The organism is Neotabrizicola paludis (assembly GCF_044142105.1).
GTDB lineage: Bacteria > Pseudomonadota > Alphaproteobacteria > Rhodobacterales > Rhodobacteraceae > Pseudogemmobacter.
The window spans coordinates 1-53,825 of record NZ_JBGTYM010000004.1; the positions used below are offsets into that span (position 1 = coordinate 1).

Annotated in this window: 63 protein-coding genes and 2 pseudogenes; 27 read left to right on the forward strand and 38 right to left on the reverse strand. The window is 64.1% G+C overall.

The window, feature by feature from the left end:
- From ACED67_RS10350 to ACED67_RS10370, 5 genes are all read right to left on the reverse strand, one after another.
- Window positions 1-467 (reverse strand): hypothetical protein (locus ACED67_RS10350; RefSeq protein WP_395541526.1); only part of this gene is annotated, 467 nt, incomplete at its 3' end.
- Window positions 467-868: a hypothetical protein gene (locus ACED67_RS10355; protein WP_395541527.1), complete on the reverse strand. Its 402-nt coding sequence runs from the start codon at window positions 866-868 to the stop codon at window positions 467-469. The genes ACED67_RS10350 and ACED67_RS10355, both read right to left, overlap by 1 nt.
- Window positions 869-1,001: 133 nt before the next feature.
- Window positions 1,002-1,229 carry a hypothetical protein gene (locus ACED67_RS10360; RefSeq protein WP_395541528.1) on the reverse strand — a complete coding sequence of 76 codons (228 nt, stop codon included), beginning with the start codon at window positions 1,227-1,229 and terminating at the stop codon, window positions 1,002-1,004.
- A complete protein-coding gene (locus tag ACED67_RS10365) occupies window positions 1,226-1,570 on the reverse strand; it encodes a winged helix-turn-helix domain-containing protein (RefSeq protein ID WP_395541529.1) in 345 nt (114 codons plus the stop codon). Before ACED67_RS10365 ends, ACED67_RS10360 begins: the two co-directional genes overlap by 4 nt.
- The gene (locus ACED67_RS10370) at window positions 1,567-2,514 is read right to left on the reverse strand and encodes a C40 family peptidase (RefSeq protein ID WP_395541530.1); all 948 of its coding nucleotides are present in this window, start codon (window positions 2,512-2,514) and stop codon (window positions 1,567-1,569) included. The genes ACED67_RS10365 and ACED67_RS10370 overlap by 4 nt, the downstream gene beginning before the upstream one ends.
- A 126-nt stretch (window positions 2,515-2,640) precedes the next feature.
- Between ACED67_RS10370 and ACED67_RS10375 the strand changes: the two are divergent.
- Together ACED67_RS10375 and ACED67_RS10380 are read left to right on the forward strand one after the other, a co-directional pair.
- Window positions 2,641-2,811, forward strand: a pseudogene (locus ACED67_RS10375) (type II toxin-antitoxin system HicA family toxin); the annotation flags it as partial.
- A gap of 46 nt (window positions 2,812-2,857) precedes the next feature.
- On the forward strand, window positions 2,858-3,253 hold the full coding sequence (locus ACED67_RS10380; protein WP_395541531.1) for a type II toxin-antitoxin system HicB family antitoxin: 396 nt from the start codon (window positions 2,858-2,860) through the stop codon (window positions 3,251-3,253).
- Here the strand turns inward: ACED67_RS10380 and ACED67_RS10385 are convergent, their stop codons facing one another.
- From ACED67_RS10385 to ACED67_RS10420, 8 genes are read right to left on the reverse strand one after another with little or no spacing between them, the layout of a single operon-like run.
- Entirely contained in the window at window positions 3,254-3,640 is a 387-nt protein-coding gene (locus ACED67_RS10385) for a hypothetical protein (protein WP_395541532.1), read from the reverse strand. It abuts the gene before it with no gap.
- Window positions 3,640-4,161 carry a hypothetical protein gene (locus ACED67_RS10390; protein WP_395541533.1) on the reverse strand — a complete coding sequence of 174 codons (522 nt, stop codon included), beginning with the start codon at window positions 4,159-4,161 and terminating at the stop codon, window positions 3,640-3,642. Before ACED67_RS10390 ends, ACED67_RS10385 begins: the two co-directional genes overlap by 1 nt.
- A 9-nt stretch (window positions 4,162-4,170) precedes the next feature.
- A complete protein-coding gene (locus tag ACED67_RS10395; RefSeq protein ID WP_395541534.1) occupies window positions 4,171-4,956 on the reverse strand; it encodes a hypothetical protein in 786 nt (261 codons plus the stop codon).
- 12 nt (window positions 4,957-4,968) lie between these two features.
- Entirely contained in the window at window positions 4,969-6,009 is a 1,041-nt protein-coding gene (locus ACED67_RS10400) for a glycine-rich domain-containing protein (protein WP_395541535.1), read from the reverse strand.
- Window position 6,010: 1 nt separating this feature from the next.
- A complete protein-coding gene (locus ACED67_RS10405; RefSeq protein WP_395541536.1) occupies window positions 6,011-8,644 on the reverse strand; it encodes a phage tail protein in 2,634 nt (877 codons plus the stop codon).
- Window positions 8,641-9,039, reverse strand: coding sequence for a C40 family peptidase (locus ACED67_RS10410; protein WP_395541537.1), 399 nt, complete (start codon window positions 9,037-9,039; stop codon window positions 8,641-8,643). The genes ACED67_RS10405 and ACED67_RS10410 overlap by 4 nt, the downstream gene beginning before the upstream one ends.
- Window positions 9,036-9,548 carry a DUF1833 family protein gene (locus ACED67_RS10415; protein ID WP_395541538.1) on the reverse strand — a complete coding sequence of 171 codons (513 nt, stop codon included), beginning with the start codon at window positions 9,546-9,548 and terminating at the stop codon, window positions 9,036-9,038. Before ACED67_RS10415 ends, ACED67_RS10410 begins: the two co-directional genes overlap by 4 nt.
- The gene (locus ACED67_RS10420; RefSeq protein ID WP_395541539.1) at window positions 9,541-9,723 is read right to left on the reverse strand and encodes a hypothetical protein; all 183 of its coding nucleotides are present in this window, start codon (window positions 9,721-9,723) and stop codon (window positions 9,541-9,543) included. The genes ACED67_RS10415 and ACED67_RS10420 overlap by 8 nt, the downstream gene beginning before the upstream one ends.
- A gap of 110 nt (window positions 9,724-9,833) precedes the next feature.
- On the opposite strand from ACED67_RS10420, the gene ACED67_RS10425 reads away from it, so the two are divergent.
- The 7 genes from ACED67_RS10425 (at window position 9,834) to ACED67_RS10455 (ending at window position 13,341) form a co-directional block, all read left to right on the forward strand.
- Window positions 9,834-10,118 carry a hypothetical protein gene (locus ACED67_RS10425; protein WP_395541540.1) on the forward strand — a complete coding sequence of 95 codons (285 nt, stop codon included), beginning with the start codon at window positions 9,834-9,836 and terminating at the stop codon, window positions 10,116-10,118.
- Window positions 10,119-10,680: 562 nt separating this feature from the next.
- Window positions 10,681-11,028, forward strand: a complete 348-nt coding sequence (locus ACED67_RS10430) for a hypothetical protein (protein ID WP_395541541.1) — start codon at window positions 10,681-10,683, stop codon at window positions 11,026-11,028.
- A gap of 345 nt (window positions 11,029-11,373) precedes the next feature.
- A complete protein-coding gene (locus ACED67_RS10435) occupies window positions 11,374-11,658 on the forward strand; it encodes a hypothetical protein (protein ID WP_395541542.1) in 285 nt (94 codons plus the stop codon).
- Entirely contained in the window at window positions 11,655-11,828 is a 174-nt protein-coding gene (locus ACED67_RS10440; RefSeq protein ID WP_395541543.1) for a hypothetical protein, read from the forward strand. The genes ACED67_RS10435 and ACED67_RS10440 overlap by 4 nt, the downstream gene beginning before the upstream one ends.
- Window positions 11,809-12,231 (forward strand): hypothetical protein, encoded by a 423-nt coding sequence (locus ACED67_RS10445; protein WP_395541544.1) that lies wholly within the window; start codon window positions 11,809-11,811, stop codon window positions 12,229-12,231. Before ACED67_RS10440 ends, ACED67_RS10445 begins: the two co-directional genes overlap by 20 nt.
- Window positions 12,228-12,728 carry a hypothetical protein gene (locus tag ACED67_RS10450; RefSeq protein ID WP_395541545.1) on the forward strand — a complete coding sequence of 167 codons (501 nt, stop codon included), beginning with the start codon at window positions 12,228-12,230 and terminating at the stop codon, window positions 12,726-12,728. Before ACED67_RS10445 ends, ACED67_RS10450 begins: the two co-directional genes overlap by 4 nt.
- 430 nt (window positions 12,729-13,158) lie before the next feature.
- Entirely contained in the window at window positions 13,159-13,341 is a 183-nt protein-coding gene (locus ACED67_RS10455; protein WP_395541546.1) for a hypothetical protein, read from the forward strand.
- Between the two features lie 20 nt (window positions 13,342-13,361).
- Here ACED67_RS10455 and ACED67_RS10460 read toward each other — a convergent pair whose 3' ends face one another.
- Window positions 13,362-13,610, reverse strand: a complete 249-nt coding sequence (locus ACED67_RS10460; RefSeq protein WP_395541547.1) for a hypothetical protein — start codon at window positions 13,608-13,610, stop codon at window positions 13,362-13,364.
- Between the two features lie 564 nt (window positions 13,611-14,174).
- Between ACED67_RS10460 and ACED67_RS10465 the strand changes: the two are divergent.
- The 3 genes and pseudogenes from ACED67_RS10465 to ACED67_RS10475 all read left to right on the forward strand — a co-directional run.
- Window positions 14,175-14,519, forward strand: a pseudogene (locus tag ACED67_RS10465) (CHC2 zinc finger domain-containing protein); the annotation flags it as partial.
- On the forward strand, window positions 14,517-15,275 hold the full coding sequence (locus ACED67_RS10470; RefSeq protein WP_395541863.1) for a hypothetical protein: 759 nt from the start codon (window positions 14,517-14,519) through the stop codon (window positions 15,273-15,275). The pseudogene ACED67_RS10465 and the gene ACED67_RS10470, both read left to right, overlap by 3 nt.
- A gap of 182 nt (window positions 15,276-15,457) precedes the next feature.
- Complete coding sequence (locus ACED67_RS10475; protein ID WP_395541548.1) at window positions 15,458-16,132, forward strand: recombinase family protein; 675 nt, start codon at window positions 15,458-15,460, stop codon at window positions 16,130-16,132.
- An 845-nt stretch (window positions 16,133-16,977) separates the two neighbouring features.
- Here ACED67_RS10475 and ACED67_RS10480 read toward each other — a convergent pair.
- The gene (locus tag ACED67_RS10480) at window positions 16,978-18,267 is read right to left on the reverse strand and encodes a HEPN/Toprim-associated domain-containing protein (RefSeq protein ID WP_395541549.1); all 1,290 of its coding nucleotides are present in this window, start codon (window positions 18,265-18,267) and stop codon (window positions 16,978-16,980) included.
- Between the two features lie 634 nt (window positions 18,268-18,901).
- Between ACED67_RS10480 and ACED67_RS10485 the strand changes: the two genes are divergently transcribed.
- Both ACED67_RS10485 and ACED67_RS10490 read left to right on the forward strand, forming a co-directional pair.
- Complete coding sequence (locus tag ACED67_RS10485; RefSeq protein ID WP_395541550.1) at window positions 18,902-19,225, forward strand: hypothetical protein; 324 nt, start codon at window positions 18,902-18,904, stop codon at window positions 19,223-19,225.
- 670 nt (window positions 19,226-19,895) lie between these two features.
- Complete coding sequence (locus ACED67_RS10490; protein WP_395541551.1) at window positions 19,896-20,915, forward strand: ribose-phosphate pyrophosphokinase; 1,020 nt, start codon at window positions 19,896-19,898, stop codon at window positions 20,913-20,915.
- A gap of 128 nt (window positions 20,916-21,043) precedes the next feature.
- On the opposite strand, the gene ACED67_RS10495 is transcribed toward ACED67_RS10490, so the two are convergent.
- The 7 genes from ACED67_RS10495 to ACED67_RS10525 all read right to left on the reverse strand — a co-directional run bounded on the left by ACED67_RS10495 (window position 21,044) and on the right by ACED67_RS10525 (window position 26,740).
- Window positions 21,044-21,391, reverse strand: a complete 348-nt coding sequence (locus ACED67_RS10495; RefSeq protein WP_395541552.1) for an H-type lectin domain-containing protein — start codon at window positions 21,389-21,391, stop codon at window positions 21,044-21,046.
- A 117-nt stretch (window positions 21,392-21,508) separates the two neighbouring features.
- Window positions 21,509-21,901, reverse strand: coding sequence for a F0F1 ATP synthase subunit epsilon (locus ACED67_RS10500; protein WP_395541553.1), 393 nt, complete (start codon window positions 21,899-21,901; stop codon window positions 21,509-21,511).
- A 10-nt stretch (window positions 21,902-21,911) separates the two neighbouring features.
- Entirely contained in the window at window positions 21,912-23,366 is a 1,455-nt protein-coding gene (atpD, locus tag ACED67_RS10505) for a F0F1 ATP synthase subunit beta (RefSeq protein ID WP_395541554.1), read from the reverse strand.
- Between the two features lie 13 nt (window positions 23,367-23,379).
- On the reverse strand, window positions 23,380-23,754 hold the full coding sequence (locus ACED67_RS10510) for a DUF6232 family protein (protein WP_395541555.1): 375 nt from the start codon (window positions 23,752-23,754) through the stop codon (window positions 23,380-23,382).
- Window positions 23,754-24,614: a F0F1 ATP synthase subunit gamma gene (locus tag ACED67_RS10515; RefSeq protein WP_395541556.1), complete on the reverse strand. Its 861-nt coding sequence runs from the start codon at window positions 24,612-24,614 to the stop codon at window positions 23,754-23,756. The genes ACED67_RS10510 and ACED67_RS10515 overlap by 1 nt, the downstream gene beginning before the upstream one ends.
- Window positions 24,615-24,638: 24 nt before the next feature.
- Window positions 24,639-26,177 (reverse strand): F0F1 ATP synthase subunit alpha, encoded by a 1,539-nt coding sequence (gene atpA / locus ACED67_RS10520; protein WP_395541557.1) that lies wholly within the window; start codon window positions 26,175-26,177, stop codon window positions 24,639-24,641.
- Window positions 26,177-26,740, reverse strand: a complete 564-nt coding sequence (locus ACED67_RS10525; RefSeq protein WP_395541558.1) for a F0F1 ATP synthase subunit delta — start codon at window positions 26,738-26,740, stop codon at window positions 26,177-26,179. The genes atpA and ACED67_RS10525 overlap by 1 nt, the downstream gene beginning before the upstream one ends.
- A gap of 522 nt (window positions 26,741-27,262) precedes the next feature.
- Here ACED67_RS10525 and ACED67_RS10530 point away from each other — a divergent pair.
- Complete coding sequence (locus tag ACED67_RS10530; RefSeq protein ID WP_395541559.1) at window positions 27,263-27,856, forward strand: L,D-transpeptidase; 594 nt, start codon at window positions 27,263-27,265, stop codon at window positions 27,854-27,856.
- 9 nt (window positions 27,857-27,865) lie between these two features.
- Here ACED67_RS10530 and ACED67_RS10535 read toward each other — a convergent pair whose 3' ends face one another.
- Complete coding sequence (locus ACED67_RS10535) at window positions 27,866-28,627, reverse strand: class I SAM-dependent methyltransferase (RefSeq protein ID WP_395541560.1); 762 nt, start codon at window positions 28,625-28,627, stop codon at window positions 27,866-27,868.
- Window positions 28,628-28,690: 63 nt separating this feature from the next.
- On the opposite strand from ACED67_RS10535, the gene gloB reads away from it, so the two are divergent.
- The 3 genes from gloB to ACED67_RS10550 all read left to right on the forward strand — a co-directional run bounded on the left by gloB (window position 28,691) and on the right by ACED67_RS10550 (window position 32,416).
- On the forward strand, window positions 28,691-29,458 hold the full coding sequence (gloB, locus tag ACED67_RS10540; protein WP_395541865.1) for a hydroxyacylglutathione hydrolase: 768 nt from the start codon (window positions 28,691-28,693) through the stop codon (window positions 29,456-29,458).
- A gap of 167 nt (window positions 29,459-29,625) precedes the next feature.
- Window positions 29,626-31,944 (forward strand): ATP-dependent Clp protease ATP-binding subunit ClpA, encoded by a 2,319-nt coding sequence (gene clpA, locus ACED67_RS10545; RefSeq protein ID WP_395541561.1) that lies wholly within the window; start codon window positions 29,626-29,628, stop codon window positions 31,942-31,944.
- A 154-nt stretch (window positions 31,945-32,098) separates the two neighbouring features.
- Window positions 32,099-32,416, forward strand: coding sequence for a DMT family transporter (locus ACED67_RS10550; RefSeq protein ID WP_395541562.1), 318 nt, complete (start codon window positions 32,099-32,101; stop codon window positions 32,414-32,416).
- Here ACED67_RS10550 and ACED67_RS10555 read toward each other — a convergent pair.
- From ACED67_RS10555 to ACED67_RS10565, 3 genes are all read right to left on the reverse strand, one after another.
- Window positions 32,413-34,089: a peptidoglycan -binding protein gene (locus ACED67_RS10555; protein WP_395541563.1), complete on the reverse strand. Its 1,677-nt coding sequence runs from the start codon at window positions 34,087-34,089 to the stop codon at window positions 32,413-32,415. The two genes, ACED67_RS10550 and ACED67_RS10555, sit on opposite strands and share 4 nt — an antisense overlap.
- Window positions 34,090-34,092: 3 nt before the next feature.
- Window positions 34,093-35,280 (reverse strand): biopolymer transporter ExbB, encoded by a 1,188-nt coding sequence (locus ACED67_RS10560; RefSeq protein ID WP_395541564.1) that lies wholly within the window; start codon window positions 35,278-35,280, stop codon window positions 34,093-34,095.
- A 73-nt stretch (window positions 35,281-35,353) separates the two neighbouring features.
- Window positions 35,354-35,875, reverse strand: coding sequence for a gamma-glutamylcyclotransferase (locus ACED67_RS10565; protein WP_395541867.1), 522 nt, complete (start codon window positions 35,873-35,875; stop codon window positions 35,354-35,356).
- Between the two features lie 90 nt (window positions 35,876-35,965).
- Here ACED67_RS10565 and ACED67_RS10570 point away from each other — a divergent pair, with 90 nt between their 5' ends.
- Window positions 35,966-36,988 (forward strand): DUF2125 domain-containing protein, encoded by a 1,023-nt coding sequence (locus ACED67_RS10570; RefSeq protein ID WP_395541565.1) that lies wholly within the window; start codon window positions 35,966-35,968, stop codon window positions 36,986-36,988.
- 27 nt (window positions 36,989-37,015) lie between these two features.
- Here ACED67_RS10570 and ACED67_RS10575 read toward each other — a convergent pair whose 3' ends face one another.
- The 5 genes from ACED67_RS10575 to ACED67_RS10595 form a co-directional block, all read right to left on the reverse strand.
- Entirely contained in the window at window positions 37,016-37,891 is an 876-nt protein-coding gene (locus ACED67_RS10575) for an extensin-like domain-containing protein (RefSeq protein ID WP_395541566.1), read from the reverse strand.
- Between the two features lie 4 nt (window positions 37,892-37,895).
- Window positions 37,896-38,819 carry a prephenate/arogenate dehydrogenase family protein gene (locus tag ACED67_RS10580; RefSeq protein ID WP_395541567.1) on the reverse strand — a complete coding sequence of 308 codons (924 nt, stop codon included), beginning with the start codon at window positions 38,817-38,819 and terminating at the stop codon, window positions 37,896-37,898.
- Window positions 38,816-39,940 carry a histidinol-phosphate transaminase gene (gene hisC / locus ACED67_RS10585; RefSeq protein WP_395541568.1) on the reverse strand — a complete coding sequence of 375 codons (1,125 nt, stop codon included), beginning with the start codon at window positions 39,938-39,940 and terminating at the stop codon, window positions 38,816-38,818. The genes ACED67_RS10580 and hisC overlap by 4 nt, the downstream gene beginning before the upstream one ends.
- A 92-nt stretch (window positions 39,941-40,032) precedes the next feature.
- On the reverse strand, window positions 40,033-40,593 hold the full coding sequence (locus tag ACED67_RS10590) for a TIGR00645 family protein (RefSeq protein ID WP_395541569.1): 561 nt from the start codon (window positions 40,591-40,593) through the stop codon (window positions 40,033-40,035).
- A gap of 95 nt (window positions 40,594-40,688) precedes the next feature.
- Window positions 40,689-41,426: an SDR family oxidoreductase gene (locus tag ACED67_RS10595; RefSeq protein WP_395541570.1), complete on the reverse strand. Its 738-nt coding sequence runs from the start codon at window positions 41,424-41,426 to the stop codon at window positions 40,689-40,691.
- Between the two features lie 98 nt (window positions 41,427-41,524).
- On the opposite strand from ACED67_RS10595, the gene ACED67_RS10600 reads away from it, so the two are divergent.
- Window positions 41,525-42,424 carry an AraC family transcriptional regulator gene (locus tag ACED67_RS10600; protein ID WP_395541571.1) on the forward strand — a complete coding sequence of 300 codons (900 nt, stop codon included), beginning with the start codon at window positions 41,525-41,527 and terminating at the stop codon, window positions 42,422-42,424.
- Window positions 42,425-42,519: 95 nt separating this feature from the next.
- Here ACED67_RS10600 and rpsD read toward each other — a convergent pair whose 3' ends face one another.
- The 4 genes from rpsD to ACED67_RS10620 form a co-directional block, all read right to left on the reverse strand.
- Entirely contained in the window at window positions 42,520-43,140 is a 621-nt protein-coding gene (gene rpsD, locus ACED67_RS10605) for a 30S ribosomal protein S4 (RefSeq protein ID WP_395541572.1), read from the reverse strand.
- Between the two features lie 185 nt (window positions 43,141-43,325).
- Window positions 43,326-44,396, reverse strand: coding sequence for a Hint domain-containing protein (locus ACED67_RS10610; protein WP_395541573.1), 1,071 nt, complete (start codon window positions 44,394-44,396; stop codon window positions 43,326-43,328).
- 136 nt (window positions 44,397-44,532) lie between these two features.
- Window positions 44,533-45,453, reverse strand: a complete 921-nt coding sequence (locus tag ACED67_RS10615) for a lipid A-modifier LpxR family protein (RefSeq protein WP_395541574.1) — start codon at window positions 45,451-45,453, stop codon at window positions 44,533-44,535.
- A 113-nt stretch (window positions 45,454-45,566) separates the two neighbouring features.
- The gene (locus ACED67_RS10620; RefSeq protein ID WP_395541575.1) at window positions 45,567-46,121 is read right to left on the reverse strand and encodes a YqgE/AlgH family protein; all 555 of its coding nucleotides are present in this window, start codon (window positions 46,119-46,121) and stop codon (window positions 45,567-45,569) included.
- 147 nt (window positions 46,122-46,268) lie between these two features.
- On the opposite strand from ACED67_RS10620, the gene ACED67_RS10625 reads away from it, so the two are divergent.
- Window positions 46,269-47,090: a protein-disulfide reductase DsbD domain-containing protein gene (locus ACED67_RS10625; protein WP_395541576.1), complete on the forward strand. Its 822-nt coding sequence runs from the start codon at window positions 46,269-46,271 to the stop codon at window positions 47,088-47,090.
- A 20-nt stretch (window positions 47,091-47,110) separates the two neighbouring features.
- Here the strand turns inward: ACED67_RS10625 and moaB are convergent, their stop codons facing one another.
- Genes moaB through ACED67_RS10640 form a run of 3 tightly spaced genes read right to left on the reverse strand, consistent with a single transcriptional unit; the run spans window position 47,111 to window position 49,097 of the window.
- Window positions 47,111-47,653: a molybdenum cofactor biosynthesis protein B gene (gene moaB, locus ACED67_RS10630; RefSeq protein WP_395541577.1), complete on the reverse strand. Its 543-nt coding sequence runs from the start codon at window positions 47,651-47,653 to the stop codon at window positions 47,111-47,113.
- 2 nt (window positions 47,654-47,655) lie between these two features.
- A complete protein-coding gene (locus tag ACED67_RS10635; RefSeq protein ID WP_395541578.1) occupies window positions 47,656-48,288 on the reverse strand; it encodes a LysE family translocator in 633 nt (210 codons plus the stop codon).
- A complete protein-coding gene (locus ACED67_RS10640; protein ID WP_395541579.1) occupies window positions 48,285-49,097 on the reverse strand; it encodes a uracil-DNA glycosylase in 813 nt (270 codons plus the stop codon). Before ACED67_RS10640 ends, ACED67_RS10635 begins: the two co-directional genes overlap by 4 nt.
- Before the next feature lie 113 nt (window positions 49,098-49,210).
- Here ACED67_RS10640 and ACED67_RS10645 point away from each other — a divergent pair, with 113 nt between their 5' ends.
- From ACED67_RS10645 to plsY, 6 genes are all read left to right on the forward strand, one after another.
- Window positions 49,211-50,173, forward strand: coding sequence for an aspartate carbamoyltransferase catalytic subunit (locus ACED67_RS10645; protein ID WP_395541580.1), 963 nt, complete (start codon window positions 49,211-49,213; stop codon window positions 50,171-50,173).
- Window positions 50,170-50,733, forward strand: a complete 564-nt coding sequence (locus tag ACED67_RS10650; RefSeq protein ID WP_395541581.1) for a hypothetical protein — start codon at window positions 50,170-50,172, stop codon at window positions 50,731-50,733. Before ACED67_RS10645 ends, ACED67_RS10650 begins: the two co-directional genes overlap by 4 nt.
- Before the next feature lie 112 nt (window positions 50,734-50,845).
- Window positions 50,846-51,289 (forward strand): hypothetical protein, encoded by a 444-nt coding sequence (locus ACED67_RS10655; RefSeq protein WP_395541582.1) that lies wholly within the window; start codon window positions 50,846-50,848, stop codon window positions 51,287-51,289.
- Window positions 51,286-51,930, forward strand: coding sequence for an aspartate carbamoyltransferase catalytic subunit (locus ACED67_RS10660; RefSeq protein WP_395541583.1), 645 nt, complete (start codon window positions 51,286-51,288; stop codon window positions 51,928-51,930). Before ACED67_RS10655 ends, ACED67_RS10660 begins: the two co-directional genes overlap by 4 nt.
- Window positions 51,927-53,204: a dihydroorotase gene (gene pyrC / locus ACED67_RS10665; RefSeq protein WP_395541584.1), complete on the forward strand. Its 1,278-nt coding sequence runs from the start codon at window positions 51,927-51,929 to the stop codon at window positions 53,202-53,204. Before ACED67_RS10660 ends, pyrC begins: the two co-directional genes overlap by 4 nt.
- Before the next feature lie 3 nt (window positions 53,205-53,207).
- The gene (gene plsY / locus ACED67_RS10670) at window positions 53,208-53,822 is read left to right on the forward strand and encodes a glycerol-3-phosphate 1-O-acyltransferase PlsY (RefSeq protein WP_395541585.1); all 615 of its coding nucleotides are present in this window, start codon (window positions 53,208-53,210) and stop codon (window positions 53,820-53,822) included.
- Window positions 53,823-53,825 lie beyond the last annotated feature (3 nt).

The window sequence follows — 53,825 nt, forward strand, 5'->3', positions numbered from 1 at the left end:
AAGGCCGCGATCAGCGCGGCCAGCTCGGCCGAGGCGCGCAGCGGTGCAGCAAGGGCGCCGGGGATGAAGGCCGGGCGTTCGATGTGTTTGGTCTCGATGCCGTCCGTCGAATAGACCACCATGCCGATCAGCACCGAAGGCGGCAGGGTGACCAGATAGCCTGCCAGCCAGGCATTCCAGACTGCGGCGGCCTGCTCGACGCCCGCGGCCTTGACCTGGTAGTCGGCAATGGTCTCCGGGCCGCCCAGGCTCGCCATATGCGCCTCGGCCGCGACGGGCTGCTTGGCCGCCTCGGCGAAGGTCGCATAGGTCGTCTGTTTCGCCCGGCGCAGGCCGGTCTGGATGTCGTCGAGAGAAGACCACATCAGATCGCCCTGCGCATCGCGGACATAGCGCATGGCCTCGGCCGTCTGGAGCACCGCCGCGACGGCGGCGTCCATCACTGCGGGAAAGCGGGAAAGGCCCATCAGGCACCCCCAGCGGTGAGGCCGAAGCTGGTCAGGTTGAACTGCTGCGTCGCGACCAGCGCCGGGTTGTCGATGATCATGTCACCACCACCGCCGATGCCCGAGCAGCTGCCCTGGATGTGACAGGTGCCGCCCACCTTGATGCGGAAATGCCCCGCCGTGCCCGAGGCGTCGGCGCTGGCATCCTGCCAGATGCCCTGCATCGCTTTGGCGCCGGCCGCAGCCGCCGCCATCCAGTCGGCGGGCAGCGTGATGGTCGCGAGGACCGTGCCGGAATCGGCGGCGGCACAGTTGGCCGGGGCGGCACCCGTGCGGATTTCCAGCGTCACGCTGGTGCCGATCGCGGCCTCGATGGCGTCAAGCCAGGCGTTGCGCACGGCGGTCGAGAATTGGAAGGCCATGGATTGATCCTTTCAGGGTTGGTTGCAACCGGCATCGAGCCGGGAAATCAGGGTGCGGCCGGCCGCCATGCTGGCAGGGCCGCCGTCCGTTACCAGCGCGGCAGCGAGCCGCGCTCGATCGCCCGCCGTTGCATCACAGACCGCCGCGGGCTGCACGCTCGCGCAGCCAGGCAGCATCATCAGCGGCATCGCCGCGAGAAACAGGCGCATGGTCGATCCTCTCTCTGGTTTTGCGATAGGCGGCATCCTCGGCCGCGCGCTGGCGGGCGCGGGCCCGCCGCTGCCCGAGGTGGAAGGCCAGGGCCAGCGCCAGGAGCGCGGCGCCGGCGGCATAGAGCGTCCTGCGGAGGGCGCCCATCATTCCAGCCTCCAGCGATAGCCGATCGTATAGACCGCATCGATCTGGTTGAAATTCGGATCGACTTCCTCGAAGGCCCTGCGCGCACGTTTGACACAGGAATCGATGGTGCGGTTGGGATTGGCAGTGGCCTTGGTGACGATGGCAGCGAACAGCGCATCTCGCGACCGAATCAAGCCCGGGCGGCAGGCCAAGTGGTAGACCAGCAGCATAGGCGCTCGCGGAAGCTTGACCTTGACTCCGTCCCAAGTGGCCAGCCAGCGCGGAGCATCGATCTGTAATCTCCCAAGGGTCAGGGATTCGATCCGCCGCCCCCGCACGTCGATCATGATGAAGCCACTCATTTCGACAGGTCCGCGCCAGAGCGGGCCGCCTCGACCCGGGCCAGCCGGATGCGACGCGACAGGATCACCGCGCCGCCCAAAAGCGCCAGCACAAGGAGGGCGGGCCAATGATCGCGCAACAGCGCCGTCAGCACGGGCAGGATGCCGTTCGCCTGGTCGACCGCGTCCCGCACTGCGGGCAAGGCCGTGGTCACGGCCGCCGCGCCCGCCGCCACGTCGATCCCATCGCTGGCCTTGATCGTCTCGCTGCCGCGCTTGCGCAGATCATCGGCCGAGACATCGCGCTTGGGCTTGGGCTTCGCATCGACCAGCGCCGCCCAGGTGCGATTGCCCACGATTCCGTCCGCATCGAGAGAATGATCAGCCTGGAAGGCCAGCACCGCCCCGCGCGTCAGGTCACCGAAAATGCCGTCCTTCTTCCCGGCGAAATATCCGAGGCGCGCGAGCTGATCCTGCAAGTCCAGAACCATCGCACCGCGGTCGCCGTGGCGTATCGCCGCCCGGCCTGAAGCGGTCGAAGGATCGGCGCGACGGATCGCCAGGATCGACGCGGCGGGATAGAGCTTGTCCGAGACCTTGTTGCCCTGGTTGCCGCCCCGAACGATCACCCGATCGCCATTGAACCCCACCAGAAAGGCGACATGGCCCGAGGGCGGTGCGCCGCGCGGAAAGACCACGACGTCGCCGGGCATGGCCTCTGCCAGCGAAACCTTGCGGCCCCAGGTCGCATAGGACCGCGCCATGAGCGAGCCTGACGGCACCAGCCCGACCTCGGCCAGCACGGCACCCACGAAGGCCGCGCACCACGGGATATCATCCGTCATGCCCGGGTAGCCTGCGGCGGTGAAAAGCGCCTCCACCTCCGGGTTGGACTTCGCGCCGGGCCATTCGTCCAGACCGACATAGCGACCGGCCGCCTCAAGGATCTGTTCGTTCGGGTCCATCTGGACACCCCCATGAAAAAGCCCCGCGCGATGGCGGGGCGGATGGACGAAGTACACACTATAGTGTGTTTTCCTGTTGCACAGCTTGGCGTGAGTGTGTATAAAGATACTCAGAAAGGAGGAGCGATGGAGCTGGAAACCAACTCAAGAAAGCTCCTGAAGGTTCTGAAAGACGCAGGGTTCGAGGAAGTGTCCAAGCGCGGATCACACCTCAAGCTTCGGAAGGGAAACAGGACAGTTATCCTCCCCCACCCGAAGAAAGACCTGCCACTAGGAACCGTCAGGAACATCTACCAACAGGCCGGGCTTCTCCTGCCAACTCGCTGCCGCAAAGGATTTGCACATGCGTTTCTACACCGCCCTCGTCCATCAGGACGAAAACAGCGCCTATGGCCTGACCTTCCCGGATCTTCCCGGCTGCTTCGCCGCTGCCGACGATTGGGATGGCATTCCTGCCGCCGTGACCGAAGCCCTCGATCTGTGGTTCGAGGATGCCCAGGACGTGGCCCCCGCCTCTCTTGAACAGCTCCGCCAGCGCAGCGATATCACCGAAGCGCTGGCGGCCGGGGCGGTGCTGTTGCGCGTACCCTATGTCCCGGCCGATACAGCGGTTGAACGGGTCAACATCACGCTGGAGCGCGGCCTGCTGCACGCGATCGACACCACGGCCAAAGAACGTGGCATGACCCGGTCTTCCTTCCTCGCCATGGCGGCGCGGCATCAGTTGACCGGCGCCTGATCAGGGCTTCGGACCGGACCCAAACCTGAACGCGACATAAGCAGCGCCGACAATGCCGCCGAGCGCGGTCAGCAGACCGGCCATCTTGATGATCAGATGTGCCACCCTCTGGCCGCTTTCGATATCGATGGTGGCGCTGGCCATGCGGTCCAGCAGGCTCATCGTCTGGCCCGGCGATGTCTCCATCAACGCGCCGAACATCTTTTCAACCCGGTCGTGCGTTTCGCGGCGCAGGTCGCGATCGGCGTCGATCCGTCGATCCATCTCGATACGCGCCGCCCGGTCTGCCTCGATCTGACGCTGCAAGTCGTTGACCGCAATTGCCAGCCGATCGAACTCATCCCGGGTTACGCCGCGCCGCCTGACACGGGTCTGATCCTCCGGCATCAGACGGGCTCCATAATCGCGTCGATCTCTTCGGGTGATGCGGCAGACGCGATGGCCGCCTGCGTCGACAGGCGCAGCGCCTCGAGCTGGGCCGCAGCGGCTCGCCAGAGCGCCGCCATGTTGAGCCAGAGCTGCGCCAGCTGATCAGCATCTGGCGCCGTGATCCCGATCTCGGCGGCGAGGAGCGGATAGTCTGCAAGGTCCGGCGCGACAGCGTTCACCCAGGCCCGCGCCTCTGCCTCCTTGGCGAGATAGATCATGTCCTGGCCGGGCAGATCGGTGATCAACCGAACCCGCGCAGTCGCTATCGTCCCCGTCAGCCTGTCCATGGCCGCAACCCGCGCCTCAGCAAGGGCTGCAGCTGGATCTGCGGCAGGCGGGACGGCATTCCCGCCTTCGACGATCCAGCCTGGCCCGGCCATCTCGACCTCTGGCCAGCCCGCCGCCCAGTCGGGCACATTTTCCGGCTCGACCTCGATCACGTTGACGACGATGCCGTTTTCGACCTGCGCAAGTCTCATCATCCCACCTCAGAACCAGCGACCCTCGGCCGACGCGCGCCCCTGGACCGCTGTCGCGATGCTGAGCGGCGCCATGATCCGCACCGACGCCTGTGCAACGGTCACGCCAGAGATGACCTCCCAGCAGCGAGCATCATTGCAGTTCCCGGGTTTCACCACGGGCGGGGAGCCTGTGAGAAACGGCGCGGGGAATGTCCAGGTGATCGCGTCGGAGTAGAAGGTCGACCCGACGGCTGTCGTCACCCCCGTGGAAACGAGAAAGGGGCTTTGGCAGATCATCGTGCCATCGGAGAACTTCACATAGTCGCCGTTGGGGTTGCTTCCTCGGTCGATGACCAAGCGCGTGACCCTGAGCCAGTTGGCCGCATAGACCGCCGTCGATGGGCTGTTGACCAAGGCAAGCAGTGTGTCCCCGACCGTGAAGGCCTGTCCGCCAACCGTGCCCGCGACCGTCACGATGTACTGGTCGCCCGCAACCGCACCAGAAGGGAACGACCCCGAAGCCGCCGACCAGAGGCCCTTGATCCCTGCCTCCTGCAGCTTCTCCAGCACCTGGCCCGAAAGCGTCCGCAGACTGACCGCGCCAGTGTCGATCCGGGATTCCGTGACCCATCTGTTGGCCGTGATCCAGGGGATAAGATTGGTCTGAAGGAAGGCCTTCAGGCTCGCGAGGCTGATCTTCTTGTTGCCTCCGGCTGTCGCGCCAGCGCTGGCGTCAAGCACGGGCAGGAAATCAGCCTCAGCCAGACCGCTCGCGGTCAGTTCCTCGAACTCGCTCATCTTTCTGTCGGCCATGCCCCTGTCCCCTTAAATCCAGATCCGCATTTCACCACGGGCACCTGCTGCGTTTCGCCCGCCACCACCGCCCGGTGCCGAACCCGCGACCGCAGGAGCGCCGCCGTTGCCACCGTGGACGCTCGCGCCACCGACGCCGCCGCCAGTTCCCGCACCGCCGCCCCCACCTCTGATAGACGATCCGCCAGCGCCGCTCGATGAACCACCGCCACCGCCGCCATTGCTGTAGAGTGCGTTGCTGCCTGGGTTTGGTGACCCAACACCGCCCCCGCCGCCCCCCAGACCAGCAACAGTGAGATTGCCAGCCGCGCCTTCACCTCCGCCCCCACCACCATTGCCAGCGTTGCCCGCACCACCACCGTAGGCCGTCAGCAATGACCCGAACGAAGTGTTTCCGCCCGCCGTTCCTGTTGCCCCACTGGGCAAGCCACCAGCACCGATCGTCACCGCGACGCTCGACGGCAGGTCTCCCAGGCGGAACCGCTTGATGGTGTATGCGCCGCCTCCACCGCCGCCAGCACCAGCACCACTAGTTCCGCCACCCCCCGCGCCCCAGGCTTCAACAGTGACCATCGTGTCTGGGTCAAGTCCGCTGGGCTTGGTCCAAGTTCCGCTGGCAGTGAACAGCCAGTAGCGCGCCGGATCGGACGACGTGTCCGCCAGGCCGGTCAGAACGCGGAACTGCCCGCCGATATACTCGATCAGGCTCCGCGTTCCGGTGACCAGCATTCCGGCGACCAGCGCGGCGCCTGTCTCATCGCGGACCGAGACGGCCGCGCCGCCGTTGATCGCCAGGGTCACGGCGCCGGTATTCGTCGCCGCCCATGTGATCGTGAACTTCATGCCATCTGTCAGGCCCGCCGACAAAACCGGGTCCAGGGTCGCGGTGACGACGTTGCCGGTGCCACCGACACCCGTCAGCTTCAGCGCCGAATTGTCGTAGAGGTTCTTGATGTGTCTTGCGTATTGATCCCCCATGCCCTCGGGCTGCGACCCCGTGTTCTTCCACGGGACATCAACGGACGCGCCGTTGAACGTGTTCCGGTTCGTCATTTCAGCTCCAGAGTTGGGGGGCTTCGTCCACGGCCGTGATGGTCGCGGTGAATTGGCTGGCGGGCACGATCCCGGTCACGATCAGGCGCTTGAACTCCTGGGAGACAGGGCCGCAAACGACGAGCGTGTCTTCTTCGATCCCGTCGGGATCGATCCCCGGCGAAAAGGTCACGACATTGCCAGCGACCGCCGCGCCGAAATGCAGCGTCACGCCTGTGTCGCGCCGAATGCCGATCCCGACCTCAAGACCGGCGACCGACAGGTTGTCCTCGGCCGACAGATTCGCGATATCGTCCAGGAAGGGATAGTCATCGAGCGGCAGACTCTGGTCCAGCGTAAGCGCTGTGATCAGCCCGCCCGTGATGACCGCGCTGATGATGCGCGCGGCCCCAGACCATTCCGAAAAGGTGTTGTGCGCGACCCCGACAAGGCTGCCCTTGCGGCACATGATGCTCTCGGCTGCCGCATCCCAGCTGAAGAACGTCCCGCGGAACTCGGGCTGCGCCATGTCATAGCGCGCCTTGGCCCGCGCCTCCGCTTCAGTCACCAGGCCTTCATAGGTGACCTGTTCCATCTTTCCGCTGTCATCGGAAAAGCCGGGCCGGAAGACGCTGATCTGATGCAGTTCATAGTCCCGGCTGGCGTCCGGGAAGTTGACCCGGAAGCCGTCCGGCAGCGCAGGGAAGCCCCGGGTCCACTTGAAGTTGTTCATGTTGCGCGGTGTAAAGATCTGCATGACCGGATCGGCCGAGGTATCGCGGTCCATGATCACGCCCCAGGTGTCGGACATGTAGGGCCGGGCATAGCCGCAGGAGGAGACGATGCGGGCCGCGTCGTCGACCGTCTGGTCTTCCATGATGGCGTTGCAGCTGTAGCCCATGGTGATGCAGCGCTGGCGAAACGCGACCAGCCCGGCCTCATCGATCAGCGCCGCAGGAATCGGATCGGCATTCTCCGCCCCGGCGAAGATGTCGCGCAGATGCGGCGCCGGATTGCCGGTGACCGTCCAGGTCACCCAGGCAGCGCCATCCCAGTCCTTGACCCACCCACCGGCCAGGCAGGACACATTTTCGACCGCCCGATTGCGGGCGCGCACGGCAACAACAGCCAGGTCGCGCGATGGAAGCGGATGCTCGTTCCAGATGCTGGCCGAGCGCAGGATGTAGAGCGCATCTGCGACATTCTCGGTCGACATGGCGATCTCTGGCGTTGCGCCGCGGAACCCGAAGAAATCCCATACCGAACCGCCATAGGCATAGGTCGCGGGCGCATAGTCGGATTTCCGGAAGGAACAGCCGCGCACCATCTCGATCTCGTACCGGCCGATCGGGAAGACGGCGGGGTCAAGCCGCAGCTCAGCGGTATAGCGGTCCAGCGCGATCCGGCGCAGCCCAGTGCTGCCCAGGGTGTTGCTGTCCATATATTCGTCGCCGGACCCGGCATAGAAATAGCTGTTCGCCACATAGTCAGGCTGCGCCGGGACCGCACTCTGGCCCGGGCTGCGATAGCGCGCCTCTGCCCAGCCCTCACCGGTCGACGCGGCCGGCGCGATGCCGACATCCGACGTCCAGACCAGCTTGATCGTGCCGCGCATCTGGCCAATCCGCCCGCCCTGGAATTGCAGCTCGGGCAGGTTGATCCAGGTCGACGAGCCGACCTGGCGCAGGCGCAGCCGCACCGGCACCCGCAGACGCACATTGGCATTGGCGGTGTTGCCCAGGCCCTGCGGGAAGGCGATCTGGATCTGGTGTTCGTCGGGCCGGTCGCGCGTCGACATGAGCTGCGGCTGCGGCACGGCGAGAGCATAGCCACCTTCGACAGGTTCCAGCGTCTTGTTGTCGGCATCGCTCAGCACATGGCCGCGCAGTTCTGCCCGCAAGTTTTCGCTGCGCGCCTGGCGGGTCAGAAGATCGATCACCGGATCGCCCGGCCAGCCCTCGCGTACCTCGAACTGCACGTCCCGCATGCTGTCGATCGGCGCGGCGCCGACACGGATATTGCTGATCTGGTGGGGCCCGGCCAGGACATAGGCCGCCTCCACGATCTCATCCGGCCCGTCGAAATAGACGAATGGTTCCGAGGCGAGCGGCGGGAAAACCTTGCGCTGACCGATCACCCGCGGGATCGCCGCATTGACCTGCAGCACATTCCCCGAGGCCGAGGCATTGCCGGCATCATCATTCTTCTGCTGCTTGCGCGGCACGGGTGGCGCGATCAGCGAAGACAGCAGCATCGATCCCACCAGCGACACCCCGGCCGCCAGCGCATAGGCAGAAGCGGAGCCCGCCGAAAAACCCCAAGCGGCAGCCCAGCCCCCGCTGGCAATGCCCGCGGTCAGGATCGTCAGGCCGATGCTCGCGATCGTGGCGAGGATGTTCTTGCCGGAATCGTCGCCCCCGCCGCGCGGCGGATAGTGAAAGGTGATCTCGGTCACCGCAGGCGCGCGGGGCCTGACCAGGGGCCAACTTTCCCGCGGCACTTCAAAGCCGTTCAGGCAGATCACGCCATGGCTGTCGAAATCCCCGGGCAGGCCGGGCATCAGACGGCGCATCTCGGCAAGGTTCGCCCCGGCCTCCAGGTGACGTACGCGCGGGGTGAAACTGAAGGGTTCGCGGTAGGTCGCGGCTATTCTCAAGATGCGAGCCTCCGATAGCCCCTGATCCGGCCGGACAGGTACATGTGATTGACAGGCATGATCAGGGACCCGGTGGCTGGCTCGGTGTGCAGCACCTGCCCGCCTGCCAGAAAGACCCCGACATGCGAGGTGATGTCGCCGCCGCTGGTCGGCCGCATCAGGACAACGTCCAGCTCGGACGGGTCCTCGACCGCGCGCCAGCCGTCATCCTGGCCGCCGCGCATCGCCCGTGCCACGCGGACCAGGTCGCGGGCGCTGATCTCGCCATAGGATGGCAGATCGATGCCCAGGCGCGCCGCATAGACCGCGCGCACCAGCCCCCAGCAATCATATGCCGCTGGCCCCCGCCCTCCATCCACGAAGGGCATGCCGACGAACTCAGACGCCCAGCTCACCTGAACAGGCCCGGGCAGCGTGCTTGCGTGGCCCGGCGGCTGGGCCAGGGCTCTTGAGTGTAATCCCGCAGCATCAGCGTGCCGGTGATGTCCAGCGGCGTGCCGGTGACATCGATGAGGCTGAAGAAGCGGAAGCCGTACAGCACCGTCGGCACCGGGACGGTCGGCATGCGCGGCACAACGGACAGGTCGAAGTCGGCCGAGCTGCGGACCTCCAGGGCCAGCGAGGCGCGGCCGGTGATCGACAGCAGCGTGTTGCCGATGCGGCGATCGACATTCTGCACCCTGATCTGCGTCGTGGGCGGCGCTTCGTCGTCGTTCAGCAGCTTGAACTCGAAGGGGCAGCCCACATAGAGATCCGACCCCACCATGAAATCGATCGGGTCGCAGACCACCCTGATCGGTTCGGGCAGGGACGCATGATCGATGGTCAGGAAGGCGAGAAGGATATTGGGGCTGGCCGAAGCATTCAGGTCTGCCCGGACCGGCGCGGTGATATCCCTAGCCATTGAAGGCAAAGCCCTCGCTTTCCAGGATGCGGTCGGCCTGTTCCTGCAGCACGTCGTCGACGCCTTCCTGCAGCACATATGTCGGACCGAAGCTGCCCGCCCAGGACATCACCGTGAAGCTGATCGAGATGCCCCGGATGCCGCTGCCGCGCGGCGTCCTGCGCGACTTGCGCACGGTATAGGCTGGGTCTGCCTTGACGAATTTCCACGGGCTCAGAACCCGGGTGATCGGATGCGCCCATTTGAACGGATACCCTGACAGACCTTGGTCTTGATGACCGGGCCATGGACGAAGTCCGCAGACTCGTGCCCGATCAGGTTCGGAATCGCGACCTGAAAGCGGCTCTCGCGGACGGAAGCTCAGAGACGCACCAGACCATTGCGGCCATGTCGCCCGCCCGCCGGTTGTCACTGGGCAGGGAGCTTGAATCGCAGCGGCAGGCCGTCGAGTCTGCCCAGACCAAGCGCCAGATGACCGCCGAGGAAGAGGCGGCGGCGCTGAAGATGCTTCGCGGGATCAGCCACCCGGCCTCAAGACTCGCAATGGCGCGAGAGATTGGACTCGCGTGATGGATACACCTAAACCCGTTCTGTCCGTTGCCGAGATCGTCGCCATTTGTCGCCGTCTTTCAGGGTGTTGGCTGGACTCGTTCAAGTATAACTTCATCCGCAACAAGTGGGCTTTTGTGGCCCCCGATGGCGCTACCTACCCCATCAGCCAGAACGATCTACCAGCGGTCGCAGTGGAGCTAGGCGGCTGGCCTGAAAGTCGCGGGGTGGCGTCGTGAACCTACGCGAGATGGCTGAGAAAATCCGTGATGGTGGCGGGGCCGTGTCCAGATTCGTAGCCCGCCCGGACGCGTCTGGTAACTGTAGGACCGTCTGGCCCGGCGTGGTGATCAGCCAAGCCCAGTATTTCGAATTGCTCAGGCTCTGCCGCCCTATACCACAATCTAGCGCCATGCAGGCGCATGACCGGGCCGTGGGCCGCAATACCTAAGCCTGTGGGCCGCGCTGGTGGCCCATAGAGATCAGCGGCGGGGCCGCTGGTAGCGCCGGATAGGCGCAGTGCTCAAAGCACAGGCGGGCCGGTAACGGTCCGCCACCCCCTCCCAATGCAAGGAAGACCAAAATGGCCCAGAAGGCCAATTCTGACACCTATTCGACCGTGGAAGCGTCCGTTGTGGCGGAGCTTTCGGGTCTGCTTAAAGAGCATATCGCGCTGGCCACCTGTCCTTTGTTCATGGACGCGGACGACTGGCGCAAGGTCTGTTGCGGCCTGCCCCGGATCGCTCACCTTGTCGCGTTTGAATGCGGCTTCAAGCTGGACAAGACCGGGTACACATACGAACGCCGCGCGCCCCTCCCGCTGGGAAAGGAAGAGCGCGGAGTCGGGTTGAACACCCTTCGCGACAGGTTCGCGGCAATCATCCACGCGCTAGACCCGGCTGGCGTCCTATGGGCCATGGCCAAGGCATGAACCGCCGGGAACGCGAAGAACACCGCCAGAGAGAGGGCCGGAGATGGGCCAGAGCGATGGCAGTAAGGGCGACGTGGGACTCGTCAGACCATGACGAAGAGGCCATTCGGCTTGAAGCTGAAATAGCGGCTCTGGTGGCCGCCGGGGCGGTTGTTCGCTGCCCCGCCCGATGGGCCGATGGTGCCACACAGTCCAGCCTTTTCGACATTTAAGCTTCAAGCCGAAAGGCACCGGATAGAAGCCTAAAATTCAGCTTCAAGCCAAAAAAATCCTTTAAAATGAAGTACTTGACGAATCTCATCCGAGTGTGAGAGAGGATTCGGACAACCAACGAAAGGAGCGAAAATGGATTACGACGACATGAACGAAGCTCAGCACGAAGCCTTCTGGAACGAAGTCACGTGGGAGAATGCTGAGATTGCAGCCGCCAAGGTGGGCGGCATGCGTAGAGACGCTGCAATGAAACTGATTGAGGGCATACAGGACGGCTTTAAGCGTCTTGGGTTCGGTTCCGTGGGATGCCCCACCATCGCAATCTATGCCGAAGAGCTTGCCCGGTTGGCTCAGCTTCCGGAGCCAGCCCACAACGTCCAGTTGCTCGAAATGCCTTCCGAGGAGGCTGTAGCATGAACCCGATCGACCTCACCGCCCGCGAACGTGCAGAAACCGAAATCCTGACCCTCTCCGCCGAAATGGTGGAGAGGGCGGAGCAAGCTGCCTTCGACCACGTCGCCAAGCTGGCGCGGCGCGTTGCCGAGACGGCAGAGACGCTGACCACGCATGAAACTAACCCGGCTTGAACTGTCCCGCCTGCATGTGGCCTGTGCCAACGCTTTGGGCGTCGGGCAGGGACATGCAGAGGGCCGTGCCCCGCGTCAGCGGGCAGCGTTCGCGGAACTGGTGGGAACCTGCCCCCTCCTGTTGGCAGACGCCCTAGAGGCCTCGCTGGCGCTTGATGACCAACTCGACCCTCAGACGGCCCCGCATCGGTTCTCAGGTCGAGAGCTTGCCCGCACCTACGGCTCGCAAGACCTCGCCAGCTATGCCGCGAAACTGATCGGAGCGCGGTGGGAAGCCTTGCACTGGACCACGGCGGAACCCGGATGCGGCGCGACCTTAGTGAAGCTGCCGCCGGATTTCTGGCACGAATACCTGATTACCAAGGCCGAAATGGCCCGGCCCAAGAAAGAGAAGACTGAATGACTGACGCGACTGCCTTTGACATTGAAACGCCCTCCATAGACGATGGAACGCCCCTGCCTTCGCTAGGCAAGGTCCGCATGGGGAATGGCGCTGCGACCCTGCGAAAGCGGTTATCCGGTCGGGATATTGAGAACATCCGCAAGGCCAAAGGACTTGACGCGGAGGCTATCTCTACTCAACTGAACAAGCGCGATGTGGACGGGCGATTGCGCGTTGTCGCGCCCACTGATCGCGGCTTGGTCATGATCTTCGCTCACCTACATGTCGCCGGGGCGTCCACCATCGAACGCGCCCGTGTCAGCGAGGTCATCCGCAAAAACTGGCCCCAGTTCAACAGCAACGACTTGAAGGCAGCGCAGAACCTTGCCGAGTGCGAAATTGATGCCGCCCGCCGGTCGGCTGCCCGGAAAGACACGGAAACGAATGTCATCGATCTAAACGGCTTTGACGAACTGTGCGCCTACCCTTCGCGAGAGAGAAGGCGGCGGGTAGCGTGAGCTGGAAAGCCGCGCTGCCCCAAGTTTCTTGGCGACATGCCCCGGATGGGGCGGAATTTCAGTTCAGTTGTAGGGCGGATCAGTGCAGTTTTTCGCGAACTGCACTGGAACTGCACTGAACTTTCTCTTTCTACTCCAATACCTTAATTCGATTTAGTGCAGTAGTGCAGTTGATATGGCGACCATGCTCACAATAGAAATCACCCCCACCCCCTAGGGGGAGGGTCATTTTCCTATCCTCTGGAGGTGGCGAAACAACTGCACTACTGCACTGCGGGGCCATCTCGCCCAACAAAACAAGGGAAAAACGGCAGTGCAGTTGCGAGTGCAGTTGGCGAATAACTGCACTGACCGCTGACGCGGTCCAACCCTTGCCATCTGATATCCGGGCCACCATCTCCGTACAGTCCGACACATCGCGAGGATCAACATGCCCGGCAAGTTCTTTATCCAAGAGACGAACATTCGCAGGCCTGATGGGCAAGAAACGTCCTATTTCGACATTTACGCGCTTATCATGGTTGAAGGTCATGAGATGCCGCACACGAGTTCCGAGATCGGCTTCTCGACCCGTGAAGAGGCCGAAGCTTGGGTTGAGAAACACTCTGTTTGACTGCAGGGAGTCGGCCCGCGTCAGCGGGCCTTGTTCGCCTGCGACAGAACCGAACCGGCCAAGGCCTTGGTACGCGCGCCATACTTGGCACTCGAAAGGACCTGCGAAGCCCGGTCTTCCATCCGAGCGCCAGTCTGCCTGCCCGCCTTCGCTTGAGACAGCGCCGAGCCTGCTAGGCTCTTTGCAGTCGCCGATGCTTTCGGGTTCATGAGGGTCCTCGCGGCACGCGAAGCCATCTTGTCCGAGGTTTGCTTGATATTCCGTGCCATTTGAGAACTCCGTAGATTGCCCTACCACGAAATCTAGCAGATGTTCCCCTTTCGTCCAAACGGAATCCACAAGCTCTAGCTCACCCGCTTTCCGGGCTATCGCATGCCCCCGAGCAGCGCCACGAACCCCGCAACCCACGTCAAGACGACACACCAGCCGATAAGCTTGATCATGATGCCGCCCTGTCACCTTGCGCCCCGGTCATAGCAACGTAGACTGACGGACCTGTCAGGAAAAGCGATCCAATGTCTTCAGAAATGTACAAGGGTGTTGAGCTATCCAGTCGACACGAGCTAGCTCACGAGATCGCCAAGATGCGTGAGATCATAGACGGCTTAGGACCGCTTTCATCCCGAGTCGAAAGCATGTGGTGTGACTCCAAGGCCGGGTCGACCTACTCTGTCACCGTTCGAGATGGGAAGTGGCACGACGACTTGCGGCGGGCAATAGCCGATTCAGCGTTTGCAGCCGGTGGGCACAATGGCATCTATGTAGAAACTGATGGCGGACACGGACTCACTCTCGATCCCGATTGGCCGGGGGACCGGGAGGAAATTGAACTCATGGACGCTGTGGAAGAGGTGGAGGCCGCACGATTGAACCAGCCGCAAAAAGAGCTCATACCGAAGGGGTTCCTTGACCGCCTTCGGACCGCCATCCCACTTTCAGAAGTTGTTGGCCGGTCGACAAAGTGGGACCTTCGCAAGAGCAACATGTCAAAGGGCGACTACTGGGCCGCCTGTCCATTTCACGACGATACCGGTACGGGCTTCCACGTCGATGACCGAAAAGGATTCTACTACTGTTTTGGCTGCCACGCTAAGGGCGACATAGTGACGTTTGTGAAGGAAAGAGATAATGTTTCATTCATTCAGTCAGTTCGACGACTGGCCTTCATTGCTGGGATGGATCACGAATTGTTGCCCGCGACACCTGAACCACCGACCATTCTTCAGTTAAAGGACGTCATTGTAAGGACCTTCAGCAAGGAGAACTTCCTTGAAGTCGGCATTCTGACCGGATGGTCGAACTACATAAGGACGCACGACAGACTCCTGCGGAGTCTTAGCTGGAACGACCCCGACTACGCCGGAAACGTTCTAGAGATGCTGGGAGCAATGGAGTCGAAGAAGGACGGATCGTTGGAGAAGGTACAAGCCTACGTCTCAACAACTTTCCCCGAACAGGCGCACATCGTGACACAAACGGCTGCCTTCTCAGCTTCGAAGTCTGTTCTCGGCTATCAATACATCACACCCCGCAATGACATCATCGCGGTAATGATGCCCTTTCAGCCATCCTTTGGACCGGTGTACGAAGCCATCAAAGGAGCCTGTGCAGATACCCCCCTTCCCGCCAAGCGAGCGGATGAAGTGTGGACCCATTCCACCGTAATCAGCGACATTCTGGAATTGATTAATCACGCGGCTGTTGTCGTGTGCGACTTAACCGGACGTAATGAAAACGTCTTCTACGAGCTTGGTATTGCGCACGCGTGGAACAAGACAGTTATCCCCATCACCCAGAATGCCGGTGACGTCCCCTTCGATCTCCGCCACCATCGCTATCTGCAGTACCTGAATAACGGTGAAGGGCTGATCGCAATGCGCCGCGAGCTAAGCAAACGGTTGACGGGTCTGCTAGGTGCGTCTTACGAATTCTAACCCTGCAGGTCGCCCCGCATCGCCCAAGGTTGTCATTCCGGTGGGGGTGTTGCAGTACCCCAATGGTACGCGGGCCGCCCCTCGAAATCTCGCTTAACCCCTTGTTTAGACTCGCGAATCATGCTTGGGGCGTGTTACAAAGTGGCCTAGGGTCGCAAAGGCGACTGTGCAAAAGGGCCACTGTGAAGATCGTTTCCTACATCCGCGTATCGACCGACCGGCAGGGGCGCTCTGGCCTAGGCCTTGAGGCACAGAAGGCCGATATCGCCGCTTACGCGGCCCGGCAGAATGCCGCCATCACGGGCGCTTTTACCGAGGTGGAGTCGGGCCGGAACAATGACCGCCCCGAACTCGACAAGGCCCTTCGTCTGGCCCGTGTGACCGGGTCCAAGCTGGTGATAGCCAAGCTTGACCGACTGTCCCGGAACGCCGCTTTTCTCCTGTCTTTACAAGACTCTAACGTGGACTTCGTAGCCTGCGACATGCCGGAAGCGAACGCCCTGACAGTCGGTATCATGGCCGTCATTGCCGAGGCTGAGTCCCGGATGATCGGTGCTCGCACCCGTGCAGCTATGGGTGCGGCTAAGGCACGGGGGCGGACCTTTGGCAACCCGAACGGTGCCGCCGCCCTCAGAGCCGCAGGCAAGGGCAACAGCGCATCCTGTCTGGCCAAACAGCAAGCCGCGCTTGCGCGCGCCCATGACCTCTCAGACGTGCTGCAAGACGTCCAAGCCTCTGGGATCACGACGCTTTCTGGCATGGCAGAGGAACTGAACCGCCGTGGGATCAAGACGGCGCGGGGCGGGCGCTGGCACGCTAGCAGCGTATGCAACGTGCTGTCCCGGCTGGCAGGGTAAGGCCAAGCCCAACCCTAGGACAGTCAGGCGAGCGAGGAGCTATGGGCTGTGGTTAATGCCCGCGTTTGCGGGTGTCCGGCACAAAATATGGGTTGGGGACCCGTGACGGGGTTAGCGGTGGGGCCATCGAAAGCGGGCAGTAGCAGTCGAGAGTCGTTGCAGCAACTTTCCCCCTCCCACTATGCAACTTTCGGCTTCAAGCCGATTTTCCGCGTTGCTATAGTTGCTTTGTTAAGTATTTCTTGTCGTGGCCCCACCCCCCATTCCAGAATTTGAATCTGGCCTCCATTTTTTTCCAGATTTTTCCAAATAGAGCTGCATAGGCGGATAGCCGCTCGTGCCAATTTATAGGTAATTCAACCGAACGGGGTTAAAATTCCCAACTCAGGCGGTCGATTGGACGAGGGTTTCTCCTCTACTCTCGCCCCAGTTTCTCAAACCCCCGGCCCTGATATTCCCGACTGACACCGAGCCACCCCGGCCCGTTAGGAAAACCTTCTTGAGGCGAGGGTAAGTGGCATCCAGACAGACTGCGGCTACCGCGTCGAGCCCAAGGCAAGAATCCTCGCCCACTCCCCATAACCGATTGGGCTGACGAGAATGTATGCATGTCACTGGACACAAAGATCGGACTTGTGGAGTGGTGAGCCGGCGTTCCTCACCTAACAGAAGGCTCCACCCCGGATGACGAGGGTCAACGGTGGAGACCTAGCTGCCGTTTGTTGCGGTAGCGACGAAATTCTGCCTTGGGGGATTTTACTAAGGCCGACTTGAGTTCAGAGAACTTCAGGCGGACATTCACCCGAAGATATTGCTCGGGTATGATGTATGAGGCTTTGCTGATATCAGACTGTGAATGAGACGTTCCCGGCTTCCTCGATGAGCGTGTCGAGCAGTATACTAAGCTTTGCCGAATCATACGGCCCGTCGCGGAGCGCCTCATCGCTCTGGCTGAAGAAGTGGTGCTGATAGGATTCCTTAAACTCCAAGGCACCGTGCCATGCGTCGATGTCTTTCTTGTAGTTGCTCCAAAGAACTTGTGCAGCTCCAACGTTCGGAAGGTCGAGATCAAGATAACACTCAATTGCCGCGGCGCGTCCGTTGATGTCAGCCTTGCTTACTCCCTCAGGACCTCGCGCGGCAAAGCTGCGAAACACTTCGAGGTTCGGCAGCAGCATCGAGCGAATGTTTGCCGGAAGGCTTAACTTGCCCAGTTTCCGAAAGGCGTCCATTCCTTCCGCGTCGTTGTCGAACACGAAGAGAACCTTGTTCTGAATGTCGATACGCAAGAGCCCTTCGGCGAACTTTACGAGGTTGCTCGCTCCCCAGAAATGATGCCGCTCGTCTAAGTCAACATAGTTGAAGAAATCAGCGACGTCGGGCCGCAGGATTTCGAGGGCCCGCTTGATAACACGCGAGTCCGACGCCCCTTCAGTCGCGACTAACACCTTCTGCACACGTCGCGCGCCCGGCCTGAAGTCATCAATGCTGGCCCAACCGTTACGAGCAAGAGGACCGAACTCCCAAACCACTTCGGCGTCGAGGTTTGCAGGATTGAGCGCGAAAACCCGCAGCATCGATTCCGCACTCAAGATGCAGAGGTTTGACGAAAGATAACTCTTTTCCGAGTAATACTGATCATTGAATCGATTGCCCGGTATCCGAGCAAATTCTTCAGCATCTGCAGCGAAGCGACCCTGCGCTACCTTTCCCCGATCCAGTGTTTGGTACTCGACGTAATCGTCCTTCAACTCATTGAGCGGATAGCGGCAGGCGAGCGCGCAGAACTCTTCGAATGTAAGGAATGAGGTCAATTCAGATGGATCGCCAGACAGCGCCATTTGTGCCTCTTCCGCGAGAACTGCTTCATACTCCATTCGTGCGGAAGCCAACGAGTGGTTCAAGAGTTCTAGGCGAGGAACCATCCTTCCAAGCGTCCTTGCGAACACCATTTCCGAAACCTCAAGATCCGCGATCTCTTCGGGATTACTGGCATAGTAGTCGTAATTGATCTCCTCCATTCTGCGGCGGGTAAGATCGCCGTCCTGAAACAGGTGCCCGAAATCTATGCCCATATGATTCTTAGAGTAAGACAGCGAGATTCCGCAAATCCTTAGATTGATTTCTGTGCCCATGTGAACCTTGCTTGCTCTACACTCGTGCTGTTGCGGCTAACGAGCATCTTGACCGCCTCAACGTTGCGCGCGACCAGCCATTCGTCAATGTCCGCTTTCAGGCCCAATACTCCATTGGAAACGTCAGACTTGACGGAAGGGGTGGTGGAACCATCATCAACGCCCCCGGACGATCCACATCAGCACGCGCGCCGCGGACAGCTTCCGCCGGTCACGCAAGTAAGTCGCGTCGGACACGGCGAGGGCCGGACAGGCCGCAGTAAAGCAGAATGAATGATGCTATGAAGGGAACGGGACACCGCCACCCACTCGGAGAATACGAAGCCGAGCTTGAAGCGAAAGTGGAGCTTCTCCGCGCGTACTTCGCGGCAGGGATTCCTGTGATCGTGTCTGCGGACGGGCTGACCTTCCGACCGGAGCGCAGGCTGCCTGCTAACGCAGGCCAAGGCCAGTAGTCCGCCCCGGTCTGCTACTCTTCGGCCATGCAGAAAAATACTCTCTGTAAGGTCTTGAAAAAGGCCCTCGGAATACCCATCTAAGCGAGTCCCGATGGATGCCACCAAGACGGCTGCCTTTGGGGCGTCTCGGAATTACCCGGGGCGTCACTGCGTATCATAACAAGGAAGGAATTTGAATGAGCGGAGTTTATGAACAGGCGGAACGCGAGAGAGAACAGAAAGACCTCGCCGACCATCTAAAAACATTAATCGACACTGAGACAGTGAAAGACCAGCCCGAACTCGGAATAACCAAGCAGGTCATCGACAAAGGTCGGGATAGTCTGAGCGACAAGCAGGAGTGGGTATTCAAGACGAAGGTCTATGACCCGTACTGCGACCAAAAATGCGAACTCTGTGGGGAGAGAATACCCGTGTCCGAAGCGTGGGACTTCGAAGCTGGGGACCTGCAACACACGTGTAGCAGTTGCCGACACGATCTAGAGAACTTCCCTGACTAGGTGAAACGAGGGGTGGCGAGAGCCACCTCTCTTCCGCTTTCTCCGGCCTGCGTCAGCAGGCGATTCGGGTCGCACTCTGTACCCATGTCCGTACCCATCGCCTGTACCCATGTCTTCTGCGATAGCGAAGTTATCCCTTCAATATCAATGCTATACAGATGTTCCCGGAAAAATCGGTGAAATTTCAATCCTCTCTTGCAGCACCATTTTTCTCCTTTGTTTCAGCCGCATGCGATCAACCTATCTACGGGCTTCTTCGCGCTACAAGCGGTTCTTGACGCTGGATGGCGCCGTTTCTGGCTAGAAATCGGCAAAACCGCTCGGCGGAACCGCTCACCACGCGCGCAACATGAACGGCAAGGCCGTCAGCCAGCGAAAGCTGTGCTTGTCCTGAGCGTCGAGTGGCGAGGAACGGGCCTTGTCTCACGTTCTTGGCGTTGGGGCAGGAGGATGGCCACTGTCCTTTTGCCGTCTCCAAGAGGGAACGTCCCTTGCTGGCGCGGATCACGCTGTCCGCTTGGCCGCCGACAGCGCCCGCATAGCGCCGCCACAGGCCTCCGGGGGCAGTTTGGCTGAAACAGGGCCTTGCCCCGGTACCGCTTCCCCTTTGCCTTCCTGCGCGCGGGTGCTATGCCCCGCCGCAACCGAATCCGCTGCCATCGGAGCCCCCATGCCCGCCATCACCGAGCCAAAGCTGATTTCCGGCAATGCGAACCTGCCTCTGGCAAAGTCGATCGCCCGCCGGATGTCGATGCATCGCGGCATGTCGATCAGCCTGGTCGATGCACGGGTCGAGCGCTTCAACGATCAAGAGATCTTCGTTGAGGTGTTCGAGAACGTCCGCGGCGAGGACATGTATATCATCCAGCCGACCTCGAATCCGGCCAATGACAACCTGATGGAACTTCTGATCATGGTCGATGCGCTGCGCCGTTCCTCGGCCAGCCGGATCACCGCCGTGATCCCCTATTTCGGCTATGCCCGCCAGGATCGCCGCGCCAAGGCGCGCACGCCGATCTCGGCCAAGCTGGTGGCGAACCTGATCTCCGAGGCCGGTGTGGACCGTGTGCTGACGCTGGACCTGCACGCCGCGCAGATCCAGGGCTTCTTCGACATGCCGGTCGACAACCTTTATGCCGCGCCGGTGTTCAGCCTGGACATTCGCCACCATTTCAAGGGCCGGCTGGACGAGCTGATGATCGTGTCGCCGGATGTGGGCGGCGTTGCCCGTGCGCGGGAACTGGCCAAGCGGATCAATGCCCCGCTGTCCATCGTCGACAAGCGCCGCGAGAAGGCCGGCGAAGTGGCCGAGATGACCGTCATCGGCAATGTGACGGGCAAGACCTGCATCATCGTCGATGACATCTGCGACACGGCGGGGACGCTGTGCAAGGCGGCCGAGGTGCTGATGGAGCAGGGTGCCAAGGAAGTGCATTCCTATATCACCCATGGTGTGCTGTCGGGCCCGGCGGTCGAACGGGTCACGAATTCGGTGATGAAATCGCTGGTGATCACCGATTCCATCCAGCAAAGCGACAAGGTTCTGGCTGCGCCGAATATTCGCGTGGTGCCGACCGCGCCGATGTTCGCCCAGGCGATCCTGAACATCTGGGGCGGCATGTCCGTCTCGTCGCTGTTCGAGGACGAGACCCTGATGCCGATCTATGAAGGCATGTATTCCGGGGTGTGACCGGGCCAGGGCGGGCTTGCGGTGCGATGTCCCACGGCGGGACATCCCCAAGAACAAGCATAATCAATCACTTAACTCTGATCCATTAACCCTTTGGTAAGGGTTGCGCATGCCAATCGCCTGTCGTGTCAGGCGACATCCCAATCGTCGTCATCGCGGACCGGACCGATCGCGGTCCAGTCGGCGCGGACGCGGGCGATGCGGCTGTCGCCCCAGGTCCGAAAAACGATGTGAAAGCCCTTGGTGGTAACATTCTCGGCCTGAAGATCGACGCGGGAATTGGTCTTGTGGTCAATGTCCCACATCGACAGGCCCAAAGTCACAACCGGCAGATCGGTGAAAGCCTCGCGAAAGCTGACCAGAAAGCGGCTTTCCCGCTCTCCCTGCCCGGTCCACATCTGCCCGCCATCGGCGAAATCGGAAAACAGCACGCGGGAGCCCTGCTGGACACCGATGGATGATCCGAACCGCCGCATGTTTCGATAACTCCGCTTTTCCGCGCTAGTATCGCGCGAAAAAGACAACTCTGGGACGAGAAAATGCAAAGGCCCCGCCGGTTGGCAGGGCCTTCGCGAAAGCGTTTCCCGGGCGGATCAGACCGCGACAGCGGCCTTCATCGCCAGAAGGTCGGCCATGGCCTTGTCGGCGGCGTCCTTGTCCAGCGCCACCGCCGTTGCCTCGGAGGCATCGGCGATCAACTGGTCTAGAAGCGCCGGGGTCAGTTCCTCGACCGGCACCGCACGTTCGGCCAGGACCGAGACGCTGGAGGCGCTGATCTCGGCGAAACCGCCGGTAACGACATAGGCCTTGGCGCCATCTGCCGACAGAACCCTGAGCACGCCAGGACGCAGGGTGGTGATGGTAGGCGCATGCCCCTCCATCGCCGTCATGTCGCCCGCGGCCCCGGGGATCTGCACCTCGGTCGCCTGGGCGGAGGCCAGCCTCCGCTCGGGGCTGACCAGATCGAATTGCAGATTTCCTGCCATTTAAGCCCCCTTACGCCGCAGCCGCGGCGAGCTTGGCAGCCTTGGCTTTCACTTCTTCGATGTCGCCGACCATGTAGAAGGCAGCTTCCGGCAGGTGGTCATATTCACCGGCAACTACGGCCTTGAACGAGGCGATGGTCTTTTCCAGCGGAACCTGCACACCGTCCGAGCCGGTGAAGACCTTGGCCACGTCGAAAGGCTGCGACAGGAAACGCTGGATCTTCCGGGCGCGGGCCACGGTCAGCTTGTCCTCTTCCGACAGTTCGTCCATGCCAAGGATGGCGATGATGTCCTGCAGCGACTTGTAGCGCTGAAGAATGCCCTGCACCGAACGGGCGACCGAGTAATGCTCTTCGCCGACGATCTGCGGGTCCATCAGACGCGAGGTCGAGTCGAGCGGGTCAACCGCCGGATAGATGCCCAGCTCCGAGATGGCGCGCGACAGGGTGGTCGTGGCGTCGAGGTGAGCGAAGGAGGTGGCAGGCGCCGGGTCGGTCAGGTCGTCGGCCGGAACGTAGATGGCCTGGACCGAGGTGATCGAGCCCTTCTTGGTCGAGGTGATGCGTTCCTGCAGCGCGCCCATATCGGTCGCCAGCGTCGGTTGGTAGCCCACGGCCGAAGGAATACGGCCCAGAAGCGCCGACACTTCCGAACCCGCCTGGGTGAAGCGGAAGATGTTGTCGACGAAGAACAGAACGTCGGTCCCCGACATGTCGCGGAACTGCTCGGCCAGGGTCAGGCCGGTCAGCGCCACGCGGGCACGCGCCCCCGGAGGCTCGTTCATCTGGCCATAGACAAGGGCCACTTTCGACGCCGACAGGTCATCAACCTTGATAACGCCCGACTCGATCATCTCGTGATAGAGGTCGTTGCCTTCCCGCGTCCGCTCGCCCACGCCGGCGAAGACCGAATAGCCCGAGTGCACCTTGGCGATGTTGTTGATCAGTTCCATGATCAGAACCGTCTTGCCCACGCCGGCGCCGCCGAACAGGCCGATCTTGCCGCCCTTGGAATAGGGAGCCAGCAGGTCGATGACCTTGATGCCGGTGATCAGGATCTGCGATTCCGTGGCCTGCTCGCTGAATTCCGGGGCGGGCTGGTGGATGGCGCGGGTTTCCTTGGCATCGACCGGGCCTTTTTCGTCCACCGGCTCGCCGATGACGTTCAGGATGCGGCCCAGCGTCGCGTCGCCCACCGGAACCGAGATCGGCGCGCCAAGATCGGTGCAGGCGGTGCCGCGGACAAGACCTTCGGTCGCATCCATGGCGATGCAGCGGACGGTGTTCTCGCCCAGGTGCTGCGCCACTTCCATGACCAGGCGCTTGCCGTTGTTGGTGGTTTCCAGCGCGTTCAGAATCGCCGGCAGCGCGCCGTCGAACTGCACGTCGACGACGGCGCCGATGACTTGGGTGATCTTGCCCGCGCCGGCGGCGGCAGCGGCGGAAGCTTTCGGGGCTCTTGCCATGGTTAGGTCCTTTTCATCCGCGCTGCGAGATCGCCGTCTCGAGCGCCTGTTTCACTACATCCGCGAGCCTGGCATCGCGTGTCTCGAAGAAGGTCGTCCTGGTGCCGGACGAGGTCGCAATGTCCACCTTGTAGGTCTTCCACTTCGCGCCGAAGCGAAAGCAAAGCGCCGTCGCCGCAGCCAGTGCGACGAAGGCGATAAATCCCGCCCCACCCGCGAGCGATCCAAGCGTCCCAACCGCCAGCGCGATGCCCAACAAGGTCAGAAGGTGGAAGCTGACAGAGCTGCTCACCTGGCTAATGTTGGATACCGGAAAGCTTCCCGCCGCGCTTTTCGCAAGCGTGGCGGTGATCGAAACGCCGGAGCTCTGGAACGGCAGCGACGTCATTACAGCGCCTCGGCGCCAGAAATGATTTCGATGAGCTCCTTGGTGATCGAAGCCTGACGCGACCGGTTGTACTGGATCGTCAGCTTGTTGATCATCTCGCCGGCGTTGCGGGTCGCGTTGTCCATGGCGGACATGCGCGAGCCTTGTTCCGAAGCGCCGTTTTCAAGGAGGGCCGTGAAGATCTGCGTGGCCACGCCCCGCGGCAGGAGATCGGCGAGGATCGCCTCTTCCGAGGGTTCGTAGTCGTAAAGCGCGTTGGTCTCGGCCGCGTCGAACTTGGCCGGGATGATCTGCTGCGCGGTCGGGATCTGGCTGATCACCGACTGGAAGCGGTTGTAGAAGATCGTGACCACATCGGCTTCACCGGCTTCGAAAGCCGCCATCACCTCACGCGCGATGCCTTGCGCGTTGGAATAGCCCACGCGCTTGACCTCGCTCAGGTCTACATGGCCGATGAAGTGCTGCGACCAGTCGCGCTTGAGCTGCTCGCGGCCCTTCTTGCCGACGGTCAGGATCTTGACCGTCTTGCCCTGGGCGATCAGCTCGGTTGCCTTCGCACGGGCAAGCCGCACGATGGTCGAGTTGAAGCCGCCGCAGAGGCCGCGTTCCGAGGTCATCACCACCAGAAGATGGATCTGGTCACGGCCATTGCCGGCCAGAAGGCGCGGTGCGCCTTCTCCCTGACCCGCCGCAAGCGAGGCGATCACCGCCCCCATGCGCTCGGCATAGGGACGGGCGGCCTCGGCGGCATCCTGGGCGCGACGCAGCTTCGCCGCCGCCACCATCTGCATGGCCTTGGTGATCTTCCGCGTGTTCTTGACGCTTCCGATCCGGTTTTTCAGGTCCTTAAGGCTGGGCATGTGCCTTCTCCTTCAGGGCCGGGGTCAAGCGAAGTCTTTGGCGAATTCGGCGATCGCGTCCTTCAGCTTCTGCTCGTCCGCGCCCTTGATCTTGGGGTCGGCGGTGGCGATCCAGTCGAGGATATCCTTGCGCTTGCCGCGCAGGAAGGCCAAGAGGCCCGACTCGAACCGGCCGACATCCTTGACCGCCACCTTGTCGAGGAAGCCCGCAGTGCCCGCATAGATGACGCAGACGATTTCCGCGTTGGTCAGGGGCGAGTATTGCGATTGCTTCATCAGCTCGGTCAGGCGCGCGCCGCGGGCCAGCAGCTGCTGGGTCGAGGCGTCGAGGTCCGAGCCGAACTGGGCGAAGGCCGCCATTTCGCGATACTGGGCGAGCGACAGTTTCACCGGGCCAGCGACGGTCTTCATCGCGTTGGTCTGGGCCGAGGAGCCGACGCGCGACACCGAGAGACCGGTGTTCACCGCCGGGCGGATGCCCTGGTAGAACAGTTCGCTTTCCAGGAAGATCTGGCCATCGGTGATCGAGATCACGTTGGTCGGGATATAGGCCGAGATGTCGCCGGCCTGGGTTTCGATGACCGGCAGCGCGGTCAGCGATCCCGAACCGTAATCGGCATTCAGCTTGGCCGAACGCTCGAGCAGGCGCGAGTGCAGGTAGAACACGTCGCCCGGATAGGCTTCACGTCCCGGCGGGCGGCGCAGCAGAAGCGACATCTGGCGATAGGCGACGGCCTGCTTGGACAGGTCATCATAGATCATCAGGGCGTGGCGGCCGTTGTCGCGGAAGAATTCGCCGATCGCCGTGCCCGAGAAGGGCGCCAGGAACTGCATGGGTGCCGGGTCCGAGGCGGTGGCGGCGACGACGACCGTGTAGGCCATGGCGCCGGTTTCCTCGAGCTTCTTCACCAGCTGGGCGACGGTCGAGCGCTTCTGGCCGATGGCGACATAGACGCAGTAAAGCTTCTTCGATTCGTCCGAACCAGCGGCGTCGTTATAGGCCTTCTGGTTCAGGATGGTGTCGAGCGCCACCGCGGTCTTGCCGGTCTGACGGTCGCCGATGATCAGCTCGCGCTGACCGCGGCCGATCGGGATCATCGCGTCGACGGCCTTGAGGCCGGTGGCCATGGGCTCGTGCACCGACTGGCGCGGGATGATGCCCGGAGCCTTGACGTCGGCAATGCGACGCTCGGACGCGACGATCGGGCCCTTGCCGTCGATCGGGTTGCCAAGCGCGTCGACCACGCGGCCCAGAAGGCCGTTGCCGGCGGGCACGTCCACGATGGACTTGGTGCGCTTGACGGTGTCGCCTTCCTTGATGTCCTTGTCGGAGCCGAAGATCACGACGCCGACGTTGTCGACTTCGAGGTTCAGCACCATGCCGCGGATGCCGCCGGGGAATTCGACCATCTCGCCGGCCTGGACATTGTCCAGCCCATGCACACGGGCGATACCGTCGCCGACCGACAGCACGCGGCCAACTTCGGCCACTTCGGCTTCCTGGCCGAAGTTCTTGATCTGCTCTTTCAGGATCGCAGAGATCTCAGCAGCCTGGATTCCCATCACCCAACCTCTTTCATAGCATTCTGCAGGGAAGCGAGCTTCGCCTTGACCGAGGTGTCGATCATGGTCGAGCCCAGCTTGACGACAAGTCCGCCGATGAGGCTTTCATCAACGGTGGTGTTCAGCTTGACGGTCTTGCCGCCGACGCTGGCCTTCAGCGTCTCGGCCAGTTTCTTGGCCTGGGCGGCGGTCAGCTTGGTGGCCGAAGCCACTTCGGCGGTCACTTCGCCCTTTTCTTCGCCGATCAGGGCGGTCAGCGCACGCAGCAGTTGCGGCAGCACGAAGAGGCGGCGCTTTTCGGCCATCAGCGCCAGCGTATCGGCGACAAGCGGCGACAGGCCGATCTTGGCGCCGATGGCGGCCATGGCGGCCCCCTGCTCGCTGCGCGAGACGACCGGCGAGGCGATCATCGCGCCCAGTTCGGGCGAAACGGCAAGCGCATCCGCAAGGGCGGTGGTGTCGGCTTCAAGGGCCGGCAGGCTGCCCGCCTCCTTGGCCAGTTCGAAAAGTGCTGTCGCATAGCGTGCGGCAATGCCCTGAGAGATCGAAGCTGGTTCGGCCACGGCCTTCCTTCCCCTTTTTTCGGGCTTCACCCCACCCTGCCCCGGCGCGCGCACCCGCGCGACCGCGACATCTGGAAGCCCCTTGTTCACCCGATTTCGCGGGCGTCCTTAGCAGAGGCTTCCGCCCCTAGCAACGGGGTTGGTCGCGCTTTCGTGAGGCCGCGATACAGGTTTTCAAGCCTGTCAGCGCCAACAGCGCGGCCCTGCGACGCTTTGGCACCGGGCCAAGACCGGCCATTCGTGGAAATTCGCCCGGTCTCACGAAGATTCGGCAGCGCAGCATTCCGGCCGACGCTGACCGGCAGGCCAAGGCGTGGCCTTTCAGAACGGCGGTTCACAGCCGGGTCACGATGGCGTCAGACCTGCTGCGGCAGGGCCACCTGCGGTTGACATTGGCCATGCGCGAAGATTCATATGAAAAACAGAATATATCGTCGCGAGACCTGCGGCCCCGGCCCCTCCTTGCCCCGTCTTCCCCCTGCCCCGCCGCCTTCGGCGTGCGGGCCCCAGAAAGGCTTTGCCATGTCAGATCATCCCGCCTCACATCGTCTTTCGCGCCGGAGCGCAGTCATCGTCGGGCTTGGTGCTGCCGCTGGCAGCCTGATCGGCGTGAAGGCGCAGGCGCAGGACGCCCCGGCCCTGGCTGCGCCGATCATCCGCAACAACGCGTCCAGCTTCCGAATGCAGCAATGGCAAGATCATTTCGAGACGCTGGGCAAGGCCACGATCGTGGCGGACACGGTCTCGCGCGCGCTGCATTACTGGAGCGGCGATGGCAGCGACTATCGGATCTTCCCGACCTCGGTGCCGATCTCGGACGAGTTGACCAAGCGCGGCTATACCGAGATCGTGCGCAAGAAAGAGGGGCCAAGCTGGACGCCGACCGCAAGCCAGAGAGAGCGCTATCCCGATTGGAAGCCCGTCCCGCCCGGACCGGAGAACCCGCTTGGCACCCATGCCATGTATCTGTCCTGGCCCGCCTATATTATCCACGGCACCCATGACACGCGGAAGATCGGCCGCAAATCCTCGGACGGCTGCATCGGGCTGTATAACGAGATGATCGCCGAGCTGTTCCCGCTGTGCCCGGTCGGCACCCAGGTACGGGTTCTCTAGCGGCCCGCCCTAGCTGCGCCCCAGCGCAGGCTTTGGCGCGGGGCCGACGCCCCGCACCCCCTCCAGCACCTTGAGCGGGGTCTTCACCACCGCGCCCAGGCCACCCCGGGTGGGGGCATAGACCTGCTTGGTAGCCTCGACCATCAGCACACCGCCCGAGAGCCAGGGCAGGCGCTGGCCCAGCTTTTCCCAGAAATCTGCCGTGCGCAGCCAGAAGGGCGCGCGGCTTGGGGGGGCGTGCAGGACGGTGAGGCTGCGTTCGGGGGTGAAGCCGTGGCGGCGGAGCTGCGCCTCGAGCTGCGAGCCGGAATAGGGCCGGCCAAAGCCGAAGGGCGTGATATCGCGCCGCGACCAAAGGCCGGCGCGGTTCGGCACCACGAACAGCGCCCGGCCGCCGGGGCCGAGAACGCGCTGCGCCTCTTCCAGCACGCCGGAGGGATGTTCGCTGGTCTCAAGCCCGTGCATCAGGACGAGCCGGTCGACAAGCCCCGTCGGAAGCGGCCAGGCGGTCTCTTCGCACAGGGCGCTGACATTGGGCATCCCGACCGGCCATGGCATCACGCCCTGCGGCCCGGGCATCAGCCCGACGACCCGCCGGGCCTGGGCCAAATAGGGCCGCAAGAGCGGTACGGCAAAGCCGAAACCCGCGACCGTCCAGCCCGGCGCGGGCGTCCAGAGGCGCAGCATCTGATCGCGGATCGCACGCTGCGCCACGCGCCCCAGCGCGGTGCGATAGTAGAAATCGCGCAGATCCTGCACATCAAGGTGCATTGCGGCCGTCCCCTTTCTCGGGCGATGCTTGCCGCCATCTTAGACGCGGAATGAGGAATGACCATGGCTCTTGAACTGGTGACGGTGCCTTGCCTGAAAGACAATTTCGCCTTTCTCCTGCGCGATGCCGGTTCGGGCGAAGTGGCGCTGGTCGATGCACCCGAAGCGGCGCCGATCCTTGCCGCGCTGAAAGCGCGCGCCTGGCCGCTGACCCGCATCCTGATCACCCATCACCATGACGACCATATCCAGGGCGTCGAAGAGATCCGCGCCGCGACCGGGGCTGAAGTGCTGGGCGCCGCCGCCGATGCCCATCGCCTGCCCCGGCTGGACCGGGCGCTGCGCGAGGGCGATGCCGTGGCCGGGGGGGCCGAGCAAGGCGTGGTGATCGACGTGCCGGGCCACACGCGCGGCCATATCGCCTTTCACTTTCCGCAAAGCCGGATGGCCTTTACCGCCGACAGCCTGATGGCGGCGGGCTGCGGCAGGCTGTTCGAGGGCACGGCGCAGGAAATGTGGGACAGCCTGTCGAAATTCGGCGCGATGCCGGGCGAGACGCTGATCTGCTCGGGCCATGATTATCTGGATGGCAACCTGCGTTTCGCCCACTCTCTTGAACCCGACAATACAGCGCTTATCTTGCGCATCGAACGTCTGGGAGCGCTGCGCCGCGAAGGCCGCCTTCCCATGCCTTCGACCCTTGCCGAAGAACGGGAGACGAACCCCTTTCTCCGCGCGGGCTTGCCGCAAATGAAGGCGGCTCTGGGCATGGAACATGCGCCGGACGCAGCCGTTTTTGCCGAAATCCGCCAGAGGAAAGACCGGTTCTGAAGCGTCTGCATCACATTTGACGTGATGCATGACCGCTTTTGCGGCAGGGGCGCAGTTTGGACTTGCAGTGCGCTGCGGAACACCGAACTTTAACAGTATGAGGCCACGGTTGGTTTGGGCCCTGTCGATGGCCTGACCTGACCCCCGAGGAACAGGAGCACGCTAAAGTGCCGTCATTTTCGTCCACGCTTGAACAGGCCATCCACGGTGCTCTGGCGCTTGCCAATGCCCGCCGCCATGAACTCGCCACGCTGGAACATCTTCTTCTGGCCCTGATTGACGAACCCGAAGCCGCCCGCGTGATGAAGGCCTGCTCGGTTGATCTGGACGAGTTGAAGAAGACTCTGACCGATTTCATCGATGATGACCTGTCCACCCTGGTGACCAGTGTCGAAGGCTCGGAAGCTGTGCCGACCGCCGCCTTCCAGCGCGTGATCCAGCGCGCAGCGATCCATGTGCAATCCTCGGGTCGGACCGAAGTGACGGGCGCGAATGTGCTGGTCGCGATCTTCGCCGAGCGCGAGTCGAATGCCGCTTATTTCCTGCAAGAGCAGGATATGACGCGCTATGACGCGGTGAATTTCATCGCCCATGGCGTGGCCAAGAACCCCTCTTTCGGCGAAAGCCGCCCTGTGCAGGGCGCGGACGAACCGCAGGAAACCCCGAAGGCCGAAGCGGGCGAGGCCAAGGAATCGGCCCTGTCGAAATATTGCGTCGACCTGAACGTCAAGGCCCGCAAGGGCGAGGTCGACCCGCTGATCGGCCGTGAGGCCGAGGTGGAGCGCGCGATCCAGGTCCTGTGCCGCCGCCGCAAGAACAACCCGCTTCTGGTGGGCGATCCCGGCGTGGGCAAGACCGCCATTGCCGAAGGCCTGGCCTGGAAGATCATCAAGAAGGAAGTGCCCGAGGTTCTGTCGGGGGCCACGATCTTTTCGCTCGACATGGGCGCTCTCTTGGCCGGCACCCGCTATCGCGGCGATTTCGAGGAACGGCTGAAGGCCGTGGTCAAAGAGATGGAGGATCATCCCGACGCGATCCTGTTCATCGACGAGATCCATACCGTCATCGGCGCAGGCGCCACTTCGGGCGGCGCGATGGATGCCTCGAACCTCCTGAAGCCCGCGCTTCAGGGCGGCAAGCTGCGCTGCATGGGCTCGACCACCTACAAGGAGTTCCGTCAGCACTTCGAAAAGGACCGCGCGCTCTCGCGCCGGTTCCAGAAGATCGACGTGAACGAACCTTCGGTGCCGGATGCGATCAAGATTCTGATGGGTCTGAAGCCGCATTTCGAAAGCCATCACGACCTGCGCTATACCGCCGACGCGATCAAATCGGCGGTGGAACTGGCCAGCCGCTACATCAATGACCGCAAGTTGCCGGATTCGGCTATCGACGTGATCGATGAGGCCGGGGCGGCGCAGCATCTGGTCAGTGACTCGAAGCGCAAGAAGGTGATCGGCACCAAGGAGATCGAGGCCGTGGTGGCCAAGATCGCCCGCATCCCGCCGAAGAACGTCTCGAAAGACGATGCCGAAGTGCTGCGCGATCTGGAAAAGACGCTGAAGCGGCTGGTCTTCGGCCAGGACAAGGCGATCGAGGCGCTGTCTTCGTCGATCAAACTGGCCCGGGCCGGGTTGCGCGAGCCGGAAAAGCCGATCGGCAACTACCTGTTCACCGGCCCGACCGGCGTGGGCAAGACCGAGGTGGCGAAGCAGCTGGCCAATACGCTGGGTGTGGAGCTGCTGCGCTTCGACATGTCGGAATACATGGAGAAGCATGCGGTTTCGCGCCTGATCGGCGCGCCTCCGGGCTATGTCGGTTTTGACCAGGGCGGGATGCTGACCGATGGCGTCGACCAGCATCCGCATTGCGTGCTGCTTCTGGACGAAATCGAGAAGGCGCACCCGGATGTGTTCAACATCCTGCTGCAGGTGATGGATCACGGCAAGCTGACCGACCATAACGGAAGGGCGGTGGATTTCCGCAATGTGATCCTGATCATGACCTCGAATGCCGGGGCGGCCGATATGCAGCGCGCCGCCATCGGCTTCGGTCGCGAAAAGCGTGAGGGCGAGGATACGGCGGCGGTGGAGCGCACCTTCACGCCGGAATTCCGCAACCGCCTGGATGCGGTGATCAGCTTCGCGCCCCTGGGCCGCGAGATCATTCTGCAGGTGGTCGAGAAGTTCGTGTTGCAGCTTGAGGCTCAGCTGATCGACCGCGGCGTGCATATCGAGCTGACGCCCGAAGCCGCCGATTGGCTGGGCGAGAAGGGCTATGATGACAAGATGGGCGCGCGCCCCTTGGGCCGGGTGATCCAGGAGCACATCAAGAAGCCCCTGGCCGAAGAATTGCTGTTCGGTCGGCTGACCAAGGGTGGTGTCGTCCGCGTGGCGGTCAAGGACGGCGCCATCGAGTTGCAGGTGCAAGAGCCGCAGAAGCCGCGTCTGACTGGGCAGAAGCCACCGCTGCTGACCGCCGAGTAGGTCAGAAACCCCCGCTTCGGCGGGGGTTTTTCTTTGCCATCCGGTCGCTTGCCTGCTTGCCCCCGGCCCCTTCCGCCCCTAGCCTGACCCGGCGGGACGACCCGCCTTGTTCGAGCAATCCGGGACGGCCCGGCCTTTAAAATGGGGTTGGGTCATGCCTTGGATTTATCTGGTTCTTGCTGGTCTGCTGGAGGTCGTCTGGGCCTTCGCGATGAAGAAATCGCAGGGTTTCACCGTGCTCTGGCCCAGTGTCGTGACTCTGGTCGCCATGGCCGCGAGCTTTGGCCTTCTGGCGCTTGCCATGCGCAGCCTGCCGCTGGGCACAGCCTATACGATCTGGACCGGCATCGGCGCGCTGGGGGCTTTCGTTTTGGGCATCGTGCTTCTGGGCGAAGCCGCAAGCGCGGGCCGTCTGGTCGCGGGCGGGCTGATCCTGTCGGGGCTGGTGCTGATGAAACTGTCGACGCCCTAGCGTTCGGTCAGTTTCAGCTCGATCCGGCGGTTCTGGGCGCGGGCCTCTTCGCTGTCGCCCTGCGCTACGGGCCGGTATTCGCCAAAGCCGGTGGCGGCCAGCCGGTCTGGCGGGAAGCCCAGGTCGTTCTGCATATAGCGCACCACGGCAAGGGCACGGGCCTGTGAGAGTTCCCAATTGTCGCGGAACTCTCCGAAACCCGAGAGCGGCACATTATCCGTATGCCCGTCGACCCGGATGATCCAGTCGATGCCGGGCGGGATTTCAGCGCGGATCTCGTTCAGGATCTGGACCACGCTGGCAATCTGCGCCCGGCCCTCCGGCGCAAGGTCGGCTGAGCCGGGGTTGAACAGAACCTCGCTGGAAAAGACGAAACGGTCGCCCACCACGCGCACGCCCTCGCGCCCGGCGAGAAGGCTGGAAAGCTGGCCGAAAAATTCCGAACGGAACTTGGCAAGATCGGCATTCTCGGCCTCGAGTCTTTTGCGCTCGGCCTCTTCCAGTTCGGCCCGCGCCTTCTGTTCCGCCGCCACCTGCGCAAGCGCCGCGTTCAGATCGCGGCCAAGCGATTCCATCTGCACCTCGGCGGCCTCGCGCTTGGCCTGGGCATCGTCCAGCACGCCGTGGAGAGCGCCAAGCTGGTTGCGCAGGGCGGCGATCTGCTGGTTCAGAAGCTCGACATCCCGGGCGGCCGCCAGCGCCTTTTCCTGCTCGGCGCTGAGCTGTCGTTCCGCTTCTGCCAACGCGGCCTCGCGTTCGGAGGCGGTCTTTTTCCCGCTGGCTTCCGCCGTCCGCGCCGCCGCGAGAAGGGTCAGGGTCTCTTCGGCCTTCTTGCGCTGTTCTTCCAGTGCAAGCGTCATCGCCGTCAACTCGGTCTGCGCACCTTCCAGCCGTTTGCGCAACGCCTCTAGCGCCGCCGCATCAGCGAGTTTCTGTTTCTCGGCGTCGCTCAGATCTTTATGCGCCGCATCCAGAGCCGCCTTGTCGCTTGCCCCCGTGCTGCGCAGATCCTTGACCAGCGCCTCAAGCGCATCGGCCCGCGCGGCGGCAAGGCGGGCCTCTTCGGTCTGGGCATCGGTCTCGTCGCGCAGCTTGGCCAGGGCCAGTTGCAGCGCCTCCTGCTCGGTGATCAGCCTGGCCTTGGCCGCTTCAAGATCCGCCACCGAAGCGGCCAGGGCTGTGGCCTTTTCCGTCTGGGCATCGCGGTCGGCGGTGACAGTGGCAAGATCAGTCGCGAGTTTGTCGCGATCGGCGACCAGCGCCGCAACCTGCGCCTCGAAACTGGTGATCTGGGTCTTGGCGGCGGTTAGATCGGCCTCGCGCGCAGCAAGATCATTCTGCAACCCGGCGATCACGCCTTCCTGCGCCTTGCCACTTGCCAGCGCGCTGGCAAGCGAGGCCTCCAACTCGCCCACCTGCCCCTCCAGCCCCTCGGTCTTGCGCCGCTCCAGGCCCAGCGCTTGCGACAGCGCCGCGACCTGTTCGTTCAGCACCGAAAGCTCGGTCGTCTTGGCATCCAGCTCGTTCGACTGGGTGGTGATCTGGTCACGCAGCACCGATTGCATGACGGTGAAGATGGTCAGCACGAACATCAGCACCATCAGGAGCGTGGTCACCGCGTCGACGAAGCCCGGCCAGATCATGTGGGAATCGCGGCGGCGGGACAGGCCCATGGTCTAGCCCCGTCCCACGGTCGAGCGGGACAGCTGGCGGATCGCGGCGGTCAGCGCCGCGATATCGGTGCGCAGATCGGCCACGGATTCCTGACGGCCGGCGCTGATCTCCTCAAGAATCCGCAGCAATTGTACGTCGATCGAGCGCAGGCGCATACGGCTCTCGGCATCGACGCTGCCTGCCTCCTCGCGGCCCTCAAGTGCTGCGGTCAGCGCGGCGGTCTGCGCCACCTGCCCTTCAGCGATGCGGGACAGCAGGGCCGTGCCCCCCGCCTCTTCCCCCAGCCGTTCCGCCAACCGATCCACCGCCTGGGTCAGATCGTTCATCCGGTCTTCCATGACCGAACGCGCGACATCGGCCTGCGTGTACAGCGTCTGAAGGCTTTCCATCTGGCCGGCCATATGGTCCAGCACCTGCACGATGGCCGACTCTTCGGCGCTGCCGCCTTCGCCCTCGCTCAACCCGATCCGGGTGATCGAAGAGAGCCATTCCTCAAGCTCACGGTAGAAACGGTTCTGGCCATGGCCTGCGAAAAGCTCCAGCAGGCCCACGACCAGCGAACCGGCCAGACCGAGAAGCGAAGAGGAGAAGGCCGTGCCCATGCCGCCAAGCTGGCTTTCAAGCCCGCCCATCAGCTTGCCGAAGACATCAAGCCCGCTTTCCCCCGGTTGCGGGGCCAGACCGCGGATGGTCTGCACCACGGCGGGAACGGTGGTCGCCAGCCCCCAGAACGTGCCCAGAAGCCCCAGGAAAACCAGCAGGTTGATCAGATAGCGGGTGATGTCGCGCGCCTCATCCACCCGCTGCGCGACGGAATCGAGAATAGAGCGGCCCGAGGAGGCGGAAATCGTCATCGCCCGCCCGCTGCGCCCGCGCAAAAGCGCCGCCAGAGGCGCCAGAAGACGCGGCGCGCTGGCTTGGTCGGCCTGCGGGTCATGGCGCAAGAAAGCTTCGATCCAGCTTACCGATTGCGCCAGGATCAGAACCTGCCAGAAACAGGTCAACACCCCCAGAAGGAAGACGAAGCCGATCAGACCGTTCAGCAGCGGATTGGACAGCACGATATCGCGAACCTGGCCATGGATCGCCCAGGCCCCTGCCGCGACAAGGACGCAGACCACCAACATAGTGGTGATGGCGCGGATCGGCTGGCTGAAGGTCGTGCCCGTCGCCTGATCGGGTCGTTGCATGAAACCGGCCTGCCCCTGTTCGCTCGTGCAGCGACCTTAGCAGCTTGGCCGCGCCGTCAAAAGCAATTTGGCGTCAGGCCGAAAGGCTGCGCACCCGTGTTGCCAACCATTCCAGCTCTTCATCGGCAATGCCCAGTTCGGCCAGATGCGCGGCCGTGGACCACAGATAATCGCGGTTCGCCCCACGCCCGCCCATCGCCCGGGCGATGATCTGCGCCTGTTCCTCGAGTGCCAGTCCGCCGCAATATTGCGCATGATGCGGGTCGATCACGAAACCCAGCGCGGTCAGCGGCCCCTTGTCGGTGGAAAGATCCAGGGCGACCTCAAGATAGGCCGATGAGACCAGTTCACGTTCGCGCAGCGTGGCCAGGGTTTCGGCCTCGGCCCCCGGTGCCACCCTGAAAGCGACGCCATCGCAATGCGCCTCGGGCGCGGCATCCAGTGCCAGAACCAGCCCAGGCGCGGCGACCGAGCCGCGATGGTGGATCGAGCGCATACAGAAACTGCGCCGCCAGCCGGGCGCGCGGGCGATGCGCTGTTCCGCCACGGGAAATTCGGGATTCCAGATCAGCGATCCATAGCCGAAAACCCACATTTCCGTATCGGTCACTGGCCCCTTCTCCTTCGCCGCTGTAACGTCCGGCCCTGTAAACACCCGATTTGCGGGCGGGAAAAGGGGGCGCGGATGCGCTGGCTTCTGGGCATCGTCATCGTCGCCACCGTTCTGTGGTTCGGCTACTGGTTTGCCGCGACCACGGCGATCCGCAATGGCGTTGACGGCTTTCTGGCAGACCAACGGGCAAGCGGCACGCTGATCGAGACGAGGGATGTTTCGGTTCAGGGCTTCCCCTACCGGTTCGATCTGACGCTGGATGGTTTGAAGCTGAAAGACCCGGTCTCGGGTGCGGGCTATGAGGGTGAGAAGCTTCAGGTCTCGGCAATGGCCTGGAAACCGTGGCACATCCTCGCCGCCCTGCCGCCCGATCAGGTCCTGACCGTGGCGGGTCAGGAAATCGAACTGACCGGGACCGAGCTGATGGCCAGCCTGCGGGCGCGCCCGGCGCTGGATCTGCCGCTGGAAGAACTGCGGCTGGGCGGACAGGCGATCGGGCTGTCCTCAAGCGCGGGCTGGCAAAGCGGGGCAAGCAATCTTCTGCTGGCGCTGCGGCAGGCCGAGACCGGGCCTGCGGATTACGCGCTGGCGCTGTCGGCCGGGGGCGTCAAGATCGACCCGGCCTTCGGCGCGCGGCTGGCGGCGGTGGCCCTGCCCAACCAGCCCCCACCCGGAATGCCCGACGAGGCCGGGCCGCTGCGCGCCAATATCCTTTTGCATTTCACCGCGCCGCTTGACCGCAACTATGCAGCGGTGCAGCCGCGTTTCACCGGGCTGGACATTGGCGAGCTGCATCTGGAATGGGGCGCGCTGGTGATCGAGGCAACGGGCAAGCTGGCGGCAGATGCCGAAGGCTATGCGGCGGGCGAGGTCAAGCTGACCGTCACGAACTGGGACAGGCTGCCGCCCGTGCTGGTGGCGCTGGGGCTGGTGAAGCCCGAAGTCGCGCCGACGATCGGCAATATGATGAAGGCGCTGGCCGGGCAGACGGGCGATCCGGAGCTCTTGCAACTGCCCCTGAAACTTGCCGATGGCCAGATGAGCCTTGGCCCCTTCCCGCTGGGTCCGGCACCCTTGCTGATGCCGCGCAGCTGAGCCCCGGTCTTCGACAAGAACCCGCACCTAGCGGCAATAGGGTCCGGTCCGGTAGGGCGCGGTGTCAAGATGCAGGTGATCCTCGTGATAACCGTCCGAGCCGGGGCCGAGCGTGGTGCCGAAGATGCCGCAGGCGCCCCTGTGCACCCCGCGCAGCGCCTTGTAATTCTGCGCCACGCTCAACACCTTGCCATTGGCAAGAACCACTGCCGCGATGTCGATGGCCTTGCCGCGGCCATGCTCGCTGACCTTGGCCCCCTTCACATTGTTGCGCGACCGGCAAATGTAATGCGCCGCCACCTTCAACTCGACCACCTGGTTGCGGAAGGCGGGCTGGACCACTTGATCGACCCAGGTGTTCAGGGCCTTGGCCGTGGCGCAATCGATCGTCGCACCCTGGGACAAGGCCACACCGGATATGCTGGTGACCCTGACCCCATCCGTCAGGCCGCAGCCCTTCACCTTTGACCGGATCGGCGCGATCTTCTCGCCCTTGATCGCGTTCACGCCGCAGACCGAGCCCTTGCGTGATCCGGCTTCCCGGGCCTTCTTCTTCGACTTCGGTGCGGGTTCGGCAAGGGCAAGCTCTGTCTCATCCGGCCTTGGCTCGGGGCGCGTGGCAAGCAGGTCCGGCCCCACGGCCTTGGCTTCACTGGCCTCGCGCACGGCCGCGACCTTGCCGCTGATCGCGGCGGGGCGGGGCTGTGGGCGCAGCGATGACAGAAGGGCCACGCCGGTGGCGGCAGGCGAAACGCCGGGTGTCGCCGCGGCCAGGGCCGGGGCCGCAGCCGGCGCGGGAACCAGCAAGGCCGGATTGGCGGGCGGCACGGGCGAGCGGTCGATCTCCTGCGCGGCCAGCGGGGCGGCGGCCAGCGCCAGAAGCAGGATCAGGCCGCGCCGCATCGCCCTAGTCGCCGGCGGGTTTGGCACCGCGGCCAAAGTCGGGGGCAGCCGTATCCTGCCCGGCCTCGATGATGCCACGGCGGATGGCGCGGGTGCGGGTGAAATAGGCGTGCAGCGCGTCGCCATCGCCCATGCGGATCTGGCGTTGCAGCATGAAGAGTTCCTCGGTGAAGCGGCCAAGGATATCCAGCACCGCCTCCTTGTTGGTGAGGAAGACGTCGCGCCACATGGTGGGATCGCTGGCGGCGATGCGGGTGAAGTCGCGGAAACCGGCGGCGGAATATTTGATGATCTCGGATTGCGAGACGCGGCGCATGTGATCGGCCACGCCGACCATAGTATAGGCGATCAGGTGGGGCGCGTGGCTGACCACGGCAACGACCAGATCGTGATGCGCTACGTCCATGGCATCGACCTGCGCGCCCATGGCTTTCAGCAGGCCCTCAAGCCGAGCCAGCGCGGCGGGCTCGGTGCCGTCCAGCGGAGTCAGGAGCCACCAACGATTCTGGAACAGCGTGGCAAAGCCCGAGCGCGGGCCGGAATATTCCGTGCCCGCCATCGGATGGCCGGGGATGAAATGCACATCTGCGGGAATATGTGGCCCAACGGCCTGCACCACCGCCCCCTTGACGGAGCCGACATCGGTGACCGTGCAGCCGGGTTTCAGATGCGGCGCGATCTCGGCTGCAATCGCCGCCATCGCGCCCACCGGCACGGCAAGAACCACAAGATCGGCGCCCTGCACTGCCTCGGCTGCCGTCTCGCAGACTCGGTCGCAGAACAGATCGCGGGCGATGGCGCGGGTCTCGGCCGATTTGGCATGGCCCACGATCTCATCGCACAGACCGCCCGCCCGCATGGCATGGGCCATGGACGAGGCGATCAGCCCCAGCCCGATCAGGGCCACGCGGGGATAGGGCGCGCTCACTCGGCCACGTCTTCTGGCGCGCGGGCGACAGGAGCGGCGCCCGCCGCCTTGAACTGTGCCACGGCATGGGCGATCCGGCGGCAAGAGGCCTCGTCCCCGATGGTGATGCGCAGACAATGCGGCAGGCCGTAGCCCGCGACCCGGCGCACGATCAGGCCCTGGCTTTGAAGATGGGCGTCGCAGGCCTCGGCTTCGGCCGGATTGGCGAAGCGGGCGAGGATGAAATTGGCCGAGGACACATCGGATGGCACGCCATGTTCGGCCAGCGCATTGGCCAGCCAGCCGCGCATCCGGGCGTTTTCGGACCGGCACTTGACCACCCAGTCCTGATCCAGGACCGCCGCTTCCGCCGCATCAAGCTGCGCGGTCGACAGGTTGAAGGGTTGGCGGATGCGGTTCAGCACGTCGATGATGTGTTTCGGCCCATAGCCCCAGCCTATCCGCAAACCGCCCAGGCCATAGATCTTCGAGAAGGTGCGCGTCATCACCACATTCTGCCGCGCCTCGACCAGCGCCAGCCCGGCATCGAAGCCCTCGACATATTCGGCATAGGCCCCGTCCAGCACCAGGATGGCCTGACGCGGCAGGCTTTCGGCCAGGCGCTGCACTTCGGCCGGAGAAATCATCGTGCCGGTCGGGTTGTTCGGATTGGCAAGGAAGACCAGCTTGGTGCGGGTGTTGCAGGCGGCAAGGATCGCATCCACGTCGATCACCCGCTCGCGTTCGGCCACCTGCACCGGCGTCGCGCCGACGGCGTGGGCCAGAAGGCGGTACATCAGGAACCCGTGCTCGGTGAAAACCACCTCGTCGCGCGGCCCGGCATAGGCCTGGGCCAGCCATTCCAGCACTTCGTCGCTGCCCACGCCGCAGATGACGCGGGCGGCATCCATGCCATGCACCTCGGCAATCGCGCCGCGCAGCGCGGCATGGTCGGTCGAGGGGTAGCGGTGCAGGCTGTGGACCGCGCGTTGATAGGCTTCCTTCACCCGGTCGGAGCAACCAAAGGGATTCTCGTTCGACGACAGCTTGACCACGTTCGACACGCCGGCAACCGTCGCCTTGCCGCCCTCATAGAGGGCGATCTCAAGGATACCGGGCTGTGGGCGGATCGCGTCGGACATTTTAGCCTCCTGGAGTCGCCATGGGTATTAGCGGCAGGCCGGTGGCAAGGCCAGAGGCAGCACGGCGCCGAAGCGTGGAATTCTGGGGATGCTTATTTCTTGCTGGTATAGGACTTCGCCTGAAGCCAGTCCATCAGCGCCATCAAGACGCCCGAGATGACGAAGGTTAGGTGGATGATGACCAGCCATTTCAGCTCGGTCTCGCCAAAGGTCTTGGCATTGTCGATGTCGCTGATTTCCATGAAGCGCTTGAGCAGATGTATCCCCGAAATCGCCACGATCGAGGCGATGAGCTTCATCTTCAGCCCGCCGAAATCGACCTTGCCCATCCAGCCGGGCCGGTCTTCATGCTCGCCCAGATCGAATTTCGACACGAAGCTCTCGTAGCCAGAGAACATCACGATCAAGAGAAGGTTCGCCGCCAGCGTCAGGTCGATCAGCGTCAGCGCGACAAGGATCATCTTCTCGGCCGACATCTCGAGGACCTGCGGCAGGTAATAGGCCATCTCCTTGATGAAGATCACCGTCAGCATGCCCAGCGAGACGGCGAGCCCCAGATACATCGGCGCCATCAGCCAGCGGCTGGCGAAAAGCGTGCGCTCGAACTTCTGTTCCATCGTGCGCGCCGCCGTTCTGCCCGTTATGTCGCTCATATCCCTGCCCCTGCTGGCTGTCCGCATCCCGAGATAGCCGCAGCGCGGCGAAAGGCAAGCCCCGCCGTCTCGGGCGGGGCGGGAATCACGACCTGTCAGGCGGAAAGAGCGACGGCGTCCGGCCCGGCGGGATAGTGCAGCCGGTCGGTCGGGTCGGTCGCGGCCCGATAGACCGCTTCGGCGACATCGCTTTCCCTTGTGGTCAGCGGCGGGTTGGCGAAGGCGGCAAAGATCGGCGCGGCGAAATCGGCATAGGCCTGCGGGATCATCTTTTCGACCGGCACCGGGATGTTGCGCGAGAAATTGGTCGTCGGCGCATAGCCGGGTTCGACCAGACGCACCCGCAGGCCAAAGGCACCCAGTTCATGCGCCAGCGATCCGGTGAAGCCTGAGATGGCGGTCTTCGACCCGGTATAGGCGGCAGCAAAGGGCATGGCGGCCAACGTGACACTGGAGGTCACGTTGATGATCGTGCCCGCGCCGCGCGCCCGCATCCCCGGGATCGCGGCCTGACACATGGCCATGGTTCCGAAAGTGTTGGTCTCGAAGATCGCGCGAATCCTGTTCATCGGCATCGCCTCGAACGCACCCACCATGCCAAGACCGGCATTGTTCACCAAAACGTCGATCGGCCCGGCCGCGTCGATCGCGGCGGCGATGCTGACGGGGTCGGTCACATCCAGCGCCAGCAGTTGCAGCCGGTCCGATTCTGGCAACAGGCCCTGGCGCGGGCTGCGCATGGTTGCGATGACGTTCCAGCCTTGTGCCAAAAAGTGGCGCGCGGTTTCCAACCCGTAGCCCGAGGAGGTGCCTGTGATGAGGGCGGTTTGCATGGATCTTTTCCTGTTCTGTGTTGACGGAGCAAAGGTAACTCGGCAAAACAGGATTATCTGCGGCTAATAATCCGTATTTATATATCGAAAGTCCTAATATGGCCGACCCCCTTTCGCAGATCATCGGGCTTCTGCAGCCGCGTACCGTCGTGTCCAAGGACATCACCGGGGCGGGCGACTGGGGCGTCGCCTATGACGATTTCGGCAAGCCCAGCTTTTGTGCGATGATGAAGGGCGAATGTCGGCTTCGGGTTTCGGGGACGTCCGAGGTCTGGCTGCGCCCGGGTGATTTCGTCCTGTTGCCCGCAACGCCCAATTTCACCCTCTGCAGCCCCGAGCCGGGGCCGCTGCGCCGCATCAGCCCGGCCATCGCCCAACCGATGCCAGGCGGGATGCGGCATGGCCGGGCTGAAGGACCGGCGGAGATGGAGATGGTCGGCGGCTATTTCGAATTCGCCACACCGGACGCGCGGCTCCTGGCGGCGCTTTTGCCTCAGATGATCCATATCCGGGGCGAGGCTCGGCTGACCGATCTGGTGCGGATGCTCGGCGAAGAGGCCAGTCAAAGCGGGAGCGGCACTGATCTGGTTCTGGTTCGGCTGGTCGAGATCTTGCTGATACAAGCGCTGCGCGCCCTGCCTGACCAGAGCGCCGCTCCGGGTCTGTTGCGCGGGCTCGCCGATCTGCGCTTGGCCCCTGCCCTGCGGGCACTGCATGACGATGCGGCGCGGGACTGGACAGTGCGCGATCTGGCGGCCGTGGCGGGGCTGTCGCGCTCGGCCTTCTTCCAACGCTTCCTGACCCGGGTCGGGCTGCCGCCCATGGAATACCTGCTGTCCTGGCGGATGGCTTTGGCAAAGGATCTGCTCCGCCGCGGCGGGCTGGCGCTGGAGCGCGTGGCTGAGCAGGTGGGCTATGGCTCGGCCGCAAGCTTCAGCGCCGCCTTCACCCGCCATGTCGGGCAGGCGCCGGGCCGTTTCTCGCGGCAAGGCGGATAAGGCCGGGCAGACAGGGCCGAGCCGACCAAAGCAAAAGGCCGCACCCTGAGGCGCGGCCTTGAAGATGATGGAACCGGCCCGCAGGCCGGGACCGATCAGTTCTTCGCGTAATATTCGACGACCAGGTTCGGTTCCATCTTCACGGCATAGGGCACATCGCCCAGGCCGGGCTGGCGCACGAACTTGGCGGTCAGCTTGTTGGTGTCGACTTCCAGATAGTCCGGCACGTCACGCTCGGTCAGCGCGATGGCTTCGAGGATGATCGCCAGTTGCTTCGACTTCTGGCGCACTTCGACCACGTCGCCTTCCTTGACGCGGTAGGAGGCGATGTTCACAGCCTTGCCGTTCACCAGGACATGGCCATGGTTCACGAACTGACGCGCAGCGAAGATGGTCGCCACGAACTTGGCGCGATAGACCACGGCGTCGAGGCGACGCTCGAGCAGGCCCACCAGATTTTCGCCGGTGTCACCGCTGACGCGGGCCGCTTCGGCATAGATCTTCTTGAACTGCTTTTCGGTCAGGTCACCGTAATAGCCCTTGAGCTTCTGCTTGGCGCGCAGCTGGGTGCCGAAGTCCGACAGCTTGTTCTTGCGGCGCTGGCCGTGCTGGCCCGGGCCGTATTCGCGCTTGTTGACCGGCGATTTGGCGCGGCCCCAGATGTTCTCGCCCATGCGGCGGTCGATTTTGTACTTGGCAGAGGTGCGTTTGGTCACCGCTGATCTCCTTCATCACGTTTTGAAGGGCGTTGTCCTTTCCGGGCGAACCCGGCGACAGGCTTCCGCTTGCGCGGGCCGCCAACACCAATGAAAAGCCCCGGAATCGCTTCCGGGACCGTGGCGGGGCTTATACGGGGCGCGGCGGCAGTGTCAACCGCTGGCGATACTTTCCTGAAATCGTCTCAGGCCGCGCGGCCCGAACCGGATTCATGTCGCAGGATCGCCGCTTCCGACGAGGACAGGCTGCGCCGGGCGAAATCGCCATAGACCATCGGATTGACGTCGATCCCCGGCATCAGCGCCAGCAGACGGGCGCGGTCATGGGCGTCAATCGTGTCGAGGGCCGTCGCTCCTGGATGGAAGCTTTCGGTCTCAAGCCCGTTGGCGATCAGGATGTCGTGCCGCTCCAACAGGAGGTGGTGATAGGTCACCTCGCGCAGCGCGGAATCGACCAGGACCGTCGTGTCATTGACCAGATCGACAGCGGCGACCAGCGCCTCATCGGCATTGAACAGAGCGCGCGCCGCCGCGCCGCGCACCAGCATGCGGTGCTGGGGCGAAACCAGCAGATCGGCATCTGGCCGCCCGGTTCCGAAGGCCTCGGCCCGGATGCGGATCGGGCGCAGATGCGGCATGGCATAAAGCCGCGCCCCGGTCATGCGGCGGCTGCCCGACCACAGGATCGGCTGGACGCCATTGTCACGGGTCTGCACCAGATCGCCCTCGCGAAGCGTCTCGATCAGGCGCAGGCCACCGGGGGTCAGAAGCCGTGTGCCCGGCGCGAAACAGATCACGCCGCCCGAGACCCGGCTGCCCGCCGCGCCGCCCGACCGGTCGATCTCGGCCCGCACGATCCACAGATCGCGCCCCGCCGGCGGCACTTCGCCCAGGAACATCAAAAGCCGCGCCCCGCTGTCTGGCACTGGCAGGATCGTCGCGATATGCGAGCGCAGACCGTCGGTGACGACGAAGCTCTGTTGCGGCGTTTCGGGATCGGACTCGGGCGCCGGGGCGGCTTTGCCGTCGCGCCCGACGGCCGCGCCAATCAGACGTTCCACCATGCGCGCCGCGCGTCTGCGAATATCCGCCCCGCCTTCCGCCGCCTCCAGAAGCAGCACATCGCCCGGTGCATCGATGCGGACAGCCGTGCCGGAAAAGCGCCAGGTGGCGCCCACCGTCACGGATTCCAGCGATGCGGCGCGAATGCCGTCCACTTCCGTCTGCGACCAGGAGATGACGAACGTGGCTCTCAAGCCCGTTCCCATTTGCCCGTTTGCCTGCTCGTTTTGTTTTTATTGACTGAAAAGTTAACAGGCGGGAATCCGCCGCGCTAGGACCAGAAAGCCACAGTCGCGGCGAAAGCGGCAGTATTTTCCGGCAAATGCAGGCTCAGAAGCGAAGGTTGAGGGTCAATGCACCCAGAAGTTGTCCCTCGCCCTGGCCATCGAACTCTTCCGACAGCCATGTCAGGCCGTAGAAGGCCGAAAAGCCGCCCGCGCTTTGCCAGGCCAGCCCGGCGCGCAGACGTTCGCGCGTATCCTTCCTCACTGCCGCCCCGCCCGCGGGCAGAAGGGCGCTGTCCCAGACATGGGCGATGTCGCCGCCCAGGGTGAAGGTCAGGCCCGGCACGTGATCGCCGGAAATCGCGCGATAGCGCTGCCCGGTCGTCGCTTCGCGCAGCATCAGCGCGTTCTGGCCAAAGCGGCCGAATGTCATATCCGCGCCCAGCCGGACCCAGGTCTCGATCCCGGCCTGGGCCGCCACGAAGGGGCGCAGCGTGACCGCCTCGACCAAGGGTAGGCTGCGCCCGGCCTCGAAGACAAGCGTCGGATAGACGGCGTCGCCGATCTGGTTATCCAAGACCTGCGGCTGCGCCACGCCAAGAAGATCGTGCAGCCGGTCCTGCAAACGACCAAGCCCGGTCTGCGGCCCAGTGACGGCAAGGTCGACGCCAAAGCTGGTCTCGAGACCCATGCTCTCAAAATGGCTGTGCATCCCAAGGGTCAGTACCCCGGCATAGCGGCGGTCGCCTGGCGGCGGGTTCGACAGGGTCGAGGGCGAAATGATCTCGGCCCGCGCCCGGAATTCGAGGATCTCGCCGAAAGTGCCGGGGAGGCTGCCCGACCAGGACGGCCCGCGCAACCGGCTGACCGTATAGGCGCCGGTGCGCCAGCGGTCATGGCCATCGCCCAGCCCGTCATTGGTGAACATGCGGCCCCAGCCGAGCGTGACCCGCTCTTGCGCCTGCGCTGCTCCTGCGCTCAAGGCCAAAGCGAGCGCCAGCCCGCGCATGATCCAACCCGTTTTCATCTGCCCTGCCCCACCAATTCCGCGCGGGAATTCAACCGCTGCGCCTGATCGCTGTCAGGGGAAAAAGTGGCGGTTTTGCGGAAAGCGCGCGGCCCGGGCGGGCAAGACGGGGCTCAGGCGCGACCTGCGGTATGCGACAGCGAGATCGGGTCGATCCCCAGTGCCTTGAGCGCGAGGCCCCATTTCTCGGCATCGGGCGCCGAGAAGACGATCTCGGGCAGCGCATCGGCAATCAGCCAGTCATTGCGCAGGATCTCTCCCTCGAGTTGCCCCGGCCCCCAGCCGGAATAGCCCAGGGCCAGCAGCGCGCGCTCGGGCCCCGCGCCGCGCGCCAGCGCCTCGAGCACGTCCAGAGTGGCGGTCAGCCGAAAGCCGCCGGGCACGCGCATCGTTGCCGTCTCGCCATCCCAATCGGCCGAATGCAGCACGAATCCGCGGCCGCGCTCAACCGGCCCGCCGTAATGGACACGGATTTCGCGGCCTTCCGGGGCGCGGGTGATCTTCAGATGATCGAGCAGATTCCCGAAACTGAGATCGGTCGCCGGCTTGTTGACGATCAGCCCCATGGCGCTGTCGCCGTCATGGGCGCACATCAGGATCACGCTATGCGCGAAACGCGTATCGCCCATGCCGGGCATGGCGATCAGGATCTTGCCGGCAAGGTCCATCGACTCAAGGCCCCCTTTTCCACTTGGCCTGAACATGGGCCGCCTCGCGGGCAGTCACAAGTCCGGCTTGCGGCACCGAGGACACATCACGCGCCCTCTCGCCCTTAAGTGATTTCCCTCTGGCGGGCCTCTGCCTATCTTGTCGGCATGTTCACGCGCTCTTCCCTGACCCGTCTCTGTTCTCTCACCACCGTCGCCATGGCGCTTGCCGCGAGCGACGCGCTGGCCACGACCCAGGACGATGTGCTTCAGGCAAGCGTTCTGACCGGCTGGCAGACCGGGGCGGGGCGACAGATGGTGGCCCTGCGGCTGAACCTCGCGCCGGGATGGAAGACCTATTGGCGCAGCCCCGGCGACGCGGGCATTCCGCCGGAATTCGACTGGTCGCAGTCTCGCAATCTGGCCGCGGTCACGTTTCACTGGCCCGCGCCCTCGGTGTTCGAGACGGCGGGCTTCACAACCATCGGCTATCACGATGTTCTGGTCTTGCCGATCGAGATCCAGGCCAAGGACCCGTCAAGGCCGGTCGATCTGGCAGTGACGATGGACATGGGCATCTGCCGCGACATCTGCCTGCCCGCCTCGGTCGCGCTTTCGGCACGGATAGAGGGGCCGGGCGCGCCCGACCCCGCGATCAACGCGGCGCTGGCGGCCCAGCCGGTCGCGGCCAAGGCGGCGGGCCTGTCGGGGATTTCCTGCGGGGTTGAGCCGATCAAGGACGGGCTGCGCCTGACCGCCACCCTGATCCTGCCCGCGCAGGGCAAGGAAGAGACCGTCGCGATCGAGACCGCCGACCGCCGGGTCTGGGTTTCCGAGGCCGTGGCAAGCCGCAAGGCTGGCACGCTGGTGGCCGTGGCCGATCTGGTGCCGCCCGAAGCAGCGCCCTTCGCGCTTGACCGCTCCGGCGTGAGGGTGACGGTGATTTCCAAAGGCGGCGCGGTCGAGGTGACCGGCTGCCCGGCACCCTGACGCAAGGCCGCCTTGCACGGTCACTTGCGGCGCTTGTGTTCCTCGAGCCGCGGCATGATTTCCACGAAATTGCAGGGCCGGTGGCGGTAGTCGAGCTGCCAGAGCAGGATCTCGTCCCAGGCGTCGCGGCAGGCGCCGGGGCTGCCGGGCAGCGCGAACAGATAGGTGCCGCCCGCCACGCCGCCGCAGGCGCGCGACTGCACGGCAGAAGTGCCGATCTTCTGCATCGACACCATCGTGAAGACCGTGCCGAAAGCTTCGATTTCCTTTTCGTAGACATCGCGATGGGCCTCGACCGTGACATCGCGCCCGGTCAGGCCGGTGCCGCCGGTCGTCAGGATCGCATCCACCGCAGGATCGGCAATCCAGGCGCGCAGATGGGCCGCGATACGCTCGCGGTCATCGGTGACGATAGCGCGGGCGGCCAGGTGGTGCCCCGCCGTGGAAAGCCGCTCGACCAGCGTGTCGCCCGAGCGATCTTCGGCCAATGTGCGCGTGTCCGACACAGTCAGGACCGCGATATTGACCGGGATGAACTCCTTCGTTTCGTCGATGCGTCCCATGCCTATCCCCTTTGCATCATGGCCAGCCGCAGGGCGAGCGTGGCGAAGATCGCCGCCGTCGCCCGCGACAGCCAGCGCGCCAAAGCCTGCGACCGCGCCAGCCTTCCGCCGATCGTGCCCGCAAAGCCGCCGACCAGCCCGTTGACCATAAGCCCGCCCAGACAGAAGACCGCGCCCAGAGCCAGGAATTGCGGCAGGACGGGCCGGGCGGGATCGACGAATTGCGGCAGGAAGGCCAGGATGAAGAGGATGACCTTGGGGTTCAGGATATTGACCAGCAGGGCTTCGCGGAACACACGGCCCATCGCCATCGCCCTGACCTGCGCCGCCTGCGGGCGTGTCGCGCGCAGGGATTTCACCGCCAGCCACAACAGATAGGCGACGCCCGCCCAGCGGATCGACTCGAACGCCATTGGATGCGCCGCGATCAGCGCACCAAGGCCCAGCCCCGCCAGCAGCACCTGCACCATGCCCCCGGCGGCGATGCCGAGATTGGCGGCCATTCCGGCCCGCGGCCCACCTTTCAAGCCCTGCCCGAGGCAGAACATCATGTCCGCCCCGGGCGTGAGATTCAGCGCCAGCGCGGCGGGCGCAAAGGCGAGAAGCGTCAGCGGTTCGACCGGCAGAAGGCTCATCCCCGCAACCTCTTTTGCAGCACCAGAAGGTCGGCCCAGGCCTCGCGCTTGGCAATCGGGTTGCGCAGGAGATAGGCGGGATGGGTCATCGGCAGCATCGGGCGGCCCAGTGCAGTGGCCCAGTTGCCGCGTGCCCGCAGAATGCCGCGCTGGCCGGTCAGGGCGATCAGCGGCGTGTTCCCCATGACGACGATGATCTGCGGATCGACCAGTTCGATATGGCGCTCGACAAAGGGGCGCATCATGGCGATTTCAGCAGGCTCGGGGTCGCGGTTTCCGGGCGGCCGCCAGGCCATGACATTGGTGATGTAAAGCGCGGTCTCGGCATCGGGGCTGCCGCGCGACAGGCCGATGGCGGCGAACATGCGGTCCAGGAACTGCCCTGCCTCGCCCACGAAGGGGCGGCCCTCGATATCCTCGTCGCGGCCCGGCGCCTCGCCCAGGATCAGCACCCGCGCTGCCGGATTGCCATCGGCGAAAACGGTGTTGCGCGCGCCTTTCTTCAGCTCGCACAGGTCGAAGCGCAAAAGCGCCTCGCGCAGATCGTCCAGCGTCCGGGCGGCCGCCGCCATTTCGCGCGCCACGCCTTGGGCATCAATCTCAACCGGGGCGGCAGGCGTCGGCGGCGGCGCGGGCCCGCGCTGGGGCGGGACGGCGCGCATGGGGGCGGCATCGGGCAGGCCGTAGCGGTTGACCGGGGTTTCGCCCAGAACCTCGTCCACGCCGCAATCCAACTGCCAGGCGAGCGCCGCCAGCGAAGCGTGCCAATCCTGCGTGACGCTGTCGGTGAAGCCTTCGGCGATTCCCATGTCCCGCAGAGTAGGAGGGCGGCGGCGGAGCAGCAAGGCGCGGCATCACCTGTGGGCGCTTGCCCCCTGCCCTGCCCTTTGCCATAAGCGGGCAAATCCGAAGGGAACCGCCCATGGCCTTCCGCGCCCGCCACCTTCTGGGGATCGAGCAGCTTACCCCGCTTGAGATCACCACCATCCTCGATCTTGCCGACCGCTATGTCGATCTGAACCGCCGCACGGTGAAACAGTCCGACGTGCTGGCGGGGATGACGCAGATCAACCTGTTCTTCGAAAACTCCACCCGCACCCAATCCAGCTTCGAGCTGGCGGGAAAGCGGCTGGGGGCCGATGTGATGAACATGTCCGTGGCCAATTCCAGCGTGAAGAAGGGCGAGACGCTGATCGACACGGCGATGACGCTGAACGCCATGCACCCGGACCTTCTGGTGGTGCGGCACGCGGCGTCCGGGGCGGTGAACCTTCTGGCGCAAAAAGTGGATTGCGCGGTGCTGAATGCGGGCGACGGGCGGCATGAACACCCGACCCAGGCGCTGCTGGATGCGCTGACCATCCGTCGCGCCAAGGGCCGCATCCAGCGCCTGACCGTCGCCATCTGCGGCGACATCGCCCACAGCCGGGTGGCGCGGTCGAACCTGATCCTTCTGGGCAAGATGGAGAACCGCCTGCGCCTGATCGGCCCGCCGACGCTGATGCCGCCCGGCGTGGCCGATCTGGGCTGCGAGGTCTATGACGACATGCGCCAGGGCCTGGAAGGCGCCGATGTGGTGATGATGCTGCGGCTTCAGAAGGAACGGATGGATGGCGGCTTCATCCCTTCGGAGCGCGAATATTACCACCGCTATGGTCTGGATGCTGAAAAGCTGTCGCATGCCAAGCCCGATGCCATCGTCATGCATCCCGGCCCGATGAACCGGGGAGTCGAGATCGACGGCGATCTGGCCGATGACATCAACCGCTCGGTCATCCAGGACCAGGTCGAGATGGGCGTCGCCGTCCGCATGGCCTGCATGGACCTTCTGGCCCGCAACCTGCGCGCCGAACGCGGCCGCAAGCTGGTGGGGACGATGGTATGACGCTGGAAAGCGCAACCTCTTCTCCGGAAGACAAATGGCGGGAAATCCTTGAGCCCGGCGAAAGCATCCTGTGGCAAGGTGCCCCTGAGACGGGGCGGTTCATGACGCCAATCCCCCGCCGCTATCTGGTCGCCTTTGCGATGCTGCTGGCTGCCGCAGTTGTCGCCGATCTCACCAACAATGGCATCGAAGACAGGATGCTGGCACTTCGGGTGCTGGTGCTGGCTTCTCTTTGTGCCGGAGCTTGGCAAGCCATCCGTTTCTGGGATCGCCGACGCAGCTTCTACACATTGACCGACCGCCGGGCCATCATCGGCACTTGGAAGTTTGGCATTCAGAATCTGAAATGCATCAGCCTGTTCACCGACGCGCCTCTGAGCGCGGACGACCGCGGCGAATCATTGCTGACCTTTGCGCGCGAGCGCCGAGTCGACGATGGTGGAACTGTCTGGATCGACATAGGTTTTCGTGGGCTTCGCGATCCGCATGTGCCCTGGCAGATCATCCGCGATCTCAGGGCCGCACGTGCCGGGGATCAGGCGATGGCGCCGAAATCATGACTCCCGACCGCAAGCCTTCCAAATCCGAGGCGCGGATGGGCGGGATGGTCGCGACGGCCGTGCTGGTGTTTCTGGCCGTGCTGACCGTGCTTTTCGTCTGGATGGGATAGCGATGGCGCGGATCGACCCCGAAAGGATGCATCCCCGACCGGCCCCGCTGGAGCCGGGCGAGGAGTTGCTGGCCGAATGGCGGGCCGATCCGGCGATCTACTGGAAGAACCATCTGATCCTTTCCGTGCTTTTCGGCTTTGCCGCGGGCGTCGTGCTGTTGGCCATGGGCAATCCGTTTCCGTGGACCGGGCCGGTTGCCGCCGTCCTCGCGGTCTTCGCCCGCGCGTTCTACCTGCGCTCCGAGGCGCTGACCGAAAGCTGGCGCCTGACGCCACGGCGGCTTCTCGGACCCGGCGGGCGCGTCATACCGCTGTTTTCCATCGAAACCATCCGCCCCTTCCTCAGCGATGTGCTGGTGATTACCCGCGCGGGCGACAAGCACCTGATGAAATACCTGGCCGATGCTCCTGCGGTGATCGCCCGCATCAAGGCGGTGCCGCGATGACCGAACTGGTCGAACCCGTGCCGCCGCCGCCCCCGCCCGCCCCGGTGCCCGAAGGCTGGGAGGGTATCCTTGCCCCCGGCGAGCGCATCCTCTGGCAAGGCCGGGCCGAGCCGGGCGTGGACTGGCCCGCGCTGATCGACATGCGCACGCCGTTCGGGCTGTTCTTCGCGGGTTTCGCCTGTTTCTGGATGTGGATGGCCGCCAGCATGGGCGCGCCGGGGCCGTTTCCCCTGTTCGGCCTGCCTTTCCTTCTGGTCGGGCTGCATCTCGCCTTCGGGCGCGTGTTCTGGGATGCCCTAACCCGCCGCTCGACCCATTACACGCTGACCGACCGCACCGCCTTCATCGCTTCGGCCCCTTTCGGCAAGCGCAAGCTGGAACGTTGGGCGCTACGTCCCGGCATGGCGCTGGTGCTGGACGATGGCGATCCGGGCGCGGTCTGGTTCGACCAGATCACCACGCCCTACAGCAGCAATCTTGGCCCCGGCCGCAGCCGCCGCTATTACGGGCCGCGCAGCGCCAGCCGCCGCATCGGCTTTGACCGCATCGCCGGGGCGCGGCAGGTCTATGGCCTGATGCGGCAGGCGATCGCCGCCCTTCCAGACCGCCCGCAGTCCGAGACGCAGAACGGAACCCCATGATCCTGCATTTCACCAATGCCCGCCTGATCGACCCCGAGGCCGGGACCGACGCCCTTGGCAGCCTGACAGTTCGGGATGGCGCGATCCTTGCGCTGGACGCGGCCAAGGCGCCCAAAGGAGCCAACATTGTCGATTGCAGCGGCAAATGCCTTGCCCCCGGGATTGTCGACTGGGGCGTCAAGATCGGCGAGCCGGGCGAGCGGCATCGCGAAAGTTTTCGCTCGGCCGGGCTGGCGGCGGCGGCGGGCGGCGTCACCACGATCATTGCCCGACCTGATACCGCGCCCGCCATCGACACGCCCGAAGTGCTGGAATTCGTCACCCGCCGCGCGGCCGAGGCCAGCCCGGTGCGCATCCGTCACATGGCCGCGCTGACCAAGGGACGCGCCGGGCAGGAGATGACCGAGATCGGCTTTCTGCTGGATGCGGGCGCCCTTGCCTTTACCGATGGCTTCGCCGTCACCACCCAGACCAAGGCGCTGGGCCGGGCGCTGACCTATGCCCGCAGCCTTGGCGCGCTGGTCGTTGGCCATCCGCAGGAGCCCGGCCTGTCAGCCGGCGGGGCCGCGACCTCGGGCAAGTTCGCGTCGTTGCGTGGCCTGCCCCATGTCTCGCCCATGGCGGAACGCATGGGCTTGGAGCGCGACCTTGCCTTGGCCGAGATGACGGGCGTGCGCTACCACGCCGATCAGGTGACCACCGCGCAGTCGCTGCCCGCGCTGCGGCGGGCCAAGGCGTCGGGGCTGGATGTCACTGCGGGGACCTCGATCCATCACCTGACGCTGAACGAATTCGATGTCGGCGACTATCGCACTTTCTTCAAGCTGACCCCGCCGCTGCGATCCGAGGATGACCGGCAGGCGGTGATCGCGGCGCTGGCCGAGGGGCTGATCGATGTGGTGGCCAGTTTCCACACCCCGGCCGATGAGGAATCGAAGCGCCTGCCCTTCGAGGATGCGGCGCCGGGCGCGGTTGGGCTGGAAACCTTCCTGCCCGCTGCCATGCGGCTTTACCATGGCGGCCATCTGACCCTGCCCGAGTTGTTCCGCGCCATGGCGCTGAACCCGGCCAAGAGGCTGGGCCTGCCGCAGGGCCGCCTCTCGCCCGGTGCGCCTGCCGATCTGGTGCTGTTCGACCCGGACGCCCCCTTCCAGATGGATCGCTTCAAGCTGCGCTCGAAGTCCAAGAACACTCCGTTTGACGGCGCGCGGATGGAGGGTAAGGTTCTGGCGACATGGGTGGGCGGAACAGAAGTGTTCCGCGCAGGGGAATAGACGATGCCGGAATTGCTGACCGACAGCCCGACGCTGATCCTGACCGCGATCCTGTCTTACCTGCTGGGGTCAGTGCCCTTTGGCGTGTTGATCACCCGCTTCATGGGCCTGGGCGATCTGCGCCGGATCGGGTCGGGCAATATCGGCGCGACCAATGTCTTGCGCACCGGCAACAAGGGCGCGGCGCTGGGGACACTTCTTCTGGATGGCGCAAAGGCGGCGGTGGCTGTGCTTCTGGCCCGCGCTTTGGTCGGGCATGAGGATGCGGCGCAACTGGCCGGGCTTGCCGCCTTTGTCGGCCATCTGTTCCCGATCTGGCTGGGCTTTAAGGGTGGCAAAGGGGTGGCGACCTTCCTTGGCACGATGATCGCGCTGGCCTGGCCGGTGGGTCTGGCTTGCTGTGGCATGTGGCTGGTCGGGCTGGCCCTGACCCGCATCTCGTCGGTCGCGGCGCTTCTGTCGGCGGGGACCTCGGTCATCTGGCTGGTCGTCTTCGATCAGGGAAGGATGCTGGCACTGACCGGGATACTGACGATCCTGATCTATGTGCGCCACGGCGCGAACCTGGCGCGGCTGAAGGCGGGGACCGAACCGAAGGTCGGTCAGAAGAAGGCCTGACGC

Coding starts and splice junctions, on each gene's coding strand:
- ACED67_RS10355 (WP_395541527.1), bottom strand. CDS start 868: ATGGCCTTCCAATTCTCGACCGCCGTGCGCAACGCCTGGCTTGACGCC.
- ACED67_RS10360 (WP_395541528.1), bottom strand. CDS start 1,229: ATGATGGGCGCCCTCCGCAGGACGCTCTATGCCGCCGGCGCCGCGCTC.
- ACED67_RS10365 (WP_395541529.1), bottom strand. CDS start 1,570: ATGAGTGGCTTCATCATGATCGACGTGCGGGGGCGGCGGATCGAATCC.
- ACED67_RS10370 (WP_395541530.1), bottom strand. CDS start 2,514: ATGGACCCGAACGAACAGATCCTTGAGGCGGCCGGTCGCTATGTCGGT.
- ACED67_RS10380 (WP_395541531.1), top strand. CDS start 2,858: ATGCGTTTCTACACCGCCCTCGTCCATCAGGACGAAAACAGCGCCTAT.
- ACED67_RS10385 (WP_395541532.1), bottom strand. CDS start 3,640: ATGCCGGAGGATCAGACCCGTGTCAGGCGGCGCGGCGTAACCCGGGAT.
- ACED67_RS10390 (WP_395541533.1), bottom strand. CDS start 4,161: ATGAGACTTGCGCAGGTCGAAAACGGCATCGTCGTCAACGTGATCGAG.
- ACED67_RS10395 (WP_395541534.1), bottom strand. CDS start 4,956: ATGGCCGACAGAAAGATGAGCGAGTTCGAGGAACTGACCGCGAGCGGT.
- ACED67_RS10400 (WP_395541535.1), bottom strand. CDS start 6,009: ATGACGAACCGGAACACGTTCAACGGCGCGTCCGTTGATGTCCCGTGG.
- ACED67_RS10415 (WP_395541538.1), bottom strand. CDS start 9,548: ATGGCTAGGGATATCACCGCGCCGGTCCGGGCAGACCTGAATGCTTCG.
- ACED67_RS10425 (WP_395541540.1), top strand. CDS start 9,834: ATGGACGAAGTCCGCAGACTCGTGCCCGATCAGGTTCGGAATCGCGAC.
- ACED67_RS10430 (WP_395541541.1), top strand. CDS start 10,681: ATGGCCCAGAAGGCCAATTCTGACACCTATTCGACCGTGGAAGCGTCC.
- ACED67_RS10435 (WP_395541542.1), top strand. CDS start 11,374: ATGGATTACGACGACATGAACGAAGCTCAGCACGAAGCCTTCTGGAAC.
- ACED67_RS10440 (WP_395541543.1), top strand. CDS start 11,655: ATGAACCCGATCGACCTCACCGCCCGCGAACGTGCAGAAACCGAAATC.
- ACED67_RS10445 (WP_395541544.1), top strand. CDS start 11,809: ATGAAACTAACCCGGCTTGAACTGTCCCGCCTGCATGTGGCCTGTGCC.
- ACED67_RS10450 (WP_395541545.1), top strand. CDS start 12,228: ATGACTGACGCGACTGCCTTTGACATTGAAACGCCCTCCATAGACGAT.
- ACED67_RS10455 (WP_395541546.1), top strand. CDS start 13,159: ATGCCCGGCAAGTTCTTTATCCAAGAGACGAACATTCGCAGGCCTGAT.
- ACED67_RS10460 (WP_395541547.1), bottom strand. CDS start 13,610: ATGGCACGGAATATCAAGCAAACCTCGGACAAGATGGCTTCGCGTGCC.
- ACED67_RS10470 (WP_395541863.1), top strand. CDS start 14,517: ATGGATCACGAATTGTTGCCCGCGACACCTGAACCACCGACCATTCTT.
- ACED67_RS10480 (WP_395541549.1), bottom strand. CDS start 18,267: ATGGGCACAGAAATCAATCTAAGGATTTGCGGAATCTCGCTGTCTTAC.
- ACED67_RS10485 (WP_395541550.1), top strand. CDS start 18,902: ATGAGCGGAGTTTATGAACAGGCGGAACGCGAGAGAGAACAGAAAGAC.
- ACED67_RS10490 (WP_395541551.1), top strand. CDS start 19,896: ATGCCCGCCATCACCGAGCCAAAGCTGATTTCCGGCAATGCGAACCTG.
- ACED67_RS10495 (WP_395541552.1), bottom strand. CDS start 21,391: ATGCGGCGGTTCGGATCATCCATCGGTGTCCAGCAGGGCTCCCGCGTG.
- ACED67_RS10500 (WP_395541553.1), bottom strand. CDS start 21,901: ATGGCAGGAAATCTGCAATTCGATCTGGTCAGCCCCGAGCGGAGGCTG.
- atpD (WP_395541554.1), bottom strand. CDS start 23,366: ATGGCAAGAGCCCCGAAAGCTTCCGCCGCTGCCGCCGCCGGCGCGGGC.
- ACED67_RS10510 (WP_395541555.1), bottom strand. CDS start 23,754: ATGACGTCGCTGCCGTTCCAGAGCTCCGGCGTTTCGATCACCGCCACG.
- ACED67_RS10515 (WP_395541556.1), bottom strand. CDS start 24,614: ATGCCCAGCCTTAAGGACCTGAAAAACCGGATCGGAAGCGTCAAGAAC.
- atpA (WP_395541557.1), bottom strand. CDS start 26,177: ATGGGAATCCAGGCTGCTGAGATCTCTGCGATCCTGAAAGAGCAGATC.
- ACED67_RS10530 (WP_395541559.1), top strand. CDS start 27,263: ATGTCAGATCATCCCGCCTCACATCGTCTTTCGCGCCGGAGCGCAGTC.
- ACED67_RS10535 (WP_395541560.1), bottom strand. CDS start 28,627: ATGCACCTTGATGTGCAGGATCTGCGCGATTTCTACTATCGCACCGCG.
- gloB (WP_395541865.1), top strand. CDS start 28,691: ATGGCTCTTGAACTGGTGACGGTGCCTTGCCTGAAAGACAATTTCGCC.
- ACED67_RS10550 (WP_395541562.1), top strand. CDS start 32,099: ATGCCTTGGATTTATCTGGTTCTTGCTGGTCTGCTGGAGGTCGTCTGG.
- ACED67_RS10555 (WP_395541563.1), bottom strand. CDS start 34,089: ATGGGCCTGTCCCGCCGCCGCGATTCCCACATGATCTGGCCGGGCTTC.
- ACED67_RS10560 (WP_395541564.1), bottom strand. CDS start 35,280: ATGCAACGACCCGATCAGGCGACGGGCACGACCTTCAGCCAGCCGATC.
- ACED67_RS10565 (WP_395541867.1), bottom strand. CDS start 35,875: ATGTGGGTTTTCGGCTATGGATCGCTGATCTGGAATCCCGAATTTCCC.
- ACED67_RS10570 (WP_395541565.1), top strand. CDS start 35,966: ATGCGCTGGCTTCTGGGCATCGTCATCGTCGCCACCGTTCTGTGGTTC.
- ACED67_RS10575 (WP_395541566.1), bottom strand. CDS start 37,891: ATGCGGCGCGGCCTGATCCTGCTTCTGGCGCTGGCCGCCGCCCCGCTG.
- hisC (WP_395541568.1), bottom strand. CDS start 39,940: ATGTCCGACGCGATCCGCCCACAGCCCGGTATCCTTGAGATCGCCCTC.
- ACED67_RS10590 (WP_395541569.1), bottom strand. CDS start 40,593: ATGAGCGACATAACGGGCAGAACGGCGGCGCGCACGATGGAACAGAAG.
- ACED67_RS10595 (WP_395541570.1), bottom strand. CDS start 41,426: ATGCAAACCGCCCTCATCACAGGCACCTCCTCGGGCTACGGGTTGGAA.
- ACED67_RS10600 (WP_395541571.1), top strand. CDS start 41,525: ATGGCCGACCCCCTTTCGCAGATCATCGGGCTTCTGCAGCCGCGTACC.
- ACED67_RS10615 (WP_395541574.1), bottom strand. CDS start 45,453: ATGAAAACGGGTTGGATCATGCGCGGGCTGGCGCTCGCTTTGGCCTTG.
- ACED67_RS10620 (WP_395541575.1), bottom strand. CDS start 46,121: ATGGACCTTGCCGGCAAGATCCTGATCGCCATGCCCGGCATGGGCGAT.
- ACED67_RS10625 (WP_395541576.1), top strand. CDS start 46,269: ATGTTCACGCGCTCTTCCCTGACCCGTCTCTGTTCTCTCACCACCGTC.
- moaB (WP_395541577.1), bottom strand. CDS start 47,653: ATGGGACGCATCGACGAAACGAAGGAGTTCATCCCGGTCAATATCGCG.
- ACED67_RS10635 (WP_395541578.1), bottom strand. CDS start 48,288: ATGAGCCTTCTGCCGGTCGAACCGCTGACGCTTCTCGCCTTTGCGCCC.
- ACED67_RS10640 (WP_395541579.1), bottom strand. CDS start 49,097: ATGGGAATCGCCGAAGGCTTCACCGACAGCGTCACGCAGGATTGGCAC.
- ACED67_RS10645 (WP_395541580.1), top strand. CDS start 49,211: ATGGCCTTCCGCGCCCGCCACCTTCTGGGGATCGAGCAGCTTACCCCG.
- ACED67_RS10650 (WP_395541581.1), top strand. CDS start 50,170: ATGACGCTGGAAAGCGCAACCTCTTCTCCGGAAGACAAATGGCGGGAA.
- ACED67_RS10655 (WP_395541582.1), top strand. CDS start 50,846: ATGGCGCGGATCGACCCCGAAAGGATGCATCCCCGACCGGCCCCGCTG.
- ACED67_RS10660 (WP_395541583.1), top strand. CDS start 51,286: ATGACCGAACTGGTCGAACCCGTGCCGCCGCCGCCCCCGCCCGCCCCG.
- pyrC (WP_395541584.1), top strand. CDS start 51,927: ATGATCCTGCATTTCACCAATGCCCGCCTGATCGACCCCGAGGCCGGG.
- plsY (WP_395541585.1), top strand. CDS start 53,208: ATGCCGGAATTGCTGACCGACAGCCCGACGCTGATCCTGACCGCGATC.